Annotated in this window: 45 protein-coding genes (1 of these 45 cut by a window edge); 34 read left to right on the top strand and 11 right to left on the bottom strand. The window is 72.6% G+C overall.

Annotation, left to right across the window (positions count from 1 at the left end):
• Positions 1-64 precede the first annotated feature (64 nt).
• The 12 genes from nucS (at position 65) to RSE42_RS13395 (ending at position 14797) form a co-directional block, all read left to right on the top strand.
• Positions 65-760: an endonuclease NucS gene (gene nucS / locus RSE42_RS13450; protein WP_021480889.1), complete on the top strand. Its 696-nt coding sequence runs from the start codon at positions 65-67 to the stop codon at positions 758-760.
• 220 nt (positions 761-980) lie between these two features.
• Entirely contained in the window at positions 981-1670 is a 690-nt protein-coding gene (locus RSE42_RS13445; RefSeq protein ID WP_415296601.1) for a TetR family transcriptional regulator, read from the top strand.
• A complete protein-coding gene (locus RSE42_RS13440; protein WP_415296599.1) occupies positions 1667-2653 on the top strand; it encodes a YndJ family transporter in 987 nt (328 codons plus the stop codon). The genes RSE42_RS13445 and RSE42_RS13440 overlap by 4 nt, the downstream gene beginning before the upstream one ends.
• The gene (locus tag RSE42_RS13435; RefSeq protein WP_171468190.1) at positions 2650-3171 is read left to right on the top strand and encodes a DUF1990 family protein; all 522 of its coding nucleotides are present in this window, start codon (positions 2650-2652) and stop codon (positions 3169-3171) included. Before RSE42_RS13440 ends, RSE42_RS13435 begins: the two co-directional genes overlap by 4 nt.
• Before the next feature lie 48 nt (positions 3172-3219).
• Positions 3220-4500: an N-acetylglucosamine-6-phosphate deacetylase gene (locus RSE42_RS13430; RefSeq protein ID WP_043653189.1), complete on the top strand. Its 1281-nt coding sequence runs from the start codon at positions 3220-3222 to the stop codon at positions 4498-4500.
• Positions 4501-4746: 246 nt separating this feature from the next.
• Positions 4747-5799: a LacI family DNA-binding transcriptional regulator gene (locus RSE42_RS13425; protein WP_051027855.1), complete on the top strand. Its 1053-nt coding sequence runs from the start codon at positions 4747-4749 to the stop codon at positions 5797-5799.
• A 71-nt stretch (positions 5800-5870) separates the two neighbouring features.
• Entirely contained in the window at positions 5871-7172 is a 1302-nt protein-coding gene (locus tag RSE42_RS13420) for an ABC transporter substrate-binding protein (protein ID WP_076406003.1), read from the top strand.
• 101 nt (positions 7173-7273) lie between these two features.
• Complete coding sequence (locus tag RSE42_RS13415; protein ID WP_081599874.1) at positions 7274-8263, top strand: carbohydrate ABC transporter permease; 990 nt, start codon at positions 7274-7276, stop codon at positions 8261-8263.
• The gene (locus RSE42_RS13410; RefSeq protein ID WP_083711944.1) at positions 8263-9186 is read left to right on the top strand and encodes a carbohydrate ABC transporter permease; all 924 of its coding nucleotides are present in this window, start codon (positions 8263-8265) and stop codon (positions 9184-9186) included. Before RSE42_RS13415 ends, RSE42_RS13410 begins: the two co-directional genes overlap by 1 nt.
• A 57-nt stretch (positions 9187-9243) precedes the next feature.
• Positions 9244-11541, top strand: coding sequence for an alpha-xylosidase (gene yicI, locus RSE42_RS13405; protein WP_396052365.1), 2298 nt, complete (start codon positions 9244-9246; stop codon positions 11539-11541).
• Between the two features lie 129 nt (positions 11542-11670).
• Entirely contained in the window at positions 11671-13161 is a 1491-nt protein-coding gene (locus RSE42_RS13400; RefSeq protein WP_415296594.1) for a GH1 family beta-glucosidase, read from the top strand.
• A 133-nt stretch (positions 13162-13294) separates the two neighbouring features.
• Positions 13295-14797, top strand: a complete 1503-nt coding sequence (locus RSE42_RS13395) for an MFS transporter (RefSeq protein ID WP_114552649.1) — start codon at positions 13295-13297, stop codon at positions 14795-14797.
• 6 nt (positions 14798-14803) lie between these two features.
• Here the strand turns inward: RSE42_RS13395 and RSE42_RS13390 are convergent, their stop codons facing one another.
• Complete coding sequence (locus RSE42_RS13390) at positions 14804-15250, bottom strand: hypothetical protein (protein ID WP_415296592.1); 447 nt, start codon at positions 15248-15250, stop codon at positions 14804-14806.
• Positions 15247-16731: an APC family permease gene (locus RSE42_RS13385; protein ID WP_114552650.1), complete on the bottom strand. Its 1485-nt coding sequence runs from the start codon at positions 16729-16731 to the stop codon at positions 15247-15249. The genes RSE42_RS13390 and RSE42_RS13385 overlap by 4 nt, the downstream gene beginning before the upstream one ends.
• Before the next feature lie 666 nt (positions 16732-17397).
• On the opposite strand from RSE42_RS13385, the gene nrdH reads away from it, so the two are divergent.
• From nrdH to RSE42_RS13360, 5 genes are all read left to right on the top strand, one after another.
• Positions 17398-17643, top strand: a complete 246-nt coding sequence (gene nrdH, locus RSE42_RS13380; protein WP_021480849.1) for a glutaredoxin-like protein NrdH — start codon at positions 17398-17400, stop codon at positions 17641-17643.
• A gap of 82 nt (positions 17644-17725) precedes the next feature.
• The gene (nrdI, locus tag RSE42_RS13375) at positions 17726-18157 is read left to right on the top strand and encodes a class Ib ribonucleoside-diphosphate reductase assembly flavoprotein NrdI (RefSeq protein WP_021480850.1); all 432 of its coding nucleotides are present in this window, start codon (positions 17726-17728) and stop codon (positions 18155-18157) included.
• On the top strand, positions 18127-20313 hold the full coding sequence (nrdE, locus tag RSE42_RS13370) for a class 1b ribonucleoside-diphosphate reductase subunit alpha (protein ID WP_186325285.1): 2187 nt from the start codon (positions 18127-18129) through the stop codon (positions 20311-20313). The genes nrdI and nrdE overlap by 31 nt, the downstream gene beginning before the upstream one ends.
• A 138-nt stretch (positions 20314-20451) precedes the next feature.
• Complete coding sequence (gene nrdF / locus RSE42_RS13365) at positions 20452-21432, top strand: class 1b ribonucleoside-diphosphate reductase subunit beta (RefSeq protein ID WP_034653523.1); 981 nt, start codon at positions 20452-20454, stop codon at positions 21430-21432.
• 81 nt (positions 21433-21513) lie between these two features.
• The gene (locus RSE42_RS13360; protein WP_415296588.1) at positions 21514-22383 is read left to right on the top strand and encodes a fructosamine kinase family protein; all 870 of its coding nucleotides are present in this window, start codon (positions 21514-21516) and stop codon (positions 22381-22383) included.
• Between the two features lie 18 nt (positions 22384-22401).
• Here RSE42_RS13360 and RSE42_RS13355 read toward each other — a convergent pair whose 3' ends face one another.
• Positions 22402-22959, bottom strand: coding sequence for a phosphoribosyltransferase (locus RSE42_RS13355; RefSeq protein ID WP_415296587.1), 558 nt, complete (start codon positions 22957-22959; stop codon positions 22402-22404).
• 100 nt (positions 22960-23059) lie between these two features.
• Positions 23060-24037: an FKBP-type peptidyl-prolyl cis-trans isomerase gene (locus RSE42_RS13350; RefSeq protein ID WP_415296585.1), complete on the bottom strand. Its 978-nt coding sequence runs from the start codon at positions 24035-24037 to the stop codon at positions 23060-23062.
• 276 nt (positions 24038-24313) lie between these two features.
• On the opposite strand from RSE42_RS13350, the gene RSE42_RS13345 reads away from it, so the two are divergent.
• The 3 genes from RSE42_RS13345 to RSE42_RS13335 are packed head-to-tail and all read left to right on the top strand — an operon-like array spanning position 24314 to position 26333.
• A complete protein-coding gene (locus RSE42_RS13345) occupies positions 24314-24619 on the top strand; it encodes a hypothetical protein (protein ID WP_031317088.1) in 306 nt (101 codons plus the stop codon).
• 19 nt (positions 24620-24638) lie between these two features.
• The gene (locus tag RSE42_RS13340; RefSeq protein WP_021483594.1) at positions 24639-25490 is read left to right on the top strand and encodes an alpha/beta hydrolase; all 852 of its coding nucleotides are present in this window, start codon (positions 24639-24641) and stop codon (positions 25488-25490) included.
• A 54-nt stretch (positions 25491-25544) separates the two neighbouring features.
• Entirely contained in the window at positions 25545-26333 is a 789-nt protein-coding gene (locus RSE42_RS13335; protein WP_085387565.1) for an alpha/beta fold hydrolase, read from the top strand.
• Positions 26334-26348: 15 nt separating this feature from the next.
• On the opposite strand, the gene RSE42_RS13330 is transcribed toward RSE42_RS13335, so the two are convergent.
• Positions 26349-26798, bottom strand: coding sequence for a hypothetical protein (locus RSE42_RS13330; RefSeq protein WP_085387566.1), 450 nt, complete (start codon positions 26796-26798; stop codon positions 26349-26351).
• A gap of 4 nt (positions 26799-26802) precedes the next feature.
• A complete protein-coding gene (locus RSE42_RS13325) occupies positions 26803-28296 on the bottom strand; it encodes a hypothetical protein (protein WP_144722686.1) in 1494 nt (497 codons plus the stop codon).
• Between the two features lie 364 nt (positions 28297-28660).
• On the opposite strand from RSE42_RS13325, the gene RSE42_RS13320 reads away from it, so the two are divergent.
• Genes RSE42_RS13320 through RSE42_RS13310 form a run of 3 tightly spaced genes read left to right on the top strand, consistent with a single transcriptional unit; the run spans position 28661 to position 31883 of the window.
• Positions 28661-29878, top strand: coding sequence for a hypothetical protein (locus tag RSE42_RS13320; RefSeq protein WP_396052349.1), 1218 nt, complete (start codon positions 28661-28663; stop codon positions 29876-29878).
• Entirely contained in the window at positions 29875-30912 is a 1038-nt protein-coding gene (locus RSE42_RS13315) for a hypothetical protein (RefSeq protein WP_415296583.1), read from the top strand. The genes RSE42_RS13320 and RSE42_RS13315 overlap by 4 nt, the downstream gene beginning before the upstream one ends.
• Positions 30913-30932: 20 nt before the next feature.
• On the top strand, positions 30933-31883 hold the full coding sequence (locus RSE42_RS13310) for a tetratricopeptide repeat protein (protein ID WP_034653561.1): 951 nt from the start codon (positions 30933-30935) through the stop codon (positions 31881-31883).
• 364 nt (positions 31884-32247) lie between these two features.
• Here the strand turns inward: RSE42_RS13310 and glgB are convergent, their stop codons facing one another.
• Positions 32248-34479: a 1,4-alpha-glucan branching protein GlgB gene (gene glgB / locus RSE42_RS13305; RefSeq protein WP_043653206.1), complete on the bottom strand. Its 2232-nt coding sequence runs from the start codon at positions 34477-34479 to the stop codon at positions 32248-32250.
• Between the two features lie 88 nt (positions 34480-34567).
• Between glgB and RSE42_RS13300 the strand changes: the two genes are divergently transcribed.
• From RSE42_RS13300 to RSE42_RS13260, 9 genes are all read left to right on the top strand, one after another.
• Positions 34568-35584 carry a LacI family DNA-binding transcriptional regulator gene (locus tag RSE42_RS13300; protein ID WP_415296581.1) on the top strand — a complete coding sequence of 339 codons (1017 nt, stop codon included), beginning with the start codon at positions 34568-34570 and terminating at the stop codon, positions 35582-35584.
• Between the two features lie 166 nt (positions 35585-35750).
• Positions 35751-37052, top strand: a complete 1302-nt coding sequence (locus tag RSE42_RS13295) for an extracellular solute-binding protein (RefSeq protein ID WP_415296579.1) — start codon at positions 35751-35753, stop codon at positions 37050-37052.
• A gap of 215 nt (positions 37053-37267) precedes the next feature.
• Positions 37268-38071 (top strand): carbohydrate ABC transporter permease, encoded by an 804-nt coding sequence (locus tag RSE42_RS13290; protein WP_342804077.1) that lies wholly within the window; start codon positions 37268-37270, stop codon positions 38069-38071.
• Positions 38068-38985 carry a carbohydrate ABC transporter permease gene (locus RSE42_RS13285; RefSeq protein ID WP_081896102.1) on the top strand — a complete coding sequence of 306 codons (918 nt, stop codon included), beginning with the start codon at positions 38068-38070 and terminating at the stop codon, positions 38983-38985. Before RSE42_RS13290 ends, RSE42_RS13285 begins: the two co-directional genes overlap by 4 nt.
• Positions 38982-41504 carry a glycoside hydrolase family 2 protein gene (locus tag RSE42_RS13280; protein WP_415296576.1) on the top strand — a complete coding sequence of 841 codons (2523 nt, stop codon included), beginning with the start codon at positions 38982-38984 and terminating at the stop codon, positions 41502-41504. Before RSE42_RS13285 ends, RSE42_RS13280 begins: the two co-directional genes overlap by 4 nt.
• Positions 41501-42781: an AGE family epimerase/isomerase gene (locus tag RSE42_RS13275; protein ID WP_114552689.1), complete on the top strand. Its 1281-nt coding sequence runs from the start codon at positions 41501-41503 to the stop codon at positions 42779-42781. The genes RSE42_RS13280 and RSE42_RS13275 overlap by 4 nt, the downstream gene beginning before the upstream one ends.
• On the top strand, positions 42778-44664 hold the full coding sequence (locus RSE42_RS13270; protein ID WP_371810555.1) for a PfkB family carbohydrate kinase: 1887 nt from the start codon (positions 42778-42780) through the stop codon (positions 44662-44664). Before RSE42_RS13275 ends, RSE42_RS13270 begins: the two co-directional genes overlap by 4 nt.
• A gap of 277 nt (positions 44665-44941) precedes the next feature.
• Entirely contained in the window at positions 44942-46204 is a 1263-nt protein-coding gene (locus RSE42_RS13265) for a cellulase family glycosylhydrolase (protein ID WP_114552688.1), read from the top strand.
• 105 nt (positions 46205-46309) lie between these two features.
• Entirely contained in the window at positions 46310-47662 is a 1353-nt protein-coding gene (locus RSE42_RS13260) for a cellulase family glycosylhydrolase (RefSeq protein ID WP_034656387.1), read from the top strand.
• Positions 47663-47760: 98 nt separating this feature from the next.
• Here RSE42_RS13260 and RSE42_RS13255 read toward each other — a convergent pair whose 3' ends face one another.
• The 3 genes from RSE42_RS13255 to RSE42_RS13245 form a co-directional block, all read right to left on the bottom strand.
• Positions 47761-49260 carry an aminoglycoside phosphotransferase gene (locus RSE42_RS13255; protein ID WP_415296573.1) on the bottom strand — a complete coding sequence of 500 codons (1500 nt, stop codon included), beginning with the start codon at positions 49258-49260 and terminating at the stop codon, positions 47761-47763.
• Between the two features lie 129 nt (positions 49261-49389).
• Positions 49390-51132 carry a maltose alpha-D-glucosyltransferase gene (gene treS / locus RSE42_RS13250; protein WP_372490696.1) on the bottom strand — a complete coding sequence of 581 codons (1743 nt, stop codon included), beginning with the start codon at positions 51130-51132 and terminating at the stop codon, positions 49390-49392.
• Positions 51133-51191: 59 nt separating this feature from the next.
• Positions 51192-53417, bottom strand: a complete 2226-nt coding sequence (locus RSE42_RS13245; protein WP_415296571.1) for a maltotransferase domain-containing protein — start codon at positions 53415-53417, stop codon at positions 51192-51194.
• 67 nt (positions 53418-53484) lie between these two features.
• On the opposite strand from RSE42_RS13245, the gene glgP reads away from it, so the two are divergent.
• Both glgP and RSE42_RS13235 read left to right on the top strand, forming a co-directional pair.
• The gene (glgP, locus tag RSE42_RS13240; RefSeq protein ID WP_085387572.1) at positions 53485-56088 is read left to right on the top strand and encodes an alpha-glucan family phosphorylase; all 2604 of its coding nucleotides are present in this window, start codon (positions 53485-53487) and stop codon (positions 56086-56088) included.
• 271 nt (positions 56089-56359) lie between these two features.
• Entirely contained in the window at positions 56360-57274 is a 915-nt protein-coding gene (locus RSE42_RS13235; RefSeq protein ID WP_051028352.1) for a hypothetical protein, read from the top strand.
• A gap of 53 nt (positions 57275-57327) precedes the next feature.
• Here RSE42_RS13235 and RSE42_RS13230 read toward each other — a convergent pair whose 3' ends face one another.
• Positions 57328-57671, bottom strand: the 3' end of a protein-coding gene (locus RSE42_RS13230; RefSeq protein WP_051028353.1) for a hypothetical protein. Its footprint extends 832 nt past the window's final position; the window shows 344 of its 1176 coding nt (coding positions 833-1176); its start codon lies off the right edge, out of view; it ends in the stop codon at positions 57328-57330.

The raw sequence follows: 57671 nt of genomic DNA, 5'->3' as shown, positions 1-57671 counted from the left end.
GGCGTCGCCCCGGGGGCAGACGCCGTGACCGGACCGCCCACAACCGACCCGGAGGACCCGCCTCATGCGCCTCGTCGTCGCCCGCTGCTCCGCCCGCTACACGGGCCGCCTGTCCGCCCACCTGCCGCTCGCGACGCGCGTGCTCATCGTCAAGGCCGACGGGAGCGTGCTGCTGCACTCGGACGGCGGGTCGTACAAGCCGCTGAACTGGATGAGCCCGCCGTGCTCGCTCGCGGTGCGCGCGCCCTCCGACGAGGCGCGCGAGCGCGGCGTCACGGAGGTCTGGGCCGTGCAGCACGCGAAGAGCGACGACCGGCTGGAGATCGAGCTGCACGAGGTGCAGCACGACAGCTCGCACGAGCTCGGCGTCGACCCGGGGCTCGTCAAGGACGGCGTCGAGGCGCACCTCCAGGAGATGCTGGCCGCGCAGATCGAGCTGCTCGGCTCGGGCCACACCCTCGTGCGCCGCGAGTACCCGACGGCGATCGGTCCCGTCGACATCCTCGCCAAGGACCCGCTCGGCGCGACGGTCGCGGTCGAGATCAAGCGCCGGGGCGACATCGACGGCGTCGAGCAGCTCACGCGCTACCTCGAGCTGCTCAACCGCGACCCGCTGCTCGCGCCCGTGCGCGGCGTGTTCGCCGCGCAGGAGATCAAGCCGCAGGCGCGCGTGCTCGCGACCGACCGCGGCATCGGCTGCCTCGTGCTCGACTACGACGCGATGCGCGGCGTCGACGACGTCGACTCGCGCCTCTTCTGACGCCCGACCCAGCGCCGAGCAGGCGGTCGTGGTCCGTCCCGACCCCCGGACGAGCCACCACCGCCTGCTCGTCCGGCCGGGACCGCCTGCTCGGCGGCTGACAGCAGCAGCTGGCCTCTCAGCGCGCGCCGTCATCGCACCGCGCCCCCGATCACCGCACCGCACGAGACGGGTTCGTGCCGTGGTAGTTTTTGAACATGTTCAAAAAAGGCCCTGACGCATGAGCGCGACGCCGAAGTCCGAGCGGACCCGCGCGCACCTGCGCGACGTCGCGATCCGGATGCTGCGCGACGTCGGCTACGAGCGCACGACGATGCGCGCCGTCGCGGCGGAGGCGGGCGTGAGCACGGGGAACGCGTACTACCACTTCCCGTCCAAGGACGCGCTCGTCCAGGAGCTCTACCTCGACGTGCAGCGCGAGCACGCCGCGCTCGCCGCCCCGGTCCTCGCGGTGGGCGGGTCGCTCGCCGACCGGCTGCGCGGCGTGTGGGGCGCGGCGATCGACGCGTTCGCCCCCTTCCACGCGTTCGGCGCGGAGTTCGTCTCGGTCGCGATCCGTCCGGGTTCCGACGCGAGCCCGTTCTCGGCCGCGTCGACCGACGCGCGCGACCTCTCGCGGAGCCTCTTCGAGGAGGTCGTGGCGGGGACGTCGTCGCGCGTCCCGGCGCACCTCCGGGCGCGCCTGCCGGAGCTGCTCTGGCTGGCGCAGCTCGGCATCACGCTCTTCTGGGTCTACGACTCCTCGCCGGGGTTCGCGCGCACGCGCCGCCTCGTCGACGGCGGCGCGACGCTCGTCGGCAACCTCGTCCGGCTGGCACGCCTCCCGGTCGCCCGCGGCGTGGTCGACGACGCCCTGCGCCTCGTCCAGGACGTCTCGGCGCCGGCCCCGACCCGCGAGGTGTCGTCGTGAGCCCGGCGGGGGAGGCGGTCGTCGGGCTGCTCGTGGCGCTCGGCGCGGTGGTCGTGCTCCCGCTCGGCCTCCGGCTCCTCGGGCGGCAGGTCGTCCCTGCGCCGCGCAGCGCCGCGTGGCCGCTCGCCGGCGCCGCCGCCGTCGTGAGCCTCCTGCTGCCGCACAGCAGGCTGGCCGTCGTGCTAACGCTGCCCTTCGTGCTTGCGTCCGCCGTGCTGCTCGGGGCGGGCATCCGCCTCGCCGTGGGCACGCTGCGCGACGTGGCGCCTCCCGCCCGCCCGGGGCGCGCGCACGCCGTCGTGCCCTGTGCCGGCCTGGGCGACGTGCCGCCGCGCGTCGACCTCGCGAGCCGGGCCGCGACCGTGACCGCGCTCGTGCTGCCCGCGGTCGGGGCGAGCGCGCTCGTCGCCGAGCGCGCGGAGTGGGGCCTGCTCGGGTTCTCGGGCACGTACCTCGCCCTCACGGTGCCGCACATGCTCTACGCAGGCTTCGGGGCGGCGCTCGTCGCCGGCGCGGTCGCGCGGCTCGCCCCCGGCGACCGGCTCGCGACCGCGGGCGCCTGGGGCGTCCCGGCCGGGACGGCGCTCGTCCTCGTCGGGTACTTCGTGGGCGACGTCGCCGAGCTCGTCGGGGCGCTCGTCCTCACGCTCGCGCTGTGGGCGACGGCGGCCGCCGTCGTGCGGTCGCTCGCGCGCCCCGGCGGACGGCCGGCCGCGGCCCGGGCGCTGCTCGGCACGGCGGCCGTCGTCGTGAGCGCGTCGATGGTGCTCGCGCTGTGGTGGGCGGGGGGCGAGGCCCTCGGGTTCGCGCACCCGAGCCTCGACGTCATGGCCGCGACGCACGGGGTCGGGAACGCGCTCGGCTTCGTGCTGTGCGCGCTGCTCGGCGTCCGGCTGCTCGCCCGCGACGGCACGACCCCGTCCCCGGCAGGGGACCCGGACCCGACGAGCCCCCGCCCGGGGGCCGAGAGGAGCACGGCATGACGTTCACCTACCCCGAGGTCGGGGCGACGCGCACGGACCGCTGGCCCGCGGGGTACCGGCACCTGCACGTGCGGCGCCGCCTCACCGACCGCGCCCGCCCGCCCGAGGACCTCGCCCGGCTGGGCGAGCAGCTCCTCACGTGGCAGGTGCACGCCGCGGCACGCGTGCGGCTCGAGACGGACGCCGCGGAGGCAGCCCCGGGGGTGCGGGTCACGACCTTGCTCGGTGTCGGGCGCCTGCGGCTGTACGAGCCGTGCGAGGTCGTGTGGGTCGAGCGCACCGAGCGACGCGTGGGTTTCGCCTACGGGACGCTCCCGGGCCACGCGTTCGTCGGGGAGGAGCGGTTCGCCGTCGAGCGCGACGATGCCGGCGACCTGTGGTGGCGCATCGACGTCTTCAGCCGCCCCGTGCTGTGGTGGGTGCGGCCGTTCTCGTTCGCCGTGCCGACGTTCCAGCGGCTGTTCGCCCTGCACCTCGGGCGGGGCGCGCGACGGCTCCTCGAGGCGTCGGACGGCTGACCCGAGAGGTTTGCACGCCGGGTGTACGAAGTGCGCCAGAATGGCCCCATGACCGACGCCGTCCGCAGCCCTCGTCCCGACCAGCAGCCCGGCACCGCGCGCGTCCTCGCGGGTCGCGTCGTCACCCCGGACGGGGTGCTCGACGACGGCGTCGTGGCCGTCCGCGACGGGCGGGTCGCGTGGGTCGGCCCGCGCGCGGAGGCGGCGGCCGCCGGGTTCCCCGACGTGCCCGCCGGGGACGGGGCGACCCTGCTCCCGGGCCTCGTGGACGTGCACGACCACGGCGGCGGCGGGTCGAGCTTCCCCGACGCGACGAGCGCGGCCGAGGCGCTCGGCGGGGCGCGCGAGCACCTGCGGCACGGCACCACGAGCCTCGTCGCGTCGCTCGTGACCGCGCCGCGCGACGTCCTGCTCGCCCGCGCGGCGACGCTCGCCGACCTCGCGGAGGCGGGCGAGATCGTCGGCATCCACCTCGAGGGCCCGTTCCTCTCGGAGGTGCGGTGCGGCGCGCAGAACCCGCACGACATGCTCGACGGCGACCCGGAGCTCGTCCGGGCGATCGCCGCCGCGGCACGCGGGCACCTGCGCACCATGACGGTCGCGCCCGAGGTGCCGGGCGTCGTCGGGCCCGGGGGAGTGATCGAGACGCTCGTCGAGGTCGGCGCCGTGCCCTCGATCGGGCACACGGACGCGACGACCGAGCAGACCGAGGCGGCGATCGCCGCGGGCGTCGCGGCCTTCGCCGCGGCGGGCCGGCCGGGCGCGCGGCTGACCGCGACGCACCTGTTCAACGGGATGCGCCCGCTGCACCACCGCGAGCCGGGGCCCGTGGCCGCGTGCCTCGCGGCGGCCGCGCGCGGCGAGATGGTCGTCGAGCTCGTCGCCGACGGCACCCACCTCGCGCACGGCACGATCCGGAGCGTCGTCGAGCTCGTCGGCCCGCACGTGGGGGCGGACGGCGCGGTGGCCGGGCCGGACGCCGTCGCGCTCGTCACGGACGCGATGGCCGCGGCGGGCATGGCGGACGGCGCGTACGAGCTCGGCCCGATGCGCGTCACGGTCGCGCACGGCGTCGCGCGCCTCACCGACGGCGGGGCCATCGCCGGCGGCACGTACCACCTGCTCGACGTCGTGCGCGAGACGGTCGAGGCGGGGGTGCCGCTCGTCGACGCGGTCCGCGCGGCGTCGTGGACCCCGGCCGGCGTGCTCGGCCTCGACGACCGCGGCGGGCTGGTCGCGGGGCTGCGTGCCGACGTCGTCGTGACGGACGGCGACCTGCGCGTGCGCGAGGTGCTGCGCGGCGGGGAGGGCGTCGACCTCTCCGCCTGACCCCGGGCCCGCCGGGGACCGATCGAGCCGCCGGGCGGTCCTGCCGCCCGGCGGCTCGTGCGCGTCCGGACGTCGTCGCAGGTCGGGGCGCGCAGCAAGAACGAGAGAGCGTGCTCTTGCCCGACGGACTTGACGCCAGCCATTTGTTCAACCAATACTCGTAACATCGAAGCGCTTCGACGATGCGTTTCGACGAAGCGCTTCGACGGCCGAGGCGCGGGACCGGACCACAGGGGAGTGGTGAGGATGGCGACGATGCAGGACGTGGCGCGACGCGCGCAGGTCTCGCTGAGCACGGTCTCGTACGCGCTGTCCGGCACGCGTCCGGTCTCCGACGCCACGCGTCGGCGCATCGAGGACGCCATGGCCGAGCTCGGCTACCAGCCCAACGCGATGGCCCGCGGCCTCGCGTCCCGCCGCAGCCACGTGCTCGCCCTCATCTACCCCGCGATGGAGAAGGGCCTCGGCGGCACGGTCGCGGAGTTCGTCTCGTCGGCGGCGGAGACCGCGCGCGAGAACGGCTACCACCTGGTCCTGTGGCCCTTCCGCACGACCCAGGCGCCGGAGGTCCGCGACCTCGTGCGCCAGGGGATGGCGGACGGCGTCCTGCTCATGGAGGTCGCGCTCGACGACGCGCGGGTCGACGTGCTGCACGAGGCCGGCGTCCCGTACACGATGATCGGCCGGACGCGGGACGTCTCCGACCGGCCGTCGGTCGACATCGACTTCGAGCGCACGACGGACGACGCGGTCCAGCACCTCGTCGACCTGGGGCATCGGCACGTGGCGCTCGTCAACCACTCGCAGGCGACGGCGGACGACGGCTACGCGCCGACGTTCCGTGCCGAGGAGGGCTTCGAGGCGGCGATGCGCCGTCGCGGGCTCGAGCCGGTCGCGCTGCGCGTCGACGAGTCGCCGAGCGCCGGCCGCGACGCCGTCGCGACGCTGCTCGCGCGCGAGCCCCGCCTCACGGCGTTCGTGACCATGAACGAGATCGCGACGTTCGGCGTCGTGGCCGAGCTCCAGCAGCGCGGCGTCGCGATCCCCGGCGACATGTCGATCCTGTCGATCGTCACGTCGCCCGGCGTCGGGGAGATGAGCAACCCGCCGCTCACCACCATGCACGCCCCCGGGGCCGAGCTCGGCCGCCTGGGCGTGCAGAAGCTGCTGTCCCTCGTGGACGGCTCCCGTCCGAGCACACCGAACGTGCTCATCCCGTGCGTCCTCGAGCCCGGCAGCAGCGTCGCCCCCGCGGCCGGCCGGGCACCGGACGACGACCCCGAGCCCGCGGCTCGCTGAAACACCGACCGGCCGGGCGACGCCCGGCCGCCCTCCGGCCCTCGCCGGAACTCGATGAGGAGGACACGCACATGCTGCGATCCCGGAAGATCTCGCTCGTCGCTGCCGTGGCAGCGCTCCCACTCGCCCTCGGGGCGTGCGGGAGCTCCGGCGGCAGCGGCGGGTCCGACGACCAGACCCTGACGATCTGGCACTACGAGAACGAGGACTCGGCCATGGGCCAGGCCTGGGCCAAGGCGATCGAGATCTTCGAGGAGGAGAACCCGGACGTCGACGTCGTCGTCGAGAAGCAGACGTTCGAGCAGATCCAGAAGAACGCCAAGATCGTCCTCACCGGCGACGACGTGCCGGACGTCATGGAGTACAACAAGGGCAACGCGACCGCCGGCCAGCTCGCCGCGCAGGGTCTGCTGACCCCGCTCACCGACGCGGCGACCGAGCGCGGCTGGGACGAGAAGCTCAGCGGCTCGCTCCAGACGACCGCGACCTACGACGACCAGGGCCTCATGGGCTCGGGCGAGTGGTACGGCGTCCCGAACTACGGCGAGTTCGTGCAGGTCTACTACAACAAGGACATGTTCGCCCAGTACGGGCTCGAGGTGCCGACGACGCTCGAGGAGCTCGAGACCGTCATGCAGGCGTTCAAGGCCCAGGGCGTCACGCCGCTCGCCGAGGCCGGCGCCGAGTACCCGATGGGCCAGCTCTGGTACGAGCTCGTGCTCGCGAACTCCGATCGCGACTTCATCGACCAGTACCAGCTCTTCGACGGCGACCCCGACTTCCACGGTCCCGAGATGACGCAGGCGACCGAGAAGCTCGACTCCTGGATCAAGGACGGCTACGTCGCGTCCGACTCCGCGGCGCTCACCGCCGAGGACATGGGCGTCTCGTTCATCAACGGCACCTACCCGATGATGGTCTCCGGCTCGTGGTGGTTCGGCCGCATCGTCGAGGAGATGGACGCCGACTGGGGCCAGTTCAACTTCCCCGGCAACACGCTCCAGGTCGGCTCGTCCGGCAACCTGTGGGTCGTCCCCGCGAACGCGGACTCGCCCGACCTCGCCGAGGAGTTCATCGACGTCACGCTGCGCCCCGAGGTGCAGGACATCCTCGCGGAGAAGGGCGGCCTGCCCGTCGCCGGTGACGCGTCCGTCATCACGGACGAGCGCACGCAGCAGCTCACCGAGAACTTCCAGGCGATCCTCGACGACGACGGCCTCGCGTTCTACCCCGACTGGCCCGTGCCCGGCTACTACGACGTGATCGTCAGCGAGCTCCAGTCCCTCATCAACCAGTCGAAGTCGCCGACCGAGGTGCTCGACGGCCTCGAGTCCGCCTACGTGGACGGCAAGGCGGACCTGCTCGACAGCTGAGCGGAACCGCCCGTCCCGGGCGGCCGGCCGGCACCTGCGTCGGCCGGCCGCCCGGGCACCACCCGAGCACCGCCCGAGGACCTCCCGCGAAAGAGACCGTCATGACCACCCGCACCGACACCGTGCCCGAGGCCGGGCCCGGACCCGCGCGCGAGGCGTCGCGCGCGACCGCGGCACGCCGCCGCCGTCGCCGGCCCGCCTGGCTCCCGTACCTGCCCTACCTCCTGCCCGGCGCGGTGGCGTTCGTCGTCGTGATCGGCTACCCGTTCGCGATGAACGTCTACTACAGCCTGTTCAAGTGGCGCGGCGGCATGGCGCCGATGCGCTGGTACGGGCTGGGGAACTACGCCGACCTGATGCACGACTCGGCGTTCTGGACCTCGTTCCAGAACTCCATCGCGATGATCCTCGCGATGGTCGTCGTGCCGACCCTCGTCGGACTCGTGCTCGCCGCCGTGCTGTTCGACTACCTCGGCCGCCGGTTCGGGCCTCGCGTCGCGGCGTTCCTGCGCGCGACGTACTACCTGCCGCAGATCCTCCCCGTCGCCGTGGCCGGCGTGCTGTGGAACTGGATCCTCAACGCCCAGACCGGCGCGCTCAACGTCATGCTGCGCGGGATCGGGGTCGAGAACCCGCCGAACTGGCTGGGCGACACCTCGACCGCGCTGCCGAGCGTCATGCTCGTGCTCATCTGGGTGCAGATCGGCTACCCCGTGGTCATCTTCATGTCCGCGCTCCAGCGCGTGGACCCCGAGCTCTACGAGGCCGCCGAGCTCGACGGCGCCGGCTGGTGGCGGCGCTTCGGGGCCATCACGATCCCGCAGATCCGTCCCGAGACGTTCGTCGTCACGCTCACCTGCACCGTCGCGGCGCTCAAGGTCTTCGGGCCCATCTACGTGCTCACGCGCGGCGGTCCCGAGAGCTCCACGCTCGTCCCGAGCTACTACTCGTACCTGAACTTCTTCGACAAGTCGAAGGTCGGCTACGGCGCCGCGGTGGCGACCGTGCTCACCCTCGTCATCATCGTCGTCGCCGTCGTGATCCTCGCGCTGCAGAGCCGCGCCGAGCGTCGTGAGCAGGAGGGCCGCTGATGTCCACCGTCACCACCACCCCCGCGGACGCCGTGGCGCCGGGCGCCGGCGCGTCCCGCCCCCGCCGCGCCCTGCGCGCCACGCGGCAGGACGAGCGCTACCGCCGCGGGATCGGCCGCTGGTTCGTGCTCGCCGCGGCGGTGCTCGTCGCGCTCCTCATGCTGTCGCCGTTCGTCATCATGGTGCTCAACGCGTTCAAGTCCCCGGCCGAGTACTCCCAGGACGGGCCGCTGAGCCTCCCGAGCGAGCTCTACCTCGACGGCGTGCAGAACTTCTGGACGCGCACGAACTTCCCGCAGAAGCTCTGGAACTCCGTCTTCATCTCGGCGCTCGTCGCCGTGTTCGGCACGCTCCTGTCGCTCCTCAGCGCGTACGCGATCGGCGTCGGCCGCATCAAGGGCCGGCTGTGGATCGTCACGCTGTTCCTCGTGGCGAACATGCTGCCGCAGGAGGCGCTCATCTACCCGCTGTTCGACATGGCGCAGAAGGTCGGCCTGTCGAACTCGCAGTGGTCGATCATCATCATCTTCACGGTCATCCAGGCGGCGTTCGGCACCTACCTGCTCTCGTCCGTGCTCGGGACGTTCCCGCCCGCGCTCCTCGAGGCGGCGCAGCTCGACGGCGCCGGCCGCTGGCGCATCCTGTGGCAGGTCGTGTACCCGATCGTCCGGCCGACGCTCGGCGTCCTCATGATCTTCTTCTTCATCTGGACGTGGAACGAGTTCTTCATCCCGCTGGTCATGCTGACGACCAACGACACCCAGACGATCCCCATCGCGCTCGCGTCGCTCCAGGGCGACCGGATGATGGACGCCCCGACGACCAACGCGGGCGCGCTCGTCTCGCTGATCCCCGCGCTGATCTTCTTCCTCATCTTCCAGCGCACCCTCACCCGCGGCGTGACGGCCGGCGCCGTCAAGTGAGGCCTCCGGCCTGACGCCCCGAGACACCGATACGCACCGACGAAGGAAGCACCACCCATGAAGTTCACCGACGGGTACTGGCAGGTCCGACCGGGCATGCACCCGCTCTACGCGGTCGAGGTCGACGACGTCCGCGCGGACGAGGCGGCCGGCACGCTCACCGTGTACGCGCCGACGGCGAAGATCCGCGGCCGGGGCGACACGCTCAACCGCCCGATGCTCACGACGACGTACTCCTCGCCCGCACCCGGCGTGATCCGCGTGCGCGTCGAGCACCACCAGGGCGCGGTGCGCCGGGGCCCGGCGTTCCAGGTGACCGGCGAGCCGGGGTTCCGGCCCGAGGTCGAGGTGCACGACGACGTCGCCGTCCTGCGGTCGAAGGACCTCGCCGTGCGCGTGCACCGGGGCGACCGCTGGCGCGTGGACTTCGAGGCGGACGGCGAGGTGCTGACCTCCTCGCTGCCGAAGTCGGTCGGGCACGTCACGTCGGACGACGGCGGCGCGTGGACGCACGAGCAGCTCGCGCTCGAGCCGGGCGAGCTCGTGTACGGCCTGGGGGAGCGGTTCGGCCCGTTCGTCAAGAACGGCCAGGTCGTGGACATCTGGAACGAGGACGGCGGGACGTCGAGCGAGCAGGCGTACAAGTCCGTGCCGCTCTACCTCACGACCAAGGGCTACGGGGTGTTCGTCGAGCACCCGGAGAAGGTCTCGTTCGAGGTCGCCTCCGAGGTGAACACGCGCGTCCAGTTCTCCGTCGAGGGGCAGGCGCTCGAGTACCTGGTCATCCAGGGCCCGACGCCCAAGGACGTGCTGCGCCGGTACACGGCGCTGACGGGCCGCCCCGCGCGCGTGCCGGCGTGGTCGTTCGGCCTGTGGCTCACGACGTCGTTCACGACGAGCTACGACGAGCAGACCGTGAACGGCTTCATCGACGGCATGGCCGAGCGCGACCTGCCGCTGTCGGTGTTCCACTTCGACTGCTTCTGGATGCGCGAGTACCAGTGGGTCGACTTCGAGTGGGACCCGCGCACGTTCCCCGACCCCGAGGGCATGCTCCGGCGTCTGCACGACCGCGGGCTCAAGGTGTGCGTGTGGATCAACCCGTACGTCGCGCAGCGCTCGCCCCTCTTCGCGGAGGCCGCGGAGCAGGGCTTCCTCGTGCAGCGCGAGGACGGGTCCGTGTGGCAGTGGGACCTGTGGCAGGCGGGCATGGGGCTGGTGGACTTCACCAACCCCGACGCGACCGCGTGGTACGTGGGCAAGCTCGAGGGCCTGCTCGACCAGGGCGTCGACTGCTTCAAGACCGACTTCGGCGAGCGGATCCCCGTCGACGGCATCGCGTGGCACGACGGCTCCGACCCGCGCAAGATGCACAACTACTACGCCCAGCTCTACAACGAGGCGGTATTCCGGCTGCTCGAGCGCAAGCGCGGCGAGGGCGAGGCGGTCCTGTTCGCGCGGTCCGCGACCGCGGGCGGCCAGCAGTTCCCCGTGCACTGGGGCGGCGACTGCGACTCGACGTACGCGTCGATGGCCGAGTCGCTGCGCGGCGGCCTGTCGATGTCGATGTCGGGCTTCGGCTACTGGAGCCACGACATGGGCGGCTTCGAGGGCACGCCGGACCCGGGCGTGTTCAAGCGCTGGACGGCGTTCGGGCTGCTGTCGTCGCACTCGCGCCTGCACGGATCGGGCTCGGTCCGGGTCCCGTGGGCGTTCGACGACGAGGCCGTCGACGTGACGCGCAAGTTCACGCACCTCAAGCTCTCGCTCATGCCGTACCTGGGGCGGGTGGCCGAGGAGGCGCACACCGACGGCGTGCCGATGATGCGGCCGCTCGTGCTCGAGCTCCCGCACGACCGCGCCGGGTACACCGCGGACACGCAGTACCTGCTGGGCGACGCGCTCCTCGTCGCGCCGGTGTTCCGCGCGGACGGCCGCGTGGAGTACTACGTGCCGGAGGGCACGTGGACGCGTCTCGTCCAGCCCGACGACGGCCCCGCCCTGAGCGAGACCGTGACCGGCCCGCGCTGGGTCACCGAGACGCACGGGTTCGACTCGCTCCCGGTGCTCGTGCGCCCGGGCACCGTCCTGCCGGTGGGCGCCCGCACCGACCGGCCGGACTACGCCTGGGCCGACGGCGTCACGCTGCACGCGTTCGAGCTGCCCGACGGGTACGACGAGCTCGTGGTCGTCCCGCCGTCGGACGGCGCGGCCGGGGCCACGTTCCGCGTGCGCCGGTCGGGCGCGACCCTCACCGTCTCGTCCGACGACGCCCCCGCGGCCTGGTCCGTGCGGGCCGGTGCGGCGACGGCCGAGGCGCACGGCGCGACGAGCGTGACTCTCGACCTCGGCTGAGGACGTATCCTGAGCGGACGCACCATGGAAGCGCTCCCATGGCGCGTCCGCCCGGCGTCGTCGCGCCGGCCACCGACCCGACCACCGTCGCGGACCACGTCGTCCGACGACCGACCAGCGAGGACCCTCGTGACCACCGACACCACCGCCCCCGTCGCCGTCGACGCGCAGGCCGCGCCCGCGTCGTCGGGCCGCCGCACCTTCCCGACCGACTTCCTCTGGGGCTCCGCGACCGCCGCCTACCAGATCGAGGGCGCCGCCGCCGAGGGCGGCCGCACGCCGTCCATCTGGGACACGTACTCCCACACCCCGGGCCGCACGCTCAACGGCGACACGGGCGACGTCGCGGACGACCACTACCACCGGTGGCAGGAGGACGTGCAGCACATCGCCGACCTCGGCCTCGGCGCCTACCGGTTCTCCATCTCGTGGTCGCGCGTGCAGCCGGGCGGCACCGGGCCGCTCAACCCCGAGGGCGTCGCGTTCTACTCGCGCCTCGTCGACGCGCTGCTCGAGAAGGGCGTCAAGCCCGTCGTCACGCTCTACCACTGGGACCTCCCGCAGGAGCTCGAGGACGCCGGGGGCTGGGCGAACCGCGACACCGCGTACGCGTTCGCCGAGTACGCCCGTCACATGGCGCGCGAGCTCGGCGACCGGGTCGACACCTGGACGACGCTCAACGAGCCGTGGTGCTCCGCCTACCTCGGCTACGGCTCCGGCGCGCACGCGCCCGGCCGCACCGAGCCCGCCGCGGCGCTCGCGGCCGTGCACCACCTCAACCTCGCGCACGGCCTCGCCGTCCAGGCGATCCGCGACGAGCTCGGCGAGGACGCGAAGACGTCCGTCACGCTCAACCTGCACGTCATCCGGCCCGACGACCCGTCGTCGGCCGCGGACCTCGACGCGGTGCGGAAGATCGACGCGCTGGCCAACCGCGCGTTCCTCGCACCCATGCTCGACGGCGAGTACCCCGCCGACCTGCTCGCCGACACCGCGCACGTGAGCGACTGGTCGTTCGTGCAGGAGGGCGACCTCGAGACGGTGCGCCAGCCGCTGTCGATCCTCGGCGTCAACTACTACTCGACCGTGCGCGTGCGCCACTTCTCCGGCGAGGGCGAGCGGTCCGAGAACGACGGCCACGGCGCGTCGAGCCACAGCCCGTGGATCGGCGTCGACGACGTGGAGTTCGTCCAGCAGCCCGGCCCGTACACCGCGATGGGCTGGAACATCGAGCCCGCCGGCATGACCGAGCTGCTCGTGTCCGTGGCGACGACGTACCCGCACCAGCCGATGATGGTCACCGAGAACGGCGCCGCGTTCGCCGACGAAGTCACGGTCGACGCCGACGGCACCCCCCGCGTGCACGACGACCGCCGCGTCGCCTACCTGCACGACCACGTCGACGCCGTGGGCGCCGCGATCGACGCGGGCGCCGACGTGCGCGGGTACTTCGCGTGGTCCCTGCTCGACAACTTCGAGTGGGGCTACGGGTACGAGCGCCGCTTCGGGATCATCCGCGTCGACTACGACACGCTCCAGCGCACGTGGAAGGACTCCGCGCACTGGTACCGCCGGCTCGCGACGTCGAACGAGCTCCCCACGGTCGACGAGACCGCCTGACGCACCGCTCCACCCGCGAGGGCCCGTCCGGTCGCACCGGGCGGGCCCTCGCCACGCGCGGGTCGGCGGTCGCGCCGCGCCTCGCCCGGACGGGGTGAGGCGCACCCCGGCGGCCTTGCCTAGCGTCGCAGCCATGAGCGATGTCGAGGTCAGGGCCAGGACCGGTGGTGTCCTCGCCGCCGCGTGCCTGTCGACGCTGGTGGTCAACGCGAACACGTCCGCGGTGAGCATCCTGCTCCCCGCGATCAGCGAGGACACCGGCACGAGCGTCACGACGCTCCAGTGGGCCGTGACCGGGTACTCCCTGGTCGGGGCCGCGGTGATCGTCACGTCCGGGGCCCTCGGGGACGTCTTCGGGCGCAAGCGGGTCTTCCAGCTCGGGCTCCTGCTGTTCGTCGCGTCCTGCGTGCTCATCGCGCTCGCGCCGTCGGGCGGCATGGTCATCGCCGGACGGTTCGTCCAGGGCGCCGCCGGGGCGACCATCGTGGCGTGCGGCCTGAGCCTGCTCTCCGTGGCCAACAGCGGCGACGCCCAGCTCCGGGCGGTCTCCTTGTGGGGCGCGGCCTCCGCCGTCGGCGCCGCGGCCGGGCCCCTTCTCGGTGGGCTGCTCGTCAATCTCACGGGGTGGCAGGGGCTGTTCTGGGTCGACGCCGTCGTCGCCGCCGCGTGCGTCGTCCTCACGTACGTCGTGGTGGCGGAGTCGCGCGACCCCGGCCGCTCGCGCTCGATCGACTACGCGGGCACCGTCCTGGTCGCGCTCACCCTCGCGCCCCTCATCCTCGCGCTGAGCAAGGGCAGCGACTGGGGGTGGGGATCGCTCGCGACCCTCGGCAGCCTCGCGGTCGCCGTCGTGGCGGGCTGCCTGTTCGTCGCGGTCGAGCGCCGCGTCGCGGTCCCGCTCCTCGACCTCGCGCTCCTGCGCAACCGCGTGCTCGTCGGCGCGACCGTGGCCATCCTCATCGGCTCCGGCACGATCAACGGGCTCATGTACCTGCTGAGCATCTACTTCCAGGACCCCGCGACCCTGGGCCTCAGCCCGCTCGAGGCGGGGCTCGCGACACTCCCGGCCACCGCGGGGCTCGTCGTCGTGGCCCCGCTCGTCCCACGGTTCGCCGCGCGGATCGGCGGCCGGCAGGTCATCGGCCTCGGGTTCCTGCTCACGGCGGTCGGGTTCGGCGTCGTCGGCGTCGTCCAGGCCGACTGGCGGTACGGCGCCTTCGTGCTCCCGCTGATCGCCATCGCCGTCGGCATGGGCCTGTCCAACGGCCCCGCGTCCTCGGCGTCCACGGCGTGCGTCTCCGCGAACGAGGTCGGCGCGGCGTCGGGCGTGTCGAACATGGCGCGCTACGTGGGTGCCGCCGTCGCGACGGCGGTCGTGGCCTCGATCTACGCCGCCGTCGTCGCCGACCGCGCCGCCGCGGGGGCCTCGACCGCCGACTCCCTCGCCGCGGGCCTCGGCACCGCGTCGTGGGTCATGGCGGGGACCAGCGCGCTCGGGGTCGTCATGGCGGTCGTCATGGGCCGGCGGTACCGGGCCGAGCGCGGCACGGTGCACGACGCCGCGTCGGCGGCCGCCGCGGTGACGCACACCCTGCCCACGTCGGCCACGCCCGTGGGCGCGCGGTCGGCGGACTGAGCGCGGTCAGCCCCGGACCGTGTCGTCGAGGTGCAGGCCGTCCACGAGGTCCTGGAAGCCCGCGAGCTCGTCCGGGCAGTAGATCTCGATGACGAGGAGCTGCCCCCGGACGACGCGGTTGTCGGCGACGACCGGCCGGATGCCCGGCCCGGCGGCCCCGTTGACGAGCTGCCCCAGGAGCGTCGCACGGCTCAGCGCGCCGCCCGGGTCCTCGCACGTGGCCCCGCCGTCGTCGCCCAGGACGCGCACGACCTGCTCCGCGTCCGGCGTCGGCACGCCCGCGGCCGCGAACGCCACGAGGAGCTGGTCGGCCTTCCGCTCGGCCTCCGTCGTCGTCTCCTGCGAGCCGCGCGCGACCAGCGCGACGACGACGAGCGCGACGACGACCACGGCCGCGACGACGTAGATGGTCCGGCGCTCGCGGCGCGGCTGACGTTCCGTGACCTCGCTCATGGTGCGCTCGCCTCCGACTCCTGCGTCGTCGTGTCCGGGAGCCTCCACGACGGCTTGCGTGACCGGTAGAAGAGGTACGGCACCAGGAGGCCCAGGCCGAGGGCCCCGCCGGCGACGATGACGAGGTAGGAGCCGGGGCTCCCCGACCCGAACTGCGACGGCGGGACGAAGCCCACCAGCAGGGCGGCGAGCGACGCGACGAAGCCGACGCCGCACAGCACGCCGAGCATCGGGGCGCGGTACCCGCGTGCGTGGTCGGGCTGCTGACGCCGCAGGCGCACGGCGGCGACGAACATGAGCAGGTACATGATCAGGTACACCTGCGTCGTGATGACCGAGAAGATCCAGTACGCGCTCGACACGCTCGGGATGAGCGCGTAGCCGAGGGCGATGAGCGTCGTGACGACGCCCTGCGTGACGAGGATGTTCTGCTGGACGCCGTTCTTGTTGAGCCGCTGGAGGAACGGCGGGAGGTAGCCCTCCTGGCGCGAGATGAGCAGGAGGCCCTTGGACGGGCCCGCGAGCCACGTGAGCATGCCGGCGACGGACGCCGTGACGAGCATGATCCCGATGATCGGGGTGAGCCACTGGGAGCCGAAGTAGGCGAACACGGCGTCGAAGGCCTGCATGATGCCCGCGGTGAGGGAGAGCTGCTCGGCCGGGACGACCCAGCTGATCGCGAGCGCGGGGAGGATGAAGATCAGCAGCACCATCCCCATCGCGAGGAAGATCGAGCGCGGGAACTCGCGCGCGGGGTTGCGCAGCGACCCCACGTGCACCGCGTTCATCTCCATGCCGGAGTACGACAGGAAGTTGTTGACGATCAGCACGAGGCTCGACAGCCCGGCCCACGCGGGGAGCAGGTGCTCGGCGTCCATCGGGGCGGCGGACGGGTTGCCCTGCCCGAGGAACACGACGCCGAGCGTCACGAGGAGCACGCCCGGGACGAGCGTGCCGATGACGAGACCGCCGCTCGCGAGCCCGGCCACGCCCTTGGTGCCGCGGGACGACACCCAGACGCCGGACCAGTAGACGACGACGATGACGATCGCCGTCCACACGCCGCTGCTCGCGAGGCTCGGGTTGATGACGTACGCGAGCGTGCTCGCGACGAAGCCGAGCAGGCTGGGGTAGTAGAAGATCGTCATCGCGAACTGGCACCACACCGCGAGGAAGCCCATCGGCTTCGAGATCCCCTCGGACACCCACTTGTAGACGCCGCCGCTCCACCCGGAGGCGAGCTCCGCCGAGACCAGCGACGTGGGCAGGAGGAACACCACGGCGGGCAGGAGATAGAGGAAGACGCACGCCAGGCCGTACACGGCCATGGTCGGCGCGGCGCGCAGGCTCGCGACGGAGCTCGTCGTCATCATCGCGAGCGCGATCCACGAGATGTAGCTGCTCGCCGGGACCGCGGCGCGCGCCCTGGCCCTCGTCGTCGGTACCGCCGGCCCCTCGGCGGCGGCCTCCGCCGCGCTCATGCCGCCCGCTCCGCGTCGTCGCGGCGCACTGCTGCGTGCTCAGGGTGCATCTCGACCGCCTCCTCGGCGCCGTCGTGGACCTCCGACGTGCCGATCGTCCTCCGCACGCGATCCCGGAGGGATCACCTGCTCCGGGTGACTTGCGGCATGGCTCCCGGGCATGGCGTACGACACGCCGGCGGTGCGACACGCCGACGAGTTCGACGGATCGTCTGTCCGGATTGGGATGATTTCTCGACGCATCCACCGGCGGCGCGTCGTCCTCTGAGCCTCCGCGCGGCGTGGTGCCGACGCTCCGCACAGGGTGTGGACCGACGTCGTCCCCACCCTGTGGACGGCGTCGTGCCGTCCGCGGGAAGACGCCGTTCCGGGCCGGTCGGATCGGTGGACGACGGGCTGTGGACGAGCACTCCGGGGGAGTGTCGGAGGGGCCTGGGACCATGGATCCATGACGGCTAGCACACCCGCCGGGGTGAAGTTCCACCACGACATCTAGTGCAGTGGCACGGTCTCGACCACTAGGTATAGTGGTTGCACACCCAGGGGGCCGGAGGCCTCCTGGCGAATCACACAGACGTAGTTCCACCGGTGTCCTTCGAGGTCAGGGATGTTTCTCCCTCCCCGAGGACCGTCCCGGACGAGAGCGCGAGACGAGGAGCCACCCCCATGAGCGTCACGGTCTACAGCAAGCCGGCCTGCGTCCAGTGCGACGCGACGTACCGCGCTCTCGACAAGAAGGGCATCGAGTACTCCGTCGTGGACATCACCCAGGACGCCGAGGCGCTCGAGCTCGTGCGCGGGCTCGGCTACCTGCAGGCTCCCGTGGTCGTCGCCGGGGACGAGCACTGGTCCGGGTTCCGCCCCGACCAGATCACCGCCCTCGCGCAGAAGGTCTCGCCGGTCGTCGCCTGACCGGCCTCCCCGGAGCGCCGCGAGAGCGCCCGGAAACCCGTAAGGAAGCAGGCGGAGCAGGGCAGGACGGAGGTGCGTCCCCGTGGGGTCGCTCGTGTACTTCTCCAGCGTCAGTGAGAACACGCACCGGTTCGTCCAGCGGCTCGACCTGCCGGCCCTCGGCATGGACGTCCAGCGCATCCCGCTGCGTCCGACCGAGGGCTTCCTGCGCGTCGAGGAACCGTACGTGCTCATGGTCCCGACCTACGGGGGCGGCAACGAGGGCGGTGCCGTCCCGCGCCAGGTCGTGAAGTTCCTCAACGACGTGCACAACCGGTCGTTGATCCGCGGCGTCATCGCCGCCGGCAACACCAACTTCGGCGAGGCCTACTGCATCGCCGGCGACATCATCTCCGCGAAGTGCCAGGTGCCCTACCTGTACGCCTTCGAACTCCTGGGAACAGCCGAGGACGCCGCGCGCGTCCGCGACGGATTGGGACGATTTTGGCAACGACAGTCACGGATTCCGGCGTGAGCGTGGCAGGTGGTGGCACGGTCACCGAGGTGCCGCTCGCGAGCACCCAGCTCGACTTCCACGCGCTCAACGCGATGCTCAACCTCTACGGCCCGAACGGCGAGATCCAGTTCGACAAGGACCGTGAGGCCGCGCGGCAGTACTTCCTGCAGCACGTCAACCAGAACACCGTCTTCTTCCACGACCTCGCGGAGAAGCTGGACTACCTCGTCGAGAACAAGTACTACGACCCGGCCGTCCTCGCGAAGTACGACCGCGAGTTCGTGAAGTCGCTGTTCGAGTTCGCCTACGCGAAGAAGTTCCGCTTCGAGACGTTCCTCGGCGCCTTCAAGTACTACACGTCGTACACGCTCAAGACGTTCGACGGGAAGCGCTACCTCGAGCGCTTCGAGGACCGCGTCTGCATGGTCGCGCTCGGCCTCGCCGACGGCAACGAGCAGGCCGCGCTGGACATCGTCGAGGAGGTCATCTCGGGCCGCTTCCAGCCTGCGACGCCCACGTTCCTCAACGTCGGCAAGGCGCAGCGCGGCGAGCCCGTGTCCTGCTTCCTGCTGCGCATCGAGGACAACATGGAGTCCATCGCGCGCGGCATCAACTCCGCGCTGCAGCTCTCCAAGCGCGGCGGCGGCGTGGCCCTGCTCCTGTCGAACATCCGCGAGCACGGTGCGCCCATCAAGCACATCGAGAACCAGTCGTCCGGCGTCATCCCCGTGATGAAGCTGCTCGAGGACTCGTTCTCCTACGCGAACCAGCTCGGCGCGCGCCAGGGCGCCGGCGCCGTGTACCTGCACGCGCACCACCCGGACATCCTGCGGTTCCTCGACACCAAGCGCGAGAACGCGGACGAGAAGATCCGCATCAAGACGCTGTCGCTCGGCGTCGTGATCCCGGACATCACGTTCGAGCTCGCGAAGAAGAACGAGGACATGTACCTCTTCTCGCCGTACGACGTCGAGCGCGTCTACGGCAAGCCGTTCGCCGACATCTCGATCACCGAGAAGTACGACGAGATGGTCGACGACTCGCGCATCCGCAAGACGAAGATCAAGGCGCGCGACTTCTTCCAGACGATCGCCGAGCTCCAGTTCGAGTCCGGCTACCCGTACATCATGTTCGAGGACACGGTGAACAAGGCGAACCCGATCAAGGGCCGCATCACCCACTCGAACCTGTGCTCGGAGATCCTCCAGGTCTCGACGCCGTCGACGTTCAACGAGGACCTCTCGTACGACCACGTCGGCCGCGACATCTCCTGCAACCTCGGCTCGCTGAACATCGCCAAGACGATGGACTCGCCCGACTTCGCGAAGACGATCGACACCGCGATCCGCGCGCTCACCGCGGTCTCCGACCAGACGAGCATCGAGTCGGTGCCGTCGGTCAAGCGGGCCAACGAGTCCGGCCACGCGATCGGTCTCGGCCAGATGAACCTCCACGGCTACCTCGCGCGCGAGCGGATCCACTACGGGTCCGAGGAGGGCATCGACTTCACGAACATCTACTTCTACACGGTCGCCTACCACGCGATCGCGGCGTCGAACCGCCTCGCGATCGAGCGCGGGCGTGCGTTCGGCGGCTTCGAGGACTCGAAGTACGCGACGGGGGAGTACTTCGACAAGTACACCGACCGCGTGTGGGAGCCCGCGACCGAGCGCGTGCGCCGGCTCTTCGCCGACGCCGGCGTGCACATCCCGACCCAGGACGACTGGGCGGCCCTCAAGGCCTCGGTCATGGAGCACGGGATCTACAACCAGAACCTCCAGGCCGTCCCGCCGACGGGCTCGATCTCCTACATCAACAACTCGACGTCCTCGATCCACCCGGTGCCGTCGAAGATCGAGATCCGCAAGGAGGGCAAGATCGGGCGCGTCTACTACCCGGCGCCCTACCTGACGAACGACAACCTCGAGTACTACGAGGACGCGTACGAGATCGGCTACGAGAAGATCATCGACACGTACGCCGCCGCGACGCAGCACGTCGACCAAGGTCTGAGCCTCACGCTGTTCTTCAAGGACACGGTCACGACGCGCGACGTCAACCGCGCGCAGATCTACGCGTGGCGCAAGGGCATCAAGACGCTCTACTACATCCGCCTCCGCCAGATGGCCCTGGAGGGCACGGAGGTCGAGGGTTGCGTCAGCTGCATGCTGTAGTCGCCTGAGGCAGCCACCGGTTGCCTCGATGCCCGGTGCTGTCGGCCACCCTCTCGGAGAGGCGTGGCCGACGGCGCGGGGTCCGGTCCCACGAAGTCGTCCCGGTCGGTCCGGGGTCAGCAGGAGAGAAGAAGGCAGATGTCGCCCACGGGGAAGCTCAAGCTCATCGATCGCGTGAGCGCGATCAACTGGAACCGTCTCGAGGACGAGAAGGACCTCGAGGTGTGGGACCGCCTCGTCGGGAACTTCTGGCTGCCCGAGAAGGTGCCGGTGTCGAACGACATCCAGTCGTGGAACACGCTCACCGCGCAGGAGCAGGAGCTCACGATGCGCGTGTTCACCGGCCTGACGCTGCTGGACACGATCCAGGGCACGGTCGGCGCGGTGTCGCTCATCCCCGACGCGATCACGCCGCACGAGGAAGCGGTGTACACCAACATCGCGTTCATGGAGTCGGTGCACGCCAAGAGCTACTCGTCGATCTTCTCGACGCTGTGCTCCACGCGTGAGATCGACGACGCGTTCCGCTGGTCGGAGGAGAACCCGAACCTCCAGCGCAAGGCCGAGATCGTCATGGACTACTACAAGGGCGACTCGCCGCTCAAGCGCAAGGTCGCGAGCACGCTGCTCGAGTCGTTCCTCTTCTACTCCGGCTTCTACCTGCCGATGTACTGGTCGTCGCGCGCCAAGCTGACGAACACGGCCGACCTCATCCGCCTCATCATCCGCGACGAGGCCGTGCACGGGTACTACATCGGCTACAAGTTCCAGAAGGGTCTCGAGAAGCTCTCCCCGGAGGAGCGCGACGAGCTCAAGGCGTACACGTTCGAGCTGCTCTTCGAGCTGTACGAGAACGAGGTGCAGTACACGGAGGACCTCTACGACGGCGTCGGGCTGACCGAGGACGTCAAGAAGTTCCTGCGGTACAACGCCAACAAGGCGCTCATGAACCTCGGTTACGAGGCGCTCTTCCCCAAGGACGAGACGGACGTCAACCCGGCGATCCTCTCGGCGCTGTCGCCGAACGCCGACGAGAACCACGACTTCTTCTCCGGGTCCGGCTCGTCGTACGTCATCGGCAAGGCCGTGAACACCGAGGACGACGACTGGGACTTCTGACCCTCGTCTGCCTTCGCGCCGAGGGCCCGGGTCCGCGCTAAGCCGCGGGTCCGGGCCCTCGGCGTCTGGCATAGTCCCGCCATGGGCATGCTCAGGGAGCGGCTGCGCGCCGCAGGGCTCGACGACGTGACCTCGGTCGAGCCGGTGAGCGGTGGGCTCGCCGCGACGGCCGGACTGGCGCGGCGGGCCGACGGCGCGCCGCTGTTCGTCAAGGCGTTCGACACGGACGCACCGGGCGACGACGTCTTCACGGTCGAGGCCGAGGGTCTGGCTGCGCTCCGCGCCGCCGGGCTGGAGACCGCGGACGTCGTCCACGCGGGCCGGGACCTGCTCGTGCTGTCCGCGCTCGCCCCGCGGCCCTCGACGCCGGCCTTCTGGGAAGACCTCGCCCGTTCGCTGGCGCACGTGCACACCACGACCCGCAGCGAGCGCTTCGGCTGGCACCGGGACGGCTGGCTCGGCCGCCGTCGGCAGGTGAACACCTGGACGGAGGACGGGTTCGACTTCTTCGCGCAGCACCGCCTGCTGCGCTGGCTCGACGAGCCGCGGGTCGACGCCGCCCTCGACGCCGCGGACCGCGCCGCGCTCGAGCGTCTGTGCGCGCGGCTCCCGGAGGTGCTGCCGGGAGGGCCCGCCTGCCTGACGCACGGCGACCTGTGGGCGTTGAACGTCATGGCGACCGCCGACGGACGCCCGGCCTTGATCGACCCGGCCGTCTCCTACACGTGGCCCGAGGTCGACCTGGCCCACGTGTGGACGACCGCGCCCCCGCCCGAGGCCGATGCCTTCTTCGGGCTCTACGCGGAGCTCACCGGCCTCGACGACGACTGGCGGGAGCGCCTGCCCGTCGTCCAGCTCCGGCAGCACCTAGCCGTCGTCGCGCAGTTCGACCCCGACTGGGGTGCGGCGGACGCCGTCCGCGCGACGCTCGCGCCCTTCCGGACCTGCTGACCGACGACGGCCGTCCGGTCAGTCGTTCGGCCGGGACTGCGCACCCTCGACGGGAGGGTCGGCCGACCACGGGAACGTGATCCAGAGGTCGGTGTCCTTCCACGAGTAGTCCGGCTGGATGATCGTGCGCGGCTTCGTGTAGAGCACCGCGGAGCGGGCCTCGGCCCCGTGGGTGCTGAGCATGTCCATGACCAGGGCGAGCGTCCGGCCCGAGTCGGCGACGTCGTCGACCACGAGCACGTGCGCGCCCGGCAGGTCGGACGTGTCCATGAGGGGCGGCAGCACCCGCGGGTCGGTGAGGGTCTGGCCGATGTCGGTGTAGAACTCGACGTTGAGCGTGCCCACGCCCTTGGTCCCGAGTGCGTACGCGACCGCGCCGCCGGGCAGGAGTCCGCCGCGGGCGACCGCGACGACGACCTCCGGGCGGAACCCGCTCGCGACGACCTGCTCGGCGAGCTCGCGCGCGGCGACGCCGAAGGTCTCCCACGTGAGCACCTCGCGCTCGGGCGGGGCTGTCGAGGGGGTCGCGGCGTCGTCGGGCACGGGTGGGACCGAGGTCGTGGAGGCGTCCGTCATGCGTCGAGCCTACGACCCGCCCACGCCCCGCCCGACACGCCCGGACGCACGGAGGGCCGCACCCCGAGCGGGGTGCGGCCCTCCGTGAGGCGGCGGCAGGTCAGTAGGCCGCGAGGATGTCCACGACGAAGACGAGCGTCTCGCCCGCGAGCTCGTTCGTGTTCGTGTCGCTCTTCTCGCCGTAGCCGAGCGACGGCGGGATGACGAGGAGCACCTGGCTCCCGACGGTCTGGCCGGAGAGGCCCTGGGTCCAGCCGGCGACGACGCCGCTCAGCGGGAAGGTGGAGGGCTCACCACGGTCCCACGACGAGTCGAACTGCTCGCCGTCGAGCTTCCAGCCCGTGTAGTGCGCGATGACCGTCTGGTCCTCGGTGACCTCGGGGCCGCTGCCCTTGATGAGCGGCTGCACGACGAGCTCGGTCGGCGCGGTGTAGCCCTCGGGGATCTCGACGGACGGCTTGCCCGTGTCGTCGAGCGTGACGACGGGCAGCCCCTCGGCCGGGGTCACGGCCTCGCCCTCGGCGCGGTCCGGCACGTCGGCGGGGTCCGGCGCGACCGGGGCGTCCCGGACCTCGGTGACCTCGGCGACGGTGAGGACGGCGCTTCCGTCCTGCCCCGGTGCGGCGAACAGGAAGCGCGTGCCGACCTTCTTGCCGACCAGCGCCTCGAGCAGCTGCGGGTACACCTGGTCGTCGAGGACGATCTGCTGCGCCGAGTCGTCCTCCCACGTGGAGCCGAGCTTGGACGCGTCCGTGCCGGAGTACGCGGCCTGGTGCAGCGTCACCTCCTGGCCCTTCGCGATCTCGTCGCCGTCGCCGTCCCCGAGCGAGAGCGCGACCGGGCCCGAGACCTCGAGCGGGGCCTCGAACTCGACGGTCGGCTCGCTGCCGTGGTCGCCCGTGACCGTCACGGCCTCGAGCGCCGCGACGTCCTCGGGCGACGACGTCGCGCCGTCGGAGGCGGACGGGCTCGCCGACGTCTCGTCGTCGGAACCGCCGCCCTCCGACGAACAGCCGGAGAGGACGAGGGCGGCGCCCAGGGTGAGCGCGGCGACGCCGCGCAGGGTGCGGTGCTTCACGAGGAGGGTCCTTCGGTCGGGGGGGACGGCGGGGCCGTCGGGTCTGGGCCGCACCCGCACGACGGCGGTCGTCGGCGCCCGGGGACGGGCCACCTCGCGGTCGGACGCCGGGTGCAGCACCGGCCCGGACACTCTAGCGGTCGCGGCTGGACGCCCGCTGGGAGCGGCAGCCCCCTTGCCTGCCGCTCTGCGCCGTGCTGCTCGTCGCCCCGCCCCGTGGTCCGGCGAGCGCCCCGCGAGGAGGTCCCCGGCGGTGCCGCGGGGGAGAATGGGCCCATGCCGTCCCGTCGACCGTCCCGCAAGCGACCCTGGGGCGCGGAGCCCGCGCCCCTCGACCTGGACCGCGCCCTCGGCGGTGCGCGTCGGGAGTCGGGAGCCGACGGCGAGTGGCAGGTCCGCACGGTGCGCGGCGGTGCGAAGACCTACCTCTGCCCGGGCTGCCAGCAGGAGATCCCGCCCGGCACCGGGCACGTCGTGGCGTGGCAGGACGACTCCTTCTTCGGGGCCGAGACCGCGCTCGACCACCGTCGCCACTGGCACAGGTCGTGCTGGGAGGCGCGGGGCCGCCGTCGGCCGCGGTAGACGCACTAGGCTCGGGACGATGAGCACCGCACCCGAGACCGCGCCCGATCCCGCCCGAGCCTCGACGGAGCCGACCCCCATCCGGTCGCTCAGCGTCCTGCCCGCGCGGCGCGAGGACGTCGAGCTGCACACCGCGGACGGCCTCACGCTCGTCGGCGAGCTGGCGCTCCCCGCGGACCGCGACCCGGTCGCGACCCTCGTCACGCTGCACCCCCTGCCGACGCACGGCGGGTACATGGACTCGCACGTCTACCGGAAGGCGGCGTGGCGTCTGCCGGCGCTCGCGGACCTCGCCGTGCTGCGGTTCAACACGCGCGGCACGTCGTCCCCGCGCGGGACGAGCGAGGGCGCGTTCGACGGCGGCGAGGCCGAGCGCTTCGACGTCGCGGCGGCGATCGAGTTCGCCGAGTTCCACGACCTCCCGAACCGGTGGCTCGTCGGGTGGTCGTTCGGCACGGAGCTCGCCCTCAAGCACGGCGCGGACCCGGCGGTGGAGGGCGCGATCCTGCTCTCGCCCCCGCTGCACCGCGCGACGGACGACGACCTCGACCGCTGGGACGCGTTCGGCAAGCCGCTCGTGGTCCTCGTGCCCGAGCTCGACGACTACCTGCGCCCCGACGAGGCACGCCGACGCTTCGCGCGCGTGCGGAACGCCGAGGTGATCGGCGTCGAGGGCGCCAAGCACCTGTGGGTGGGGGAGTCGTCGGTGCGGCGCGTGCTCGACGAGATCGTGGGGCACGTGCGTCCCGGTTTCCCGCTCCCGCTGCCGACCACGTGGGACGGCGACGCGAGCGGCACGGCCGACCGCGACACGGCCGACTCGGACCAGGCGAGCTACGACGCGAGCCGGTCCGACGGCGTCGTCGACTGACCCCCGCCGCGGCGCGAGGCGCCGCGCGCACCCGACCGACCCGAGGAGGACCACGTGACGACGGCACCGCTCGAGACCTTCACGCTGCGCGAGGGGTACGGGACACCGCTCGTGCTGCTGCACGGCTTCCCGCTCGACCACCGGATGTGGGCAGACGTCGCGGAGGCGCTGCCGGGCGAGCCCACCGTCGTCGCGGTCGACCTCCCCGGCCTGGGCGCGAGCCCGCTGGGGGGCGAGCCGCCGTCGATCGAGGCGGCGGCCGACGCGACCGCGGACGCCCTCGCCGCGGCGGGGATCACGCGCGCGGTCGTCGCGGGCCTGTCGATGGGCGGCTACGTGGCCCTCGCGCTCGCGGAGCGCCGGCCGGAGCTGGTCGCGGGGCTCGGGCTGGTGGACACCAAGTCCACCGCGGACTCCGACGACGCGCGCGCGAACCGGCTGCGCATCGCCGACGAGGCGGCGAGCTCGCAGACCGTCGAGCCCGTCCTCGGCATGCCGGGGGTGCTCCTCGGCGAGACGAGCAAGGCCGCGCGCCCGCACCTGACCGCGCGGCTCGAGGAGTGGATCCGTGCGCAGCGGCCCGACGGCGTCGCGTGGTCGCAGCGGGCGATGGCGGCCCGCCCCGACCGCACGTCCGTCCTCGCGGGCTTCGCGGGGCCGATCGCGGTGGTCGTGGGCGAGGAGGACCAGGTCACGCCGGTGGCGGAGGCGGAGCACATGGTCGCCGCGGCGCCGACCGCGCAGCTCGTGCAGGTGACGGGCGCGGGCCACATGAGCGCGGTCGAGGACCCTGCCGCGGTGGCCGACGCGCTCGCGGACCTCCTGGCGCGGGCGACCGTCTGAGCCGCTGACCGCGCGTCAGCGCCCGTCGAGCACGAGCGCGAGCGCGTCGGCGAGGTCGATGGACTCGCCGTCCCGGCCGCCCTTGCCCAGCACGAGCGGCGGGTCGGACGGCTCGACCGCGACGCCCCGCAGGCGCGCGCGCACGCCGCCGGGCACCGAGAGCACGTAGAACTCGCCGTCCTCGCCGACGGCGACGCTGTGGTTGCGGCGCAGGTACCACCCGCGGAGGGGGGTGCGGTACGTCGCGGTGCCGTCGAACGCGCGGGCGCGGAGCGGCTCGGGAGCCAGGCCCCGGTCGCGCGCCCGCGCGACGAAGTCGGCGAGCAGGGCCCGGGCCGCGTCGCTCTCGCGGGCGCGCTGCCGGTCGAGCTCGCGCTGCTGGTGCGCGGCGGCCTCGGTCCGCTGCCGACGCCAGTCGTCGGCAGCGGACCCCGAGGGACCCGACGGGCCCGCGGTGGCCGGCACGGCGTCAGGCCGAGGCGGGGGCGTCGGGCTTCGCGTCGGCCGTCTTCGCGTCGGCCGGCTTCGTGCCGGCCGGCTTCGCGCCGGTCGGCTTCGTCTCGCTCGGCCGGGCGTCGGCGGACGCCGCGGAGCCACGCTCCGCCGGTGCCTCGACCGTCCCGACCCGCTGCCCGGACTCCTCCGGGACGACCGGGAACTCGGCCGTCATGAGCGTCGCGGCGCGCGCCTGCTGGGCGGGCGTCCCCGCAGGCACCGCCTTCTTCGCGGGGGCCTTGGTGGCCTCGCTCTCGCTACCGAGGAGACCACGGAGCTCGTCGAGGTAGGTGTTGATCGAGTCGTGCTGGCGCGTGAGGTCCTCGAGCTGGCGCTGGGCGACGTTGCGCTGCTGCTCGGCCTCGGCCTTCGCGTCGCTCACCGTCTGGTCGGCGAACGCCCGGGCCTCGGCGACGACCTGGTCGGCGTTCCGGCGCGCCGTCGACAGGAGGTCCTTCACGTACGCGTCGGACTCGCTGCGGACCTTCTCCGCCTGCTGGAGCGCGTGGGCGACACGCTTCTCCGCCTCCGCGGCGTGCTCCTCGGCCGTCGCGACGAGCTTCTCCGTCTCCGCCTTGGCGGCGGCGTGACGCTCGGCGTTCTCGCGCTCCGCCTCCTCGCGGCGTCGCACGACCTCGAGCTCGGCGTCCGCGAGGGCGGTGCGGGCCTGGTCGCGCAGCGTCTCCATCTCCGACGTGACGGCGTTCGCCGCCTCGGTCGCCTTGCGCTGCGCCTCGTCCACCTGGCGCTGCGCCTCGCGACGCGCGTTCTCCAGCAGCTCGGCCGACTCGCGCTCCGCGGCCTCGCGCTGCGCCGCCGTCTCCGCCGCGACGCGCGCGCGGAGCTCCGCGGCCTCGCGCTCGGTCGTGACGCGCAGCTCCGTGGTCTCGCGCTCCGCCGTCGCACGCAGCGTGCCGAGCTCGCGCTCGAGCGACGCGCGGCGCTCGCTCTCCTCCGTGGCGAGCGCGCTGTGGATGCGCGCGGCCTCGCGCTCCGCGGAGCCGACCAGCTCCTCCGCGCGGCGCTGGGCGCTGAGCAGCGTGCCCTCGGCCTCGGACGCGCTCGTGGAGCGGATCTCCTCCGACTCCAGGCGTGCGCTGTTGAGCAGCTCGGCGACCTCGTTCTCGGCGCGGGACCGGACCTGGCCCGCCGAGAGCTTCGCGCGGGCCATGATGTCGGCCGCCTGGGCGTTGGCCTGCGACAGGATGTCCGCCGACTGCTCCTCCGCCGAGCGCAGGAGCTGCTCGATGCGGGAGCCGAGCCCCGCGTACGACGGCCGGTCCGCCTCGCGGAGCTGGCGCTGGGCGTCGTTGAGCTCGCTCGTGAGCTGCATGGCGCGGGCGTCCGCCGCCTCGACGCGCGCCCGCGCGTCCTCCACGGCCTTCTCCAGCCTCGCGAGCTGGGCCTCGACCTGGACGCGGTCGTACCCGCGCATCGTGATGGGGAAGAGCGTGCGCTCGTCGGACACGTCGATGACCTCCGGTGCTGAGTCGTCGCGGCTTCCGCCGCCGGTCGGCGTCCCCTCCCGGGGAGGGAGGGCGCGGCGGTCGTGCCACGGCCCCGCCGTGCTCCGACCAGGATACGGGGATCACGCTGTCCTGAATACCCGGATTGGTGGGGGTGAGACGATGGTCGCAGTGCTGCGCGCACGGTCTTCCCTCGCGGGAACGGCGGCCCTCTCGGCCGCCGGGCACGGCGTTCCCTGGGAGCGGTGAGACTGTCCCGGGAGGGGCGCGTGAACGGTTCGTGAGGATCCACAGGCGAGGCGTCTCGGTCGATTCACGAGGGGTTTCGCACCTATCCTTGAACGTCGATCGACGAAGGGAACCTCGGTGCTGCAACGAATCATCGCCGCCCTCCTGCTCGTGGGAGGGCTGGTCGCCGTCGGCCTCGGTGTCGCGTCCGCCACCGTCTGGCGGGACAGCGACACGGTCGTGGCGACCACGGCGTACACCGGCGACGGCACGGTGCTCGTCACCGCGCCCGGGGTCCTCGACCTCGTCGCCGAGGACGTGACGATCCGCGCGACAGCACCCGGTGAGCAGCAGGTCACCCTCGCGATCGGCCGCGAGGCCGACGTGACCGGGTGGGTCGGCGAGGACCCGCACGGTCTGGTCACCGGCCTGTCCGACTGGGACGCGCTCGCGACGCGCGCCGTCGACGCGCCGGCCGCGGAGGACGAGCCCGCGGAGGGCGAGACGCCCGCGGACGGGGAGTCGCCCGCGGAGGGCGAGAGCCCGGCCGACGCCGAGGCACCCGCCGACGCCGAGAGCCCGGCCGAGGGCGAGACGCCCGCCGAGGGCGAGACGCCCGCGGAGGGCGACGCGGCCGCGGAGGCCCCCGTCGTCGGCGTCGACCCCGCCGGCTCCGACATGTGGCTGGAGGAGGCGACGGGCGCCGGCTCGGCGAGCCTGCGCTGGTCCGACCAGCCCGGCCGCTGGCAGCTCCTCGCCGCCGGCGTGGGCGAGGACGCCGTCGCCCCGACCGTCGAGCTCTCGTGGCCGCGCCAGGTCGAGACGCCGTTCCTGTGGCCCGGCGTCATCGGCGGTGCCGTGCTCATCCTCCTCGGTCTCGGCATCGGGGCGGCGAGCCTGCGCCCGCGCCGCCGCGGGCCCTCGGGCGGCACCACGACCTCCGCGACCCCGGCGGTCGCGTCGGCCGGCACGACGGCGGGGACGTCGTCGGACGACGCCGACGCGCCCGACGGCGAGGTGCCGACCGACACGGCCCAGGTGCGCATGCTCACGCGGCGTGAGCTGCGCGAGCGCGAGGAGGCCGACCGCCTCGCGCAGCAGCAGGCCCGCGCCCAGAAGCCGCGCCGCGCGTGGCTCACCGGCCAGATCCCGATCGTCGCGCGCGGCGAGCGCCGCCCGCGCACCGCGGCCCAGCCGACCGTCGACGCGAGCGCGCACCCGACCACGGAGGACAGCGCGAGCACGCGCGCAGACGCCTGGCGCCGGGCGTGGGGTTTCACGCCCGGCAGCGACGAGAGCGCCCCGGCGCCTGCACCCGAGAGCGACCCGGACGAGACGAAGGACAGCACCCGATGACCAGCACCGCCCGCGACACGGCCCGCGCCCGCCGCGCCCGTCGTCACCTCGGCGGGGTGGCCGGGGGACTGGTCGGCGCGCTCCTGCTCGCCGCCTGCTCCGCACCCCTCCCGACGCCCGAGCCCGACCCCACGCAGGACCCGCCCGCGCCCGTCCTCACCGAGGCGCAGGAGACCGCCGTCCTCGACGCGGTCGCCGCCGCGCTCGCGGCGGCGAGCGAGACCAACGACGCGGCCCAGCTCGAGGGTCGCGTCACGGGCCCGGCGCTCGCGATCCGCACGAGCCAGCTCGCCGTCGCCGCCGCGCGCGGCAACGCCGACCTCGTGACCGAGCTCCCGACGGAGGCGCAGCAGGTCGTCATCCCGACGACGCAGACCTGGCCGCGCACGTCGTTCGCCGTGAGCGTGCAGCCCGAGAACCTGCAGACGCCGCGCCTGTCCGTCCTGGAGCAGGACACCGCGCGCGGCGACTACCAGCTCTGGGCCTGGGTCCGCCTCCTGCCGGGCGTCACCATGCCGAGCTTCGCGGACCCGAGCATCGGCAGCGAGGACGTCGCTCCCGACGACTCGAGCCTGCTCGTCACGCCGACGGACGCCGTCGCGCAGTACGCCGACGTGCTCAACCTCGGCACGGGCTCCGGGTTCGCGGGGTCCTTCGAGGAGGACTCGTTCCGCACCCTGCTCGCCAAGCGCGCGCAGGACTGGACGACGGCGCTCCAGCCCGCCGCGGGCGCCTACGCCCTGACGTTCACGCCCAACCCGGACGAGCCCGTGCGCGCGGTCCGCACCGCGGACGGCGGCGCGCTCGTGGTCGGTGCGATGACCTCGCAGGAGTCGATGACGGCCGAGGAGGGCGCGCAGGTGCCGCCCGACACGGAGTCGATCAAGGCGCTGTACGGGGACAAGACTCCGACGAACGTGCTCAAGGTCGGCTACGTCGACGTCGTCGCGCTCTACGTGCCGCCCGCAGGCTCGGAGGAGAAGATCCGCGTGGTGGGCAACGAGCACGTCGCGACGTCGGTCGCGAACTCCTGACGCTCCGTAGGATTGCGACCATGAGCGAACCCACCCAGCCCACGTTCGACGTGCGCGGCGCGGTCGACCTGTCCGCGCTGACCAGGCCGCAGTCACCCCCGCCCGGCGAGGAGGGCGGCGCGCCCGCCGCGGGCGGGTACGTCGTCGACGTCACGGACGAGACGTTCGGTCAGCTCGTCCAGGACTCGGCGCAGTACCCCGTCGTCGTGCTCCTGTGGATCCCGACGGACCAGGCGAACGCGCAGCTCGGCACCGACCTCGGCGCGCTGGCCGACGAGTACGCCGGCCGCTTCCTCCTGGCCCGCGTCGACGCCCAGGCGTACCCGCAGATCACGGCCGCGTTCCAGGTCCAGGGCGTGCCGACCGTCGTCGCGATCCTGCAGGGTCAGCCCGTGCCGCTGTTCCAGGGCGCCGCGCCCGTCGAGCAGGTGCGCGCCGTGCTCGACCAGGTGCTCCAGGCGGCCGAGGCGAACGGCGTGACCGGTCGTGCGCCCGCCCAGGGCGCCGACGGCGAGCCCGAGCGCCCCGCGGAGCCCGCCGCGGAGCCGGAGCCCGAGCTCCCGCCGCTGCACCAGGAGGCGTACGACGCGATCGAGCGCGACGACCTCGACGCCGCGGTCGCGGCCTACGAGAAGGCGATCAAGCAGGACCCGCGCGACGCGCTCGCCGTCGCGGGGCTCGCGCAGGTCCGCCTCCTCCAGCGCACCCGCGACGCCGACCTCGCGACGGTCCGTGCCGCGGCCGCCGCCGCACCGCAGGACGTCGACGCCCAGCTCGCCATCGCCGACCTCGACCTGCTCGGCGGGCACGTGGACGACGCCCTCGACCGGCTCCTCGACCTGCTGCCCGGCGCCGACGCGGACGGCAAGGAGAAGCTCCGAGTGCGCCTCCTCGACTACTTCGAGGTCGTGGGCCCCACCGACCCCCGCGTCGGCAAGGCCCGCCAGCGCCTCGCGATCAGCCTGTACTGACACACCCGCGCTCTACCGACGCACCCGCGTCACGCACGACGGCGGCCGGTCACCGTGAGGTGACCGGCCGCCGTCGTGCGTGGAGGTCACCGCGTGACCGGCTGCTGCCGTCGTGCGTGGAGGTCACCGCGAGGAGACCGGCTGCCGTCGCGCTGAGGAGGCAGCGCCGGGGGTGCGACGAACTCGGTGGGTGGGGTGGTGGCGCCGGGTCGTGGCGGGCCTGGCGGGAGCCGCGAGGAACGAGCGGCGGATGGTAGACCCGGCGCCACCACCCCACCCACCACCCAGGGTGACGACAACTCGCCGTCGGCGGGACCAGGCCTCTACCTCGGCGACCAGGCCTCTGCCTCGGCGGACCGGGCCTCTACCTCGGCGACGGGACGAGGTACAGCGCGCCGAGCGGCGGCACGCGCAGGACCGCGGAGTACGCGCGCCCCTTCCACGGGACGGGCTCCGCCGCGACCTCACCGAGGTTGCCGACACCGGAGCCGCCGTAGACCTCGGCGTCGGTGTTGAGGACCTCGCGCCACGCGCCGCCCGACGGCAGGGCGACGCGGTAGCCCTCGTGCGGCGTCCCGGCGAAGTTCACGACGACGGCGACCTCGCTGCCGTCGCGCCCGCGGCGTACGTAGGCGAGGACGTTGTGGTCGGCGTCGTCGGCGTCGAGCCACTCGAACCCCGCGGGGTCGTGGTCGAGCTCCCACAGAGCAGGGGTCGCGCGGTACAGGGCGTTGAGGTCACGCACGACACGCTGCACGCCCTGCCGGCCCGGGTCGGCGGCGAGGCCGTCCCAGTCGAGCGACCGGCCCTCGTTCCACTCGGAGTGCTGGCCGATCTCGCTGCCCATGAAGAGGAGCTGCTTGCCGGGGTGCGACCACTGGTAGGCGAGGAACGCGCGCACGCCGGCGCGCTTCTGCCAGTCGTCGCCCGGCATCTTCCCGTAGAGCGAGCCCTTGCCGTGCACGACCTCGTCGTGGCTGATGGGGAGCACGAACTGCTCGGAGTACGCGTAGACCATGGAGAACGTGATCTCGTGGTGGTGGTACCGGCGGTTGATCGGCTCCTCGGCGACGTAGCGCAGGGAGTCGTTCATCCAGCCCATGTTCCACTTGAGCCCGAACCCGAGGCCCCCCGCGGAGGTGGGCCGGGTGACGCCCGGCCACGCGGTCGACTCCTCGGCGATCATCATGACGCCGGGCGTGCGCCGGTACGCGGTGGCGTTGGCCTCCTGGAGGAACGCGATGGCCTCGAGGTTCTCGCGGCCCCCGTGCACGTTGGGGTGCCACTGGCCGGGGCCGCGCGAGTAGTCGAGGTAGAGCATGGACGCGACGGCGTCGACGCGCAGCGCGTCGACGTGGAACTCCTCGAGCCAGTACGTCGCGTTGGCGACGAGGAAGTTGCGGACCTCGTTGCGGCCGAAGTCGAAGACGTACGTGCCCCAGTCGGGCTGCTCGCCGCGCAGCGGGTCGGCGTGCTCGTAGCAGGGCGTGCCGTCGAAGCGGGCGAGGGCCCACTCGTCGCGCGGGAAGTGCGCGGGGACCCAGTCGACGACGACGCCGATCCCCGCGGCGTGCAGGCGGTCGACGAGGTAGCGGAAGTCGTCGGGGTGGCCGAACCGGGACGTCGGGGCGTAGTAGCCCGTGACCTGGTAGCCCCACGACCCGCCGAACGGGTGCTCGGCGACGGGCAGGAGCTCGACGTGCGTGAACCCCTGCTCGACGACGTACGCCGTGAGCTGCTCCGCGAGGTCGCGGTAGGACAGGCCCTGGCGCCACGAGCCGAGGTGCACCTCGTAGATGCTGAGCGGCTGCGTGTGGGGGTCGTGCGCCGCGCGCTCGGCGAGCCACGCGTCGTCGGACCACTCGTACCGGGACTCGACGACGACGCTCGCCGTTGCCGGGGGCACCTCGGCCGCCTTGGCGAGCGGGTCGGCCTTCTGGCGCCACGAGCCGTCGGGCCCGAGGATCTCGTACTTGTAGCGCGCGCCCGCGACGACGCCGGGGACGAAGAGCTCCCACACCCCGGTGGACCCGAGCGAGCGCATCGGGTGCGTGGGGCCCCAGCCGTTGAAGTCGCCGATGACGCGGACCGCGCGCGCGTTGGGCGCCCAGACGGCGAACGCCGTGCCGGTCGTGTCGCCGAGCGCGCTCGGGTAGGTGCGGACGTTCGCGCCGAGCGCGCGCCACAACTCCTCGTGCCGGCCCTCGCGGATCAGGTGCAGGTCGACGTCGCCGAGCGTGGGCAGGAACCGGTAGGGGTCGTCCACGGTCGTGGACTCGTGCCCGTAGCGGGCGCGGACGCGGTAGTCGGGGGCGTGCCGGGTGCCGTCGGCGTCCTGGTGCACCGGCACGACGGCGGCCCACACCCCGTCCTGCTCGTGCACCGCCGGGTGCTCGCCGTCGGCGGCGACGACGACGACCTCGTCCGCGAGCGGGCGCAGGACGCGGACGACGGCCCGCGCGTCCGCGGCGTCGTCCGCGAGGTGCGGGCCGAGCACGGCGTGCGGGTCGAACGTGCGCCCGCCCGCGGCCGCGGCGAGCGCGTCCTGCGGCACGACGACGGGGGGCGGGGTGGGGGAAGCGGCGGGCCCGGTCATGGGGCAACCTTTCCACGTCCCGCGCACCCTCACAGGACGGGCTCGCCGGACAGTCACAGTAGGCTCGCGACCTGGAGGAAGGAGCGTCGTGGCAAGGATCACCATCGCGGACATCGCGCGCGAGGCCGGGGTCTCGACGGGTGCGGTGTCGTACGCGCTCAACAACCGGCCGGGGGTGTCGGAGGCGACGCGTGCGCGGATCCTCTCGATCGCGTCAGACCTGGGGTGGGCCCCCAGCTCCGCGGCGCGCTCCCTCTCGGGGGCCCGGACGGAGACGGTCGGCCTGGTGCTCGCGCGCGACCCTGGGATGCTCGGGGTCGAGTCGTTCTACATGCAGTTCCTCGCGGGCATCGAGTCCGAGCTGTCGAAGCGGTCGTACGCGCTGCTCCTCCAGGTCGTTCCGGACCAGGAGACCGAGCTGCGGGCGTACCGTGCATGGCGCGCGGCACGTCGGGTCGACGGGGTGATCCTCGTCGACCCGAGCATCGACGACCCCCGGATCTCGATGTTCTCCGAGCCCGAGGCGCTCCCGGCCGTGGTGGTGGGAGACCCGGCGCTCGCAGGCGGTCTGCCGAGCGTGTGGACGGACGACGCTGCCGCGATGCGCGAGTCGGTGCGCTACCTGCACGCCGTCGGGCACCGCAGGATCGCCCGGGTCGCGGGCCTGGAGGGGTTCGGGCACACGGGGATCCGCGACGCGGCGTTCCGCGACGAGATCGAAGCGCTCGGCGCGGAGGGAACGGTCGTGCGCACGGACTACTCAGCCGTCCAGGGGGCGGCGGTGACGCGGACGCTCCTCACGAGCACCGACCGGCCGACGGGGATCATCTACGACAACGACGTCATGGCGGTCGCGGGGCTGGGAGTCGCGAGCGAGATCGGTGTCCGGGTGCCACAGGAGGTGTCGATGATCGCGTGGGACGACTCGCCCCTGTGCGAGGCGACGTTCCCTCGCCTCTCGGCGCTGAGCCACGACGTCACGCGCTACGGCGCGCACGTCGCTCGCCGTCTGTTCGACCGGATCGCGGGTCAGGTCGGGGGGAGCTTCCTCGACTCGACCCCGACGCTGCGCCCGCGGGGGACGACTGGACGCCCCGTGTCCTGATGCGCTTCATCGTCGCGTAGGCCGAAGCCGCCTTGATATCGGTTTGTTACCTTCGAGGGTTGGACTTACGCAAACTTAAACGCTTCACTAGTCGTGTCGCCAGCGACGTCCGCGCAAGCGGAGCCCGTCGCGCGCGACGTCAACGACGACCAAGGAGTGGAACGACATGGCAAGGAAGCAGACCGCCGCCGTGCTCACCGTGACAGCGCTGACGCTGGCGCTCGGTGCATGCTCGAGCGGCTCGGGCGAGGGTGGGGGCGGAAAGGCCGGCGAGCTTTCGGGCACCATCACGGTCCTGACCAACCGCACGGACATCGTCGACACCACGCTCCAGGACTACGCGGACCAGTTCCAGACCGAGAACCCCGGTGTGACGGTCGAGTTCGAGGCGATCACCGACTACGAGGGCGACGTCTCGATCCGACTCAACACACAGGACTACGGGGACGTCCTCCTCGTCCCCAACTCGGTGAGCAAGGACCAGCTCCCGCAGTTCTTCGAGCCCCTCGGCACGGTGGACGAGCTCGGGCAGGAATACCGTTTCATCAACGAGCAGGCCTACGACGGCGACGTCTACGGCATTGCGACCTTCGGCACCGCGATGGGCTACGTCGTGAACACGAAGGTCTGGGAGCAGGCCGGCATCACCGAGCCGCCCGCGACGCCCGAGGCGTTCGTCGACGCGCTCGAGCAGATCGGTGAGAAGACCGACGCGGTCCCGTACTACACCAACTACACGGACGGCTGGCCGCTCACCCAGTGGCAGAACAACCAGGGAACGATCGCCGGGACGGACGCCGTGAGCATCCGGACCTCGCAGGACGACCCGTGGGCCGAGGGCAACGAGCAGTACGCGATCGACGGCCTGCTGTACGACATCGTCGCCGCGGGCGTCATCGAGGAGGACCCCACGACGACCAACTGGGAGGAGTCCAAGACCCTCCTCGGCACCGGCAAGGTCGGTGCGATGGTGCTCGGCTCCTGGGCGGTCCCGCAGATGCAGGACGCGGCCGAGGCAGCCGGCGGGTCCGCGGACGACATCGACTTCTGGCCGATGCCCTGGCAGAACGAGGGCGCGTTCTCCTCGACCGTCTCGGGCGACTACAAGCTCGCGATCTCGAAGCACTCCAAGAACAAGGACGCCGCGCGGGCGTGGGTCGACTGGTTCCTGAACGAGTCGACCTTCGCATCGGAGCAGGGCGGTATCTCACCGGTCGTCGGCGCGGCGGCCCCGGACAACCTGGCCACGTTCGAGGCCCTGGGCGTCAACCAGGTCGAGCTCTCCCCGGCCGGCGAGGAGACGTGGGACAACGACATCAGCAACGAGGCGGAGATCGACCTCTGGGGTGACAAGTACCGCAAGCAGCTGGTCGACGTCGCCCGCGGCGCCGCGGACGGCGACAAGGAGTCCTTCTTCGCCGACCTCAACTCCCGCTGGGCGGCCGCGCGCGCGAACGTCGTCGGCTGACGCAGGAGTCCTGGTTCGCGTGAGGCCCCCGGCCCGCCCCGCCGGGGGTCTCACGCCCTATCGACCGAAAAGAGCATGACATGGCTGTCACCAGTCCGACCGTGGCCGCATCGACCCAGCCACACAGACGGAGTGCTACGTCCCGACCGCCCAAGCGACGTCCCGGGTCGCTCACCCCGTGGCTGTTCCTCGTCGTCCCGCTCGGGTTGCTGCTCGTGTTCACGTACCTGCCGGTGGCGAACATGATCTGGTACAGCTTCACGTCCTGGGACGGTCTCGACGCTGTGAAGGAAGGCGTCGGGTTCAAGAACTACGTCGACATCTTCACGCGGCCCGAGCTGTTCCGGGTCTTCTTCGTCAGCCTCTACTACCTCGTCGGGGCGCTCGTCCAGCTCGCGCTGGCGCTCTACTTCGCGACGATCCTCAGCTTCAGCACGCGGTTCCGGAACTTCTTCAAGGGCGTCATCTTCTTCCCGTACCTCCTGAACGGCGTGGCGATCGGCCTCGTCTTCCTCTACTTCTTCCGCCCGGACGGGACGTTGGACGCCCTGCTGGCGATCGTCGGCGTGCAGGAGACTCCGCACTGGCTCGGAGACCCGTCGATCGTCAACTACTCGCTCGCCGGCACCTCCGTGTGGCGCTACATGGGCCTGAACTTCGTGCTGTTCCTCGGTGCGATCCAAGCGATCCCGGGTGACGTGTACGAGGCCGCGGACCTCGACGGCGCGACGTCGTGGCAGAAGTTCCGCTACATCATCTTCCCGGGCATCAAGCAGATCGTCGGTCTGTCCCTGATCCTCGCCGTCTCGGGCGCGCTCTCGGTCTTCGAGATCCCCTTCATCATGACGAAGGGCGCGAACGGTTCCGAGACTTTCGTCATCCAGACCGTCGACACGGCGTTCCGGTACTCCAAGGTCGGCCTCGCGTCCGCGATGGCCGTCGTGCTGCTGATCATCGTCCTCGTGATCAGCGCGATCCAACGCAAGTTCTTCCCGGACGAGAAGGGAGACCTGGTATGAGCGCCCCCACCGCACCCGCGCCGAACCGGATCACCGCAGCGGACAAGCTCCGCCGGGCCGCCGCCCGGTTCTCGAGGGGCGTCGCACCCGTCGCCGGGCCGTTGGCCACGACGGCGAAGTACATCAGCCTCGTCATCGCGTGCGCGGCCGCCGTCGTCCCGATCCTCACGATCTTCTTCGCGGCCTTCAAGTCCCGCGAGGAGTACGTGACGACCGGTCCGCTCGATCTCCCCCGGAACTGGTTCAACTTCGCGAACTTCACGCGGGCCTTCACGGACAGCGACATGCTCGCGGGCTTCGTGAACACCATGATCATCCTCGTCGTCGCGCTCGCCGGGACGATTCTCATCGGGACGATGACCGCGTACGCGGTGGACCGGTTCGACTTCCGCGGCAAGAAGGTCGTCATGGCCGGGTTCCTGCTGGCGACGCTCGTCCCCGCGGTCACCACGCAGGTCGCGACGTTCCAGATCATCAACGGCCTCGGGCTCTTCAACACCCGCTGGGCCGCGATCGTGCTCTTCATGGGCACGGACATCATCGCGATCTACATCTTCTTGCAGTTCATGCGCTCCATACCGCGCTCGCTCGACGAGGCCGCGATGCTGGACGGGGCGAACCGCCTGACGATCTACGCACGGATCGTCTTCCCGCTGCTCAAGCCGGCGATCGCCACCGTCGTCATCATCAAGGGCATCGCGATCTACAACGAGTTCTACATCCCGTTCCTCTACATGCCGTCGAGCAAGCTCGGCGTCATCTCGACGACCCTCTTCCGGTTCAAGGGACCGACGGGGTCGGAGTGGGAGGTCATCGCCGCCGGCACGATCCTCGTGATCGTCCCGACGCTGATCGCCTTCCTCCTCCTCCAGCGACACATCTACAACGGCCTGACCGCAGGAGCCACGAAGTGACCTTCACCGAGAAATCCGCCCTCAGGGCGACCCGCCGCGAGCTGCACGAGGGCTGGACGGTGAGCGCCGTCGGGGGAGCGATTCCCGTGGGGACGACCGTCTCCGACGTCCCGGCAACGGTCCCGGGGAGCGTGCACACGGACCTCCTCGCCGCAGGCGTGATCGACGACCCCTACCTCGACGACCACGAGCGTCTCCAGGCGTGGATCGGTCGCACCGACTGGGCATACACCACGCGCTTCGCGTGGGCCCCGGACGGGCACGAGCGGCACGACCTCGTCTTCGACGGCCTCGACACCGTCGCGGAGGTCCGGCTCAACGGGACGGTGGTGGGCACGACGGCGAACATGCACCGCACCTACCGGTTCGACGTCGGTCCGCTGCTCGTCGCGGGCGAGAACGAACTCGTGGTCCGGTTCTCCGCCCCCGTCCCGTACGCCGACCGGCAGAGCCTCCTCCTGGGCTACCGGCCGCAGGTCAACCAGCACCCGTTCAACGCCATGCGCAAGATGGCATGCAGCTTCGGCTGGGACTGGGGTCCCGACACGGCGACGTCCGGGATCTGGCGCCCCGTGCGTCTCGAGTCCTGGTCGGTGGCGAGACTCGCCCAGGTGCGCGTCCACGCGGCGGTCGCGGGCGAGCCCGGCGAGTCCACGGCACCGACGGCGGGCCGGGTGCGCGTGGTCGTGGAGGTCGAGCGCTCCGGCACAGGTCGCGGTCTCGCGCCGCTCACCCTCGCGGCGTCCGTCGCCGGGGTGCGGGTCCAGGTGCCGGCCGACGGCGGCTCGGCCGAGGTCGACGTCGTCGTGCCGCAGGTCGATCTCTGGTGGCCGCGCACGCACGGTGACCAGCCGCTCTACGACGTCGCCGTCGAGCTGCTGGGCGCGGGGGAGCCCCTCGATACCTCCGCCCGTCGCGTCGGCTTCCGCACCGCGACGCTCGAGATGGAGCCCGACGAGGACGGCACGTCCTTCCGGTTCGTCGTGAACGGCGTGCCGGTCTGGGTACGCGGGGCGAACTGGATCCCGGACGACGCGTTCCCGCACCGCGTCACGCGCGAGCGGTACGCCGCGCGCATCGACCAGGCGGTCTCCGCGAACCTCAACCTCCTGCGCGTATGGGGCGGCGGGATCTACGAGTCGGACGACTTCTACGACCTGTGCGACGAGCGGGGCCTGCTCACCTGGCAGGACTTCCTCTTCGCCTGCGCGGCCTACGCGGAGGAGGAGCCGCTGCGCTCCGAGGTCGAGGCGGAGGTCCGCGACAACGTCGCCCGCCTCGGTCATCACGCGTCGCTCGTGCTCTGGAACGGCAGCAACGAGAACATCTGGGGATTCCACGACTGGAGCTGGGACAAGCGCCTCGACGGCCGCACCTGGGGTCTCGGCTACTACACGGAGCTGTTTCCGCGCGTCGTCGCGGAGCTCGACCCCGACTGCGCGTACACACCGTCGAGCCCGTGGTCGGGCAGCCTCGACGTGCACCCGAACGACCCGCGGCACGGCTCGATGCACGAGTGGGAGCTGTGGAACCGCCAGGACTGGCCGCACTACCGCGACACCGTGCCGCGGTTCATGGCCGAGTTCGGCTGGCAGGGGCCTCCCACCTGGTCCACCCTCACGCGCGCGATCAGCGACGACCCCCTGACGCCCGAGTCGCCCGGGATGCTCGTCCACCAGAAGGCGATGCAGGGCAACGACAAGCTGACGGACGGGCTCGTCGCCCACGTCCCGCTGCCCGACGCGATGGAGGACTGGCACTGGGCCATGTCCTGGAACCAGGCAACCGCCGTGCGCACGGCGCTCGAGCACTACCGCTCCTGGAGCCCGCGCTGCATGGGCGCGGTCGTCTGGCAGCTCAACGACTGCTGGCCCGTGACGTCCTGGGCCGCTGTCGACGGCGACGGACGCCAGAAGCCGCTCCTGTTCGCGCTGCGCCACGCATTCGCCGACCGTCTGCTCACCGTCCAGCCGCGTGGGGAGGACGGGCAGCTCGTCGTGGCGGCCGTCAACGACTCCGCCGAGCAGTGGCGCGGCGACCTCGTCGTCCGGCGGATCCGCTACGACGGCGTCGAGGTCGAGGCGACGAAGATCCCTGTCGACGTCGCGGCACGTGCGACGGACACGGTCCAGCTGCCGACCGACCTCGCCGTCCCGGGTGATGCCGCCGGCGAGCTTCTCGTCGCGTCGCTCGGACACGAGCGCGCAACGTGGTTCTACACCGAACCGCGCGACAGCGCCCTGCGCAGCCCGGCGCTGCACGTCGAGGTCACCTCGACCGACGACGGGGCGCGCGTCCGGGTCACGACCAACACCCTCGTGCGGGGTCTGTCGCTGCTCGCAGACAAGGTGCACCCCGACGCCGTCGTGGACGACATGCTGGTGGACCTCCTTGCCGGCGAGAGCGTGACCTTCCACGTGGCGGCCCCCGAAGCGCTGGACAGGTCCGCGCTCGCCGACCCGCGGGTCCTGCGCAGCGTCAACCAGCTCATGTCGCGCCGGCCCGTGATGTCAGCATGACGGCGCCGACGATCGACCTCCGGCCGCGCGGCGGGGTGCGCGACGAGCTCGCCTGGACCGAGCGCGAGACGCACGTCGCCTGGCTCGATGCCCACACGCGGTCGCTGCTCGGGTTCGGGCGTCGCGTCGTCGCGCCGGGGGGAGGGGCGGCCTACCTCGACGAGACCGGGGCCCCCGACCCGGCGGCAGGCGTCCAGACGTGGATCACGTGCCGGACCGTCCATGTCTACGCGCTCGGTGCCATGCTGGGCGTGCCCGGGTGCGAACCGGTCGCGCGCGGGGCCCTCGACGGCCTGCTGGGACCGCTGCACGACGCTGAGCACGGAGGGTGGTTCCACGCCCTCGACGCGCAAGGCGCACCGGACCTTGGCGCAGGCAAGTCCGCGTACGACCACGCGTTCGTCCTGCTTGCCGCGTCGAGCGCGACCCTGGCCGGCGTGCCGGGCGCGCGGGCCCTGCTCACGGACGCGTGCTCCGTGTTCCTCGAGCATTTCTGGGACGACGCGACCGGCCTCGTCGTCGACACCTGGGACGCATCGTTCACCGTCCTCGACGCTTACCGGGGCCTCAACGCCAATATGCACGCGGTGGAGGCGATGCTCGCCGTCGCCGACGCCACCGAAGACGTCGCGTGGCGCGACCGCGCCGCGCGCGTGGCCCGGCTCGTCGTGCGGCTTGCCGAGGAGCACGACGGCCGTCTGCCCGAGCACTTCGACGACACGTGGACGCCGCACCTGGAGCTCAACGCCGACCGGCCCGCCGACCCGTTCAAGCCCTACGGGGCGACCGTCGGGCACGGGCTCGAGTGGTCCCGGCTCCTCCTGCACCTCGAGGGCGCCCTGGGCACGGTCGCGCCGTCCGACCTGCGCGCGACGGCGACAGTGCTGTTCGACCGCGCCATGGCTGACGGCTGGGCCGTGGACGGCGCCGAGGGGTTCGTCTACACGACCGACTGGTCCGGTGTGCCCGTCGTGCGCGAGCGCATGCACTGGGTCGTCGCCGAGGCGATCGCCGCCGCGGACGCCCTGCACCGACGGACGGGTGACGCCCGCTACGCCGACCTGTACGCGACCTGGTGGGACTACGCGGTGACGTTCGTGGTCGACCACGACAGGGGATCCTGGCACCACGAGCTCGACCGCTCGAACCACCCCGCGCGGGGAACGTGGCCCGGCAAGCCCGACCTCTACCACGCGGTCCAGGCAACGCTCTTACCGCGGCTTCCGCTCGGCCGCTCGATCGCGCGCGCTGTCCACGACGGGCAGGTGGCCTCGTGACGCGCATCCTCGTGGTCGGCGAGGCACTCGTCGACGTCGTCCCGGGCCGCGACGGCGTGACGCACGAGCTGCCCGGCGGCAGCCCCGCCAACGTCGCGCTCACGCTCGGCAGGCTTGGGCGGGAGGTGTCACTCACCACGGCTCTCGCCCCCGACGAGCGCGGCGCCCTGGTCCGCGACTGGCTCGTCGCGAGCGACGTGGACGTGAACGCGCACGTGCCCTCGACAGGCCGGACGTCGGCCGCGACCGTCTCCCTGGACGCCCAGGGGCAGGCGACGTACACCTTCGACCTCGCGTGGGAGCTCGGGGAGGTCGAGCTCGGCGACGCGGAGGTCGTCCACGTCGGCTCCGTTGCGGCGGTGCTCTCTCCAGGCGCCGAAGTGGTCCGGGACGTCGTGCGCCGGGCGCGCTCCTCCGCCGTCGTCTCGTACGACCCCAACGTGCGCCCCGCTCTCGTCGACGACCCCGCGGCGGTCCGGACCCGCGTTGAGGAGCTCGCCGCGCTCGCCGACGTCGTCAAGGTGAGCGACGAGGACCTCGCATGGTTCGCCCCCGCGACCGACCCGCTCGACGTCGCCCGCCGCTGGTCGGCATGGGGCGTAGCCCTCGTCGTCGTGACACGCGGAGGCGACGGCGCGACCCTCGTGCGGCACGACGGCCGCCTCGTCGAGGTCCCGGGCCGTGCGGTCGACGTCGTCGACACCGTCGGCGCGGGCGACACGTTCACCGGGGCGCTGCTCGACGCGCTCGCGGCCCGCGGGGTGCGCGGCCCGAGAGGCGCGGACGTTCTGCGCCGGCTGTCGGACGCGGCGGTGCGGACCGCGGCACGGTCCGCAGCGGTCGCCGCGTCGGTCACGGTATCGCGCGCGGGGGCGAACCCGCCGACCCGGGCCGAGCTCCACGCGGCCGAAGGGCCGGTACGGCCCACGCCGTTCGCCGGGGCACCCGTCACGGGCATGACCTGGGGCTGGACCGGCGTGCGCGGAACCTGGACCGGTCCGGGGGCCGAGCGCTCCATGGACCAGCTGCGCGGGCTCGGCGTGGACTGGGTCGCCGTGACGTTCTCCGCGAAGCAGGACACGCCCCAGTCGACCACGGTCCGCTACGGCGACGAGCCGACGGTGACCGACGACGAGGTGCGCGCCGCGATCCGCGCGGCCAAGGCGCGCGGCTGGAAGGTGTGCCTCAAACCGGTCGTCGACTCCGCCGACGGAACCTGGCGCGCGTTCATCGGCTTCTTCGACGAAGACGTCCCGGGCGAGCCCTCGTGGGACGAGTGGTTCGCGTCGTACACGCAGTTCATCGTGCACCACGCGCGGATTGCGGCCGAGGAGGGCGTGGAGATGCTCTGCGTCGGGTGCGAGATGGTTCGCGCCGACGGGCACGACGCACAGTGGCGGGCCCTTGTCGCAGCCGTGCGCGAGGTCTACGACGGCCTCGTCACGTACAACTGCGACAAGTACCAGGAGGACCGCGTCACCTGGTGGGACGCGGTCGACGTGATCGGCAGCTCGGGTTATTACCCGGCAGGGACGTGGGAGCGCCACCTGGACCGGATCGAGGCCGTCGTCGCGCGCGAGGACAAGCCGTTCGTCTTCCTCGAGGCCGGATGCCCCAGCCGCGAGGGCTCACCGGAGAGACCGAACGACTGGACTCTCGCCGGGCCGCCGTCGGGCGAGGCTCAGGCGGCCTGGCTCGCGGAGATGTTCGACGCGTGCGGCCGACGACCCTGGGTCTCCGGCTACTTCCTGTGGGACTGGCCGACTCCGCTCTACACCGAGGCCGAGGCGGCAGCGAACGACGACTACTGCATGTACGGCAAGCCGGGCGCGGACGTCGTCCGGCACGCCTACGAGGAGCTGCGGGCGCGCTCGCGGGACTGAGCTCCGGCTCCGGTAGGGGAGCGGGGCGGGGCGTCTTCCGACGCCCCGCCCCGCTCCCGCCGTACCTGCGGCCGTGGCAACCACGTCGCGGAGGGGCGCCGAAACGGACGAAAGACGCCTGGAATTTACCTCGAGAGTGCGCTACCTTCGATATGAAGCGTTTAAGTGCGCAGGTGTCATTCGGCCACGACGGGCCGGTTGAGGGCTCGCGGAAGAGCCCGACGACGACGTCCACCAAGCAGACCGGGCGACGACGCTCGGATCGGGAGGAAGATCGATGAGACGACTGTTCGCCATCGCCCTGAGCGCGGTGCTCGCCCTGCTCGCCGTGCCGGCGCTCGCGCAAGGGGCGAGCGCCGCGAACGACGGGTTCTCCGTCCGGGGCGGGAACATCTACGACGCGAACGGCAACCAGTTCGTGCCGGTCGGCGCCAACCACGCCCACGCCTGGTACCCGTCGCAGACGCAGTCCTTCGCAGACATCCGCGCCGCCGGCGCGAACACCGTGCGCGTCGTGCTCTCGGGCGGCCGGTACGGGACGAGCTCGGCCTCCGACGTGAGTGCCGTCATCGAGCGCTGCAAGCGGAACCAGCTCGTGTGCATCCTCGAGAACCACGACACCACGGGGTACGGCGAGGACGGCAGCGCTCGGTCCCTCGCGAACGCGGCTCGATACTGGACAAGCATCGCCTCGGCCCTGCGGGGCCAGGAGCGGTACGTGATGATCAACATCGGCAACGAGCCCTTCGGCAACTCCGGCTACCAGAACTGGACCAGGGACACCGTCGCGGCGATCCAGACCCTGCGCGGGGCCGGACTCGACCACACGCTCGTCGTCGACGCCCCGAACTGGGGCCAGGACTGGTCCTTCACCATGCGCGACAACGCCCCGACGGTCGCGGCGGCGGACAGCAACGTGGTCTTCTCGATCCACATGTACGGCGTCTTCGACACCGCAGCCGAGGTACGCGCCTACCTCGACTCCTTCACGAGCCGACGCCTGGCGATCATGGTCGGGGAGTTCGGCGACAACCACTCGGACGGGAACCCGGACGAGGCCACGATCATGAGCTACACGCGGTCCCAGGGGATCGGGATGCTCGGCTGGTCGTGGTCCGGCAACGGGAGCGGCGTCGAGTACCTGGACATGGTGAACGGGTTCTCCGCGAGCTCGCTCACCCCGTGGGGCCAGCGGTTCATCAACGGCGCCGACGGGCTCAAGGCCCGCAACGCGCCCGTGGCCTCCGTGTACGGGGGCGGTGGCGACGGCGGAGTCGGCACGGCCCCCAATGGGTACCCGTACTGCGCGAGCGCGTCGTCGGACCCCGACAGAGACGGATGGGGCTGGGAGAGCAACACCTCGTGCGTCGTGCGCGGCTCCTCCGCGGACACGGGTTCCGGTGGAGGCTCCGGGAGCGGGAGCACGGCGCCCAACGGGTACCCGTACTGCGCGAGCGCATCGTCGGACCCGGAGGGGGACGGGTGGGGCTGGGAGAACAGCGCGTCGTGCGTCGTGCGCGGCTCGTCCGCCGACCGCTGAACGGTCCGCCGCAGCGTGTCACGCGCATGAAGCGGTTCATCCTAGGGTCCATCCGATGTCGGATTGCGAGCGCGCTCGTGCGTGAGCGCAGAACGAAGGAGTTCGATGAGTAACAACAGCACACGACAGCTCCAGGTCCGTACCCGTGCGACGTCGGTCGCGGCGTACGTCGCTGCGCTCGCCCTCGCCGGGCCGGGAGCGCTCGCGCTGGCCGCTCCGGCAGCCGCCGACGAAGCGACCACAGATGGTCTGCACGTCGTCGACGGTCGGCTCGTCGAGGCGGACGGGAGCGACCTCGTCCTCCGCGGGATCAACCACGCCCACACCTGGTACACCCACGAGTTCCAGTCGTTCGAGGACATCAAGGGCACAGGTGCCAACGCGGTGCGCGTCGTCCTGTCGAGCGGGGACCAGTGGACCCGCAACGACCCCGCGGACGTCGCGCGCGTCGTCCGCGAGTGCGACGTGAACCGGTTGGTGTGCGCCCTCGAGGTGCACGACACGACGGGCTACGGGGACGAGTACGCGCCTGCGGCGGTGTCGCTCGACCGCGCGGTCGACTACTGGGAGGACCTGTACCCGACTCTCGCCGGGACGGAGGACAGGATCCTCGTCAACATCGGCAACGAGCCGATCGGCAACGGTCCGATCGCGGACGAGTGGGCGGCGCAGACCTCGGCCGCGGTCCAGCGACTGCGCGACATCGGGTACGGGCACACGATCGTCGTCGACGCCCCGAACTGGGGCCAGGACTGGTCGCGGACGATGTACTCCCAGGCGCAGCAGGTCTTTGACGCCGACCCCGACGCGAACGTCGTGTTCTCCGTCCACATGTACGAGGTGTACGGCGACGGCGCGGTGGTCACGGACTACCTGGAGCACTTCGTCGACGCGGGACTGCCGCTGATCGTCGGCGAGTTCGGCCCGGCGCACTACGGCAACGACGTCGACGAGGACACCATCCTCGCGGAGACGCGGCGCCTCGGCCTCGGGTGGTTCGGGTGGTCCTGGAGCGGTAACAGCGGCGGCGTGGAGGACCTGGACCTCGTCCAGGGCTTCGACCCGGTCTCTCGGTCCCCTTGGGGCGAGCGTCTGATCTCCGGCCGGGACGGCATCGCCGAGACGTCGCACGAGGCCTCGGTCTTCGCGAGCCGCGCGGACGGATGCTCGGCCGAGCTGGAGATCCAGTACCGGTGGCCGGGTGGGTACCAGGGCCAGGTGCAGGTGGAGTTCGACGGCGAGCCCGTCTCGACGTGGTCCACCTCGTGGCGCGTGCCCGCGGGCAGCGAGCTCGTGCAGACCTGGCACGGTGCGCTCTCCGTGGACGCTGGGACCGCGACGGTTACCGCCGAGTCGTGGAACGCGCGCGTGCCGGCCGGCGGGACCATCACGTACGGATTCTCCGGCCGTGGTGACGCTCCGGTGCTGGCACCGGTCGTCGACTGCTCGGCGAGCTAGGAACCGGGGCGGCGAGGTGGAGGCGTGGTCACGGCCGCGCCTCCACCGTGCCCTACCTGTCGCCGACCTCGCGGCGCCGTGCCTTCCTCGCGGACGGGTCAGGTGTTCCCGGCGAGGAGGCGGTCCACGGCGGCGAGGGGGATGGGCTCCCAGTCGGGACGGTTGCGCGACTCGTAGACCACCTCGTAGAGCGCCTTGTCGAGCGTGAGCGCCCGGACGAGCGCCTCCGACGTCGCGTGGTCGACGCCCGCGGTGTCCGCGCGCTCGTACGCGTCGAGGAACGCGGCGCGCGCCTGGACGGCCCACGCGGCGTCGGGGGCGCGCCCCACGGCGGCCGCGTAGTCGAACGAGCGCACGATCCCGGCGACGTCGCGCAGGGCGAGGTCGGGGCGGGTGCGCTCCGCGACCGGCCGCAGCGGCTCGCCCTCGAAGTCGAGCACCTTCCAGCCGAACCGGCGGGCGTGCAGCACCTGCCCGAGGTGCAGGTCGCCGTGGACGGTCTGGAGCCGCGGGAGGGCGTCGGGGACGCGCGTGACGGACGCGAGCCGTGCTGCCGTGCGGTCCCAGAACGCGGCGATCTCGGTCGCGCGCCGGCCGAGCGCGCTCGACGACGCGACGGCCTCGTCCGAACGGCGCCGCAGGTCGGCGACGAGCCAGCGCGCGTCGACGGGGGAGCCCACGTCGAACGCGCGCCGGAGCGCGGCGTGGAGGTCGGCGAGGACCCGGCCGAGGTCGGCGGCGAGGTCGGCGAACGAGGAACCCTGCCCGGCGTAGGCGCACGCCAGGTCGAAGCCGTCGCGCGCGCCGTCGACGAACTCGCTGAGGATCGCGAGGTGCGCCGACCGGGGCGACGCCGGGTCGGGCGCGTGCCCGGGAGCGGCCGGGTCGTCGGTCGCGTCCCAGCCCACCTCGAGCCAGGCGAGCGGTCGCGGCACGCCCGCCCACCCCTGGGCGGCGAGCGCGCGCGGGATCGTCACGTCCGGGTTCGGGCCGATCGCGATGGCCCGCAGGACCTTGAGCATCGTGCCGCCGGCGACGCCGGGCAGCAGCACCGAGCTGTTCGACTGCTCGACGCTCAGAGCGCGTCCGCCCGCGAGGTCGAGCGGATCGGTGCCCGCGCCCCCGGCCGCGGGGGTCGTCTCCCAGTCGGCGACGGCCAGGAGCGCCGCCCAGCACGCGGGGTGCGCGGCGCCGTCGTGCACGAGCCAGGCCGTCCCGGCGGTCGCGCCGCCCCCGGCGTCGTGCACCGTCCCGAGCGGCGTGGCGGGCGCGCGCCCCGGACCGGCGGACGGGGTCGCGCCGCCCGGGGTGCGCACGTCGCCCGGGGCCGCGGGCGCCGCGTCGACCGGCTCGAGGACGAGCGGCACCTGCACGACGAGGTCGACGCCGTCCCCGAGCAGCCGCAGCAGGTGGAGGACGACGCGCGGGGCCCGCGCCGGGTCCTGCCCGGCCGTCGCCGGGACGTCGAGCGCGAACGACAGCCACGGCACGTGCCGCACCGCGACGCCCTTGACGGGGTACCACCGGCGCTCCGGCAGCCACGCGTCGAGGAGCGTCATGAGCTCCGAGGAGGGAAGGTCCGTCCGTCGGAGCGTCATGCGCGCCTCCCTGTGGCTGGGTCGTCGGGTCGTCGGCAGGTCGTGCCCCGGGTTGCCCGGGGGCCCCGCCGTCGGGTCACGACGGCGGCAGGCTCCATCCGACCACGACGCGCCCGATCTCGCCGGGCGTCAGGGGGTCGTGCCCTCGGGGCCCCCGACGACGAGCCAGTAGAAGTCGCGCGAGCCCCAGGTCATGACGACGCGCCCGTCGTCCCCGACCGCCGGGAAGTGCGCGCCGCCGAACACGTCGGTGAGCGTCGCGCCCGCGTGCCCCGGCAGGTGCACCGCCGCGGACCGGGCGGTCGCGGAGAGGTTCGCGACGCACAGGATCGTCTCCGTGGGCGTGCGCCGCAGGAACGCGAGGATCGACTCGTTGTCGCACTCGAGCGCCACGAAGTCGCCCGTGCCGAACGCCTTGTGGCGGCGCCGGACCTTGAGCATGCCGTGCACCCAGTGCAGCAGCGACGTCGACTGCTCGAGCTGCGCCTCGACGTTGACGTAGCCGTAGTGGTGCACGAGCGACTGCACGAGCGGCAGGTACACCTTGCCCGGGTCCGCGGTGGAGAACCCGGCGTTGCGGTCGGGCGTCCACTGCATGGGGGTGCGCACGGCGTCGCGGTCGGGCAGCCAGATGTTGTCGCCCATGCCGATCTCGTCGCCGTAGTACAGGCACGGGCTGCCCGGGAGCGAGAGCAGGAGCGCGTGCGCGAGCTCGACCTCCTTGCGCGAGTTGTCGAGCAGGGGCGCCAGCCGACGGCGGATCCCGACGTTGGCGCGCATGCGCGGGTCGGGCGCGTACCACCCGTACATCGACGCGCGCTCCTCCGTCGAGACCATCTCAAGCGTGAGCTCGTCGTGGTTGCGCAGGAACGTGCTCCACTGCGCGCCCGCGGGGATGTCGGGCGTGTCGGCGAGGATCTCCAGCACCTGGTTCGCGCGCTGGTCGCGGATCGCGTAGAAGATGCGCGGCATGACGGGGAAGTGGAAGCACATGTGGCACTCCGGCTCCTCCTCGGTGCCGAAGTAGTCCACGACGTCGCGCGGCCACTGGTTCGCCTCGGCGAGGAGGATGCGGCCCGGGAACTCGGTGTCGACCATGCGCCGCACGCGGCGCAGGAACTCGTGCGTCTGCGGGAGGTTCTCGCAGTTGGTGCCCTCGGCCTCGTAGAGGTACGGCACCGCGTCGAGGCGGAACCCGTCGACCCCCATCTGCAGCCAGAACCGCGCGACGTCGAGCATCGCGTCGGCGACGCGCGGGTTCTCGAAGTTGAGGTCGGGCTGGTGGGAGAAGAAGCGGTGCCAGAAGAACTGGCGCCGCACCGGGTCGAACGTCCAGTTGGACGTCTCCGTGTCGACGAAGATGATGCGCGCGTCCTGGTAGCGCGTGTCGTCGTCGCTCCACACGTAGAAGTCGCCGTACGGGCCCTCCGGGTCGGCGCGCGACGCCTGGAACCACGGGTGCTGGTCGCTCGTGTGGTTCATGACGAGGTCGATGACGACGCGCATCCCGCGCGCGTGCGCCTCGCTCACGAGCTCCGCGAAGTCCGACGTCGAGCCGTACTGCGGCGCGATCGCGGTGTAGTCGGACACGTCGTAGCCGCCGTCGCGCAGGGGCGACGGGTAGAACGGCGGCAGCCACAGCGCGTCGATGCCGAGCCACTGGAGGTAGTCGAGGCGGTCGATGAGCCCGCGCAGGTCGCCCGTCCCGCTGCCGTCGGAGTCGGAGAACGCGCGGACGATCACCTCGTAGAACACCGCGGTGCGGTACCAGTCCGGGTCGTCGGACAGCCCGGGGCGCGTCTCGACGGGCGGCGCCGGCTGGCGGCGCGGCGGGAGGGCCGCGACGGGCACGGGCGCGGTGAGCGGGGGCACGGGAGCGGGACCGGCGGCGGGTCCCCGCACGGGGACCGGGGCCGCGTCCCGGGGGAGCGTCACGAGGCCCTCACGTGGATGACGTGCGCGACCTGGCGCAGCGGCTCGAGCCGCACGTACACGTCCTGCCCCCAGCCGTAGCTCTCGCCGGTCAGCTCGTCGTGCGCGACGAACGACGGCGCCCAGGGGTCCTGGCCGTCCGCGAGCGGGGGGAGGCCGAGGGCCGCGAGGTCCAGGTGCACGTTCGACTCCTGCGGGGAGTGGGGGTCGAGGTTCACCACGACGACGACCGTGTCCGCCTCGCCGGTCGGCGAGTGCTCGGCCGGCAGGTGGCGCGAGAACGCGAGCACCTGGTCGTTCGTCGTCGGGTGCACCGTGAGGTTGCGGAGCTGGCGCAGCGCGGGGTGGTCCCGGCGGATCTCGTTGAGCCGCGCCAGCAGCGTCGAGATGCCGATCTCGTCGGCGAGCGCCCAGTCGCGCGGCTTGTACTCGTACTTCTCGTTGTCGATCTGCTCCTCGACGCCCGGGCGCGGCACGTTCTCGACGAGCTCGTACCCGGAGTAGATCCCCCAGGTGGGGGCGCCGAGGGCGGCGAGCACCGCGCGCACGGCGAAGCCCGCCACGCCGCCGTGCTGGAGGTACGGCGGGAGGATGTCGTGGGTCGTGGGCCAGAAGCTCGGGCGCATGTAGGCGCCGGCCTCGCCCGAGACCTCGGTGAGGTACTCCGCGAGCTCGTCGCGCGTGTTGCGCCACGTGAAGTACGTGTACGACTGGTGGAACCCGATGCGCGCGAGGGTGTGCATCATCGCGGGCTTCGTGAACGCCTCGGAGAGGAACACGACCTCGGGGTTCGTCGCGCGCACCTCGGCGAGCAGCCACTCCCAGAAGTCCAGCGGCTTGGTGTGCGGGTTGTCGACGCGGAACGCGGTGACGCCGCGGTCGATCCACACGCGCACGACGCGCAGCACCTCGGCGTAGATGCCCTCGGGGTCGTTGTCGAAGTTGAGCGGGTAGATGTCCTGGTACTTCTTCGGCGGGTTCTCGGCGTAGGCGATGGAGCCGTCGGCGCGCGTCGTGAACCACTCGGGGTGCTCGGCGACCCACGGGTGGTCGGGCGAGCACTGCAGCGCGAGGTCGATCGCGACCTCCAGCCCGTGCCGCCGGGCCTCCTTGACGAACGCGCGGAACGTGCGCTCGCTGCCGAGCTCGGGGTGGATCGCGTCGTGGCCGCCGTCCTTCGACCCGATGGCGTACGGGCTGCCCGGGTCGCCGGGGAGCGCGGTGAGGGAGTTGTTGCGGCCCTTGCGGTGCGTCGTGCCGATGGGGTGGACGGGGGTCAGGTAGACGACGTCGAAGCCCATCTCCGCGATCGCGGGCAGACGGCGCGCGGCCGCGGTGAACGTGCCCGAGCGCCAGCGCCCGTCCTTGAGCCGTCGGGCGCCCTCGGAGCGCGGGAACATCTCGTACCACGCGCCCGCGAGCGCGAGCGGGCGCTCGACGCGCAGCGGGTACGTGGCCGACGCCGTGACGTGGTCGCGCAGCGGGGCGCGCTCCAGGACGTCGCGCACCTCGGGCGACGTCGCGGCGACGAGCCGGGCCTCGGCGGGGCGGGTCGCGTCGGCGAGCGCGGCGAGCGCGTCGGCGAGCGTGCGCTCGTCCGCGGGGGTCCGGCGGCCGGGCGTGCCGTCGCGCCCGGGGAGGGGGACGGCGTCGGCGAGGACGCGCTCGAAGAGCCGCACGCCCTCGGCGAGCATGAGCTCGACGTCGACGCCCGCCGCGACCTTGACCGTCGCGTCGTGCGCCCACGTGCCGTACGGGTCGCTCCACGCCTCGATGCGCAGCGACCAGTCGCCGACCGCGTCCGGGTGGAGCGTGGCGCGGAACCGGTCGAGCCCGGGGGCGACGTCGACCATGGGTGCCGTGCGCTCGGTGCCGTCGGGCGCGACGAGGACGGCGGTCGCGGCGACGGCGTCGTGGCCCTCCCGGAAGACGGTCGCCTCGATCGGCACCATCTCGCCGACGACGGCCTTGGCGGGCCACCTGCCGCACTCGACGACGGGTGACACCTCGAGCACGGGGATGCGTCCGACGGGTGCGGCGGGGGCGGGGGCGGGGGCGCCGCCTCGGGGGCGAGGGGCACCGGTGGCGCGGGGGCGGTGCGGCGCGAGGGCCGGAGGGGTCGACGTCACACGCACAACGTATCGAGGGGCACGGGGGCCAGGCACCTGGGGGAGGGGTCGGCGCGTCGCGCACGGGTCGCGCGCGATACCTGGGTGAAATTTCATGCAAGCGTTACACACAGGTTGCGGCGCGGGGGTGTGCACCGGCGCCAGGCTGCGTAGTCTCGTCCCCGTGAGAGCCATCCGACGGTTCACCGTCCGCACCCTGCTGCCCGCCGAGCTGCGCGACCTGGACGAGCTCGCGCACAACCTGCGCTGGTCCTGGCACGCGCCCACGCGCGACCTGTTCGCCGGTATCGACCCCGAGACGTGGGCGGCGGTCCACGGCGACCCCGTCGCGCTGCTCGGTGCGCTCGGTCCCGAACGCCTCGCGGAGCTCGCCGCCGACGGCGCCTTCGTCGAGCGCGTGCGGGCGGCGGCGGCCGACCTGCGCCACTACCTCGACGACGCGCTGTGGTACCAGCAGCGTGCCGCGGAGGCGTCGGAGGGCGGTGGCTCCCTGCCGGCCGCGATCGCGTACTTCTCGCCCGAGTTCGGCATCACGTCCGTGCTGCCCCAGTACTCCGGCGGCCTCGGCATTCTCGCCGGCGACCACCTGAAGAGCGCGAGCGACCTCGGCGTGCCGATCGTCGGCGTCGGGCTCCTCTACGGCGCCGGCTACTTCAAGCAGTCCCTCACACGCGACGGCTGGCAGGTCGAGACGTACCCGCTCCTCGACCCGGACGGCCTGCCGCTCACCCTCCTGCGCGACGACGACGGCACGCCCGCGCGCGTCTCGCTCGCCCTGCCCGGGGGTCGCGCGCTCCACGCGCACGTGTGGGTCGCGGCCGTCGGCCGCGTGCCGCTGCTCCTGCTCGACTCGAACGTGCCCGGCAACGACGAGGCCGCGCGCAAGGTGACCGACCGCCTCTACGGCGGCGGCGGCGAGCACCGCCTCCAGCAGGAGCTGCTGCTCGGCGTGGGCGGCGTGCGCGCGCTGCGCCTGTGGTCGCGCCTCACCGGCGCGCCGGAGCCCGAGGTCTACCACACCAACGAGGGCCACGCGGGGTTCCTCGGCGTCGAGCGCATCCGCGAGCTCGTCGAGCAGGGCCTCACGTTCGACGCGGCGCTCGAGGCCGTCCGCGCCGCGACGGTCTTCACGACGCACACGCCCGTGCCCGCCGGCATCGACCGGTTCGGCCGCGACCTCGTCACGCAGTACTTCGGCGGCGACATGGCGGTCGACGGCCTGCCCGTCGAGCGCGTCCTCGCCCTCGGGGCCGAGGACTACGACGGCGGCGACCCGACCGTGTTCAACATGGCCGTCATGGGCCTGCGCCTCGGCGGACGGGCGAACGGCGTCTCCCTCCTGCACGGCGAGGTGTCGCGCGGCATGTTCGAGGGCCTGTGGCCGGGCTTCGACGCCCGCGAGGTCCCGATCACCTCGGTGACGAACGGCGTCCACTCGCCCACGTGGGTCGACCCGGCGCTCGCGGCCCTCGAGGCCGAGCGGCTCGGGCTCGACGAGCTCACGGCCGAGCACGCGTCGTCGCGCTGGCTGCGCGGCGACGGGGAGGGCGCCGTCGGCGACGGCGAGCTCTGGGCGATCCGCCGCGAGATGCGCGGCCGGCTCGTCGACGAGGCGCGCCGCCGCGTGCGCAAGTCCTGGCGCGAGCGCGGTGCGACCCCGGCGGAGCTCGGCTGGGTCGACGACGTGCTCTCGCCCGACGTTCTCACCATCGGGTTCGCGCGCCGCGTCCCCACGTACAAGCGGCTCACGCTCATGCTCCGCGACCCGGAGCGGCTCAAGGCGCTGCTGCTGCACCCCGAGCGCCCGGTCCAGCTCGTCGTGGCGGGCAAGTCGCACCCCGCCGACGACCAGGGCAAGCGGCTCATCCAGCAGCTCGTGCGCTTCACGGACGACCCCGAGGTGCGGCACCGCATCGTCTTCCTGCCGAACTACGACATCGCCATGGCGCAGTCGCTCTACCCGGGCTGCGACGTCTGGCTCAACAACCCGCTGCGCCCGCTCGAGGCGTCCGGGACGTCGGGCATGAAGTCGGCCCTCAACGGTGGCCTCAACCTGTCGATCCTCGACGGGTGGTGGGACGAGTGGTACGACGGCGAGAACGGCTGGGCCATCCCGACCGCCGACGGCGTCGAGGACGCGGACCGTCGCGACGACCTCGAGGCCGCCGCGCTCTACGACCTCGTCGAGCAGCAGGTCGCGCCCCGGTTCTACGACCGCGACGCCGACGGCGTGCCCGGCCGGTGGCTCGAGATGGTGCGGCACACGCTCGCGACGCTCGGCCCCAAGGTCCAGGCGACGCGCATGGTCGGCGAGTACGTCACGCGCCTGTACGCCCCGGCCGCCGCGGCCGGGCGCGCGCTGGCCGCCGACGGGCTCGCGCCCGCCCGGGAGCTCGCGCAGTGGAAGCACGCCGTGCGCGACGGCTGGTCGCGCGTGCGCGTCGACCACGTCGACTCGGCCGGCATCGGCGAGGTGCCGCAGGTCGGCGACCGCCTCACGGTCCGGGCGTACGTGTCGCTCGGCGACCTGCGCCCCGAGGACGTCCAGGTGCAGGTCGTGCACGGTCGCGTCAGCGAGGCCGACGTCATCGAGGAGTTCACGGCCGAGCCGCTCGCGCTCGCCGAGACGTACGAGGCCGGCCGCTACGCGTTCGCGGGCGAGGTCGTGCTCGACGCGTCCGGACCGTTCGGCTACACCGTCCGCGTCGTCCCGACCCACGACGGCCTCCCGAGCGTCGCCGAGCTGGGCCTCGTCACCAACGCCTGACACCCCCGCCGAGGTAGAGCCTCCGGTCGCGAGGTAGAACCCTGGAGGTTCTACCTCGCGACCGGAGGCTCTATCTCGCGGAATCGCGATGGGTGAAGGGCGCGAGGCGGACGGTTGACGGTCGTCCACAGATCCGCCGTCGCCCCTGGCCGACCCCACCGCGCTCGGCCAGTCTGAGCCCATGAGCGCGGACGGACGCGAGGTCGAGCACGCACGTCGGACGGTGAGCCGTCCCCGGAGCGCGGGGCGCCCGCCGGGTCGAGCAGACGACGTGCGTGCCCCGGCGACGCTGCCGTCGGTCGTGCGGTTCTCGGCGGAGCGGCGCGCGGAGATCGCCGCCGCCGTCCGCAGCGGCACGCTCGTCCGGGTGCGTCAGGGTGACTACGTCACCCCGCCCCCGCCCGCGGCCTCACCGGCGCAGCGGCGGCGGGACGCCGTCGTCGCGCGTGCGGTCGCCCTCGCGGGACGGTTGACGACGGACTACTGGTTCAGCCACTCGACCGCGGCCGTGCTGCACGGCCTGTGGACCTGGCGCCTCGCGGACGAGGTCCACGTGACGCAGCTCTGCAACCCGTCCGTGCGCCGGACCGATCCCGGGTTCCGTAGGCACTGGACGGCACTGCCCGAGAGAGATCGCGCCGAGCTCGGCGGCCTGCCGGTCACCTCGCTGGAGCGCACGATCGTCGACTGCGCCCGCTCCCTGAGCGCGACGTCAGGCATCGTGGTGGCGGACTCCGGGTTCCGTGCGGGGGCCGACGTACGGAGGGTCGAGGAGGTCCTGGAGGCGGCTGCCGGTGGGCGCGGCGTCCGGCGTGCGCGTCGGCTGCTCGCCGAGGCAGACGCCCGGTCGGAGTCGCCGGGCGAGAGCGTGGTCCGCTGGCTGGTGGTCGACGGAGGTCTCCCGCACCCCGAGCCGAACCACACGGCGACCACCTGGCGCGGCACGTACCGGCTGGACCTCGCGTGGACGACGTTCCGTGTGGCGGTGGAGTTCGACGGAGCCGTCAAGTACTCCGGCGGCGAGTACGGCGACCCGCGGGGCCGTCTGCTCGCGGAGAAGGCTCGGCACGACGCGCTGGTGGAAGCCGGCTGGCTCGTCCTGCGGGTGACGTGGGACGACCTCTCCGATCCCGACCTCCTCCTCGGCCGGATCCGGGCCGCGCTCGCGCGACGCGCCGCGAGATAGAGGCACCGGTCGCGAGGTAGAACGCACAGAGCTCTACCTCGAGCCCACAGCCTCTATCTCGCGGACGGGGGTGGGGCGAGGAGGTCGAGGTAGCGCGAGCGCGCGCGCAGCACGTCGGCGAGCTGGGTCTCGATGCCGTCCACGAACTCCTCGCGGTACACGGCGTCGACCTGCACGGAGATCGCGTAGTAGAGGCCGGTGAAGGTCGCGATCGCGACGGAGACGCGCAGCAGCGTCTGCGTCACGACGAGGTCCGCGCCGCCGACGCCACCCCCGCCGACGAGCGAGAGCGTGCGCTGCCAGGTGCCGCCGTCGACGTCCCACAGCGCCATGACCTCGGGGGTCACCGTGAGCGTCCCGAGCGCCATGAAGAACACGCCCATGCCGAGGCTCACGA

Source organism: Cellulosimicrobium sp. SJTW-1 (assembly GCF_047716875.1).
GTDB lineage: Bacteria > Actinomycetota > Actinomycetes > Actinomycetales > Cellulomonadaceae > Cellulosimicrobium > Cellulosimicrobium funkei.
This window is presented reverse-complemented; position numbering and strand designations above follow the sequence as displayed.

Excerpts from the sequence above, each read along its gene's own strand:
- RSE42_RS13245 (WP_415296571.1), bottom strand. The coding sequence starts at position 53,417 with ATGAAATTTCACCCAGGTATCGCGCGCGACCCGTGCGCGACGCGCCGA.
- RSE42_RS13295 (WP_415296579.1), top strand. The coding sequence starts at position 35,751 with ATGGCAAGGAAGCAGACCGCCGCCGTGCTCACCGTGACAGCGCTGACG.
- RSE42_RS13345 (WP_031317088.1), top strand. The coding sequence starts at position 24,314 with ATGCCGTCCCGTCGACCGTCCCGCAAGCGACCCTGGGGCGCGGAGCCC.
- RSE42_RS13430 (WP_043653189.1), top strand. The coding sequence starts at position 3,220 with ATGACCGACGCCGTCCGCAGCCCTCGTCCCGACCAGCAGCCCGGCACC.
- RSE42_RS13395 (WP_114552649.1), top strand. The coding sequence starts at position 13,295 with ATGAGCGATGTCGAGGTCAGGGCCAGGACCGGTGGTGTCCTCGCCGCC.
- RSE42_RS13275 (WP_114552689.1), top strand. The coding sequence starts at position 41,501 with ATGACGGCGCCGACGATCGACCTCCGGCCGCGCGGCGGGGTGCGCGAC.
- RSE42_RS13285 (WP_081896102.1), top strand. The coding sequence starts at position 38,068 with ATGAGCGCCCCCACCGCACCCGCGCCGAACCGGATCACCGCAGCGGAC.
- RSE42_RS13265 (WP_114552688.1), top strand. The coding sequence starts at position 44,942 with ATGAGACGACTGTTCGCCATCGCCCTGAGCGCGGTGCTCGCCCTGCTC.
- RSE42_RS13340 (WP_021483594.1), top strand. The coding sequence starts at position 24,639 with ATGAGCACCGCACCCGAGACCGCGCCCGATCCCGCCCGAGCCTCGACG.
- RSE42_RS13260 (WP_034656387.1), top strand. The coding sequence starts at position 46,310 with ATGAGTAACAACAGCACACGACAGCTCCAGGTCCGTACCCGTGCGACG.
- yicI (WP_396052365.1), top strand. The coding sequence starts at position 9,244 with ATGAAGTTCACCGACGGGTACTGGCAGGTCCGACCGGGCATGCACCCG.
- RSE42_RS13425 (WP_051027855.1), top strand. The coding sequence starts at position 4,747 with ATGGCGACGATGCAGGACGTGGCGCGACGCGCGCAGGTCTCGCTGAGC.
- RSE42_RS13435 (WP_171468190.1), top strand. The coding sequence starts at position 2,650 with ATGACGTTCACCTACCCCGAGGTCGGGGCGACGCGCACGGACCGCTGG.
- RSE42_RS13410 (WP_083711944.1), top strand. The coding sequence starts at position 8,263 with ATGTCCACCGTCACCACCACCCCCGCGGACGCCGTGGCGCCGGGCGCC.
- RSE42_RS13390 (WP_415296592.1), bottom strand. The coding sequence starts at position 15,250 with ATGAGCGAGGTCACGGAACGTCAGCCGCGCCGCGAGCGCCGGACCATC.
- nucS (WP_021480889.1), top strand. The coding sequence starts at position 65 with ATGCGCCTCGTCGTCGCCCGCTGCTCCGCCCGCTACACGGGCCGCCTG.
- RSE42_RS13360 (WP_415296588.1), top strand. The coding sequence starts at position 21,514 with ATGGGCATGCTCAGGGAGCGGCTGCGCGCCGCAGGGCTCGACGACGTG.
- RSE42_RS13415 (WP_081599874.1), top strand. The coding sequence starts at position 7,274 with ATGACCACCCGCACCGACACCGTGCCCGAGGCCGGGCCCGGACCCGCG.
- RSE42_RS13445 (WP_415296601.1), top strand. The coding sequence starts at position 981 with ATGAGCGCGACGCCGAAGTCCGAGCGGACCCGCGCGCACCTGCGCGAC.
- RSE42_RS13355 (WP_415296587.1), bottom strand. The coding sequence starts at position 22,959 with ATGACGGACGCCTCCACGACCTCGGTCCCACCCGTGCCCGACGACGCC.
- RSE42_RS13385 (WP_114552650.1), bottom strand. The coding sequence starts at position 16,731 with ATGAGCGCGGCGGAGGCCGCCGCCGAGGGGCCGGCGGTACCGACGACG.
- RSE42_RS13310 (WP_034653561.1), top strand. The coding sequence starts at position 30,933 with ATGAGCGAACCCACCCAGCCCACGTTCGACGTGCGCGGCGCGGTCGAC.
- nrdF (WP_034653523.1), top strand. The coding sequence starts at position 20,452 with ATGTCGCCCACGGGGAAGCTCAAGCTCATCGATCGCGTGAGCGCGATC.
- nrdH (WP_021480849.1), top strand. The coding sequence starts at position 17,398 with ATGAGCGTCACGGTCTACAGCAAGCCGGCCTGCGTCCAGTGCGACGCG.
- RSE42_RS13255 (WP_415296573.1), bottom strand. The coding sequence starts at position 49,260 with ATGACGCTCCGACGGACGGACCTTCCCTCCTCGGAGCTCATGACGCTC.
- RSE42_RS13315 (WP_415296583.1), top strand. The coding sequence starts at position 29,875 with ATGACCAGCACCGCCCGCGACACGGCCCGCGCCCGCCGCGCCCGTCGT.
- glgB (WP_043653206.1), bottom strand. The coding sequence starts at position 34,479 with ATGACCGGGCCCGCCGCTTCCCCCACCCCGCCCCCCGTCGTCGTGCCG.
- RSE42_RS13420 (WP_076406003.1), top strand. The coding sequence starts at position 5,871 with ATGCTGCGATCCCGGAAGATCTCGCTCGTCGCTGCCGTGGCAGCGCTC.